General features: G+C 32.2%; 44 protein-coding genes and 1 pseudogene. 17 read left to right on the top strand and 28 right to left on the bottom strand.

Annotated features, from left to right (window positions below):
• Nucleotides 1-17: 17 nt before the first annotated feature.
• Nucleotides 18-602 (bottom strand): RNA polymerase sigma factor, encoded by a 585-nt coding sequence (locus AC2D8I_RS06960; RefSeq protein WP_484705272.1) that lies wholly within the window; start codon nt 600-602, stop codon nt 18-20.
• A gap of 258 nt (nt 603-860) precedes the next feature.
• Between AC2D8I_RS06960 and uvrA the strand changes: the two genes are divergently transcribed.
• Nucleotides 861-3,647 carry an excinuclease ABC subunit UvrA gene (gene uvrA, locus AC2D8I_RS06955; protein WP_484705271.1) on the top strand — a complete coding sequence of 929 codons (2,787 nt, stop codon included), beginning with the start codon at nt 861-863 and terminating at the stop codon, nt 3,645-3,647.
• 31 nt (nt 3,648-3,678) lie between these two features.
• On the opposite strand, the gene AC2D8I_RS06950 is transcribed toward uvrA, so the two are convergent.
• Nucleotides 3,679-4,740: a DUF3667 domain-containing protein gene (locus AC2D8I_RS06950; RefSeq protein WP_484705270.1), complete on the bottom strand. Its 1,062-nt coding sequence runs from the start codon at nt 4,738-4,740 to the stop codon at nt 3,679-3,681.
• A 258-nt stretch (nt 4,741-4,998) separates the two neighbouring features.
• On the opposite strand from AC2D8I_RS06950, the gene AC2D8I_RS06945 reads away from it, so the two are divergent.
• The gene (locus AC2D8I_RS06945) at nt 4,999-5,703 is read left to right on the top strand and encodes a hypothetical protein (RefSeq protein ID WP_484705269.1); all 705 of its coding nucleotides are present in this window, start codon (nt 4,999-5,001) and stop codon (nt 5,701-5,703) included.
• Nucleotides 5,704-5,878: 175 nt separating this feature from the next.
• Here the strand turns inward: AC2D8I_RS06945 and AC2D8I_RS06940 are convergent, their stop codons facing one another.
• Entirely contained in the window at nt 5,879-6,490 is a 612-nt protein-coding gene (locus AC2D8I_RS06940) for a DEAD/DEAH box helicase (RefSeq protein WP_484705268.1), read from the bottom strand.
• Nucleotides 6,491-6,617: 127 nt separating this feature from the next.
• Between AC2D8I_RS06940 and AC2D8I_RS06935 the strand changes: the two genes are divergently transcribed.
• Nucleotides 6,618-7,640: a hypothetical protein gene (locus tag AC2D8I_RS06935; RefSeq protein ID WP_484705267.1), complete on the top strand. Its 1,023-nt coding sequence runs from the start codon at nt 6,618-6,620 to the stop codon at nt 7,638-7,640.
• Nucleotides 7,641-7,712: 72 nt separating this feature from the next.
• Here the strand turns inward: AC2D8I_RS06935 and AC2D8I_RS06930 are convergent, their stop codons facing one another.
• From AC2D8I_RS06930 to AC2D8I_RS06915, 4 genes are all read right to left on the bottom strand, one after another.
• Nucleotides 7,713-9,167 (bottom strand): lipopolysaccharide biosynthesis protein, encoded by a 1,455-nt coding sequence (locus tag AC2D8I_RS06930; RefSeq protein ID WP_484705266.1) that lies wholly within the window; start codon nt 9,165-9,167, stop codon nt 7,713-7,715.
• Nucleotides 9,167-10,453 (bottom strand): glycosyltransferase, encoded by a 1,287-nt coding sequence (locus tag AC2D8I_RS06925; protein ID WP_484705265.1) that lies wholly within the window; start codon nt 10,451-10,453, stop codon nt 9,167-9,169. The genes AC2D8I_RS06930 and AC2D8I_RS06925 overlap by 1 nt, the downstream gene beginning before the upstream one ends.
• Nucleotides 10,454-10,521: 68 nt before the next feature.
• Complete coding sequence (locus AC2D8I_RS06920) at nt 10,522-12,975, bottom strand: YfhO family protein (protein ID WP_484705264.1); 2,454 nt, start codon at nt 12,973-12,975, stop codon at nt 10,522-10,524.
• Between the two features lie 144 nt (nt 12,976-13,119).
• Nucleotides 13,120-13,383 (bottom strand): DUF4834 family protein, encoded by a 264-nt coding sequence (locus AC2D8I_RS06915; RefSeq protein ID WP_484705263.1) that lies wholly within the window; start codon nt 13,381-13,383, stop codon nt 13,120-13,122.
• Between the two features lie 121 nt (nt 13,384-13,504).
• Here AC2D8I_RS06915 and AC2D8I_RS06910 point away from each other — a divergent pair, with 121 nt between their 5' ends.
• Nucleotides 13,505-14,533: a transporter gene (locus tag AC2D8I_RS06910; RefSeq protein ID WP_484705262.1), complete on the top strand. Its 1,029-nt coding sequence runs from the start codon at nt 13,505-13,507 to the stop codon at nt 14,531-14,533.
• A 12-nt stretch (nt 14,534-14,545) separates the two neighbouring features.
• The gene (locus AC2D8I_RS06905; RefSeq protein ID WP_484705261.1) at nt 14,546-15,664 is read left to right on the top strand and encodes a GTP cyclohydrolase; all 1,119 of its coding nucleotides are present in this window, start codon (nt 14,546-14,548) and stop codon (nt 15,662-15,664) included.
• Between the two features lie 162 nt (nt 15,665-15,826).
• Here AC2D8I_RS06905 and AC2D8I_RS06900 read toward each other — a convergent pair whose 3' ends face one another.
• Nucleotides 15,827-17,332: a GEVED domain-containing protein gene (locus AC2D8I_RS06900; RefSeq protein WP_484705260.1), complete on the bottom strand. Its 1,506-nt coding sequence runs from the start codon at nt 17,330-17,332 to the stop codon at nt 15,827-15,829.
• A gap of 480 nt (nt 17,333-17,812) precedes the next feature.
• Here AC2D8I_RS06900 and AC2D8I_RS06895 point away from each other — a divergent pair, with 480 nt between their 5' ends.
• Nucleotides 17,813-18,256, top strand: a complete 444-nt coding sequence (locus tag AC2D8I_RS06895; RefSeq protein WP_484705259.1) for a hypothetical protein — start codon at nt 17,813-17,815, stop codon at nt 18,254-18,256.
• 298 nt (nt 18,257-18,554) lie between these two features.
• Here the strand turns inward: AC2D8I_RS06895 and AC2D8I_RS06890 are convergent, their stop codons facing one another.
• From AC2D8I_RS06890 to AC2D8I_RS06870, 5 genes are all read right to left on the bottom strand, one after another.
• Nucleotides 18,555-19,103: a 1-acyl-sn-glycerol-3-phosphate acyltransferase gene (locus AC2D8I_RS06890; RefSeq protein ID WP_484705258.1), complete on the bottom strand. Its 549-nt coding sequence runs from the start codon at nt 19,101-19,103 to the stop codon at nt 18,555-18,557.
• Between the two features lie 4 nt (nt 19,104-19,107).
• Nucleotides 19,108-20,190 (bottom strand): iron-containing alcohol dehydrogenase family protein, encoded by a 1,083-nt coding sequence (locus AC2D8I_RS06885; protein WP_484705257.1) that lies wholly within the window; start codon nt 20,188-20,190, stop codon nt 19,108-19,110.
• A gap of 30 nt (nt 20,191-20,220) precedes the next feature.
• Nucleotides 20,221-20,931, bottom strand: a complete 711-nt coding sequence (locus AC2D8I_RS06880) for an HAD family hydrolase (RefSeq protein ID WP_484705256.1) — start codon at nt 20,929-20,931, stop codon at nt 20,221-20,223.
• A complete protein-coding gene (kdsB, locus tag AC2D8I_RS06875) occupies nt 20,932-21,660 on the bottom strand; it encodes a 3-deoxy-manno-octulosonate cytidylyltransferase (protein WP_484705255.1) in 729 nt (242 codons plus the stop codon).
• Nucleotides 21,661-21,824: 164 nt separating this feature from the next.
• A complete protein-coding gene (locus AC2D8I_RS06870) occupies nt 21,825-23,252 on the bottom strand; it encodes an ATP-dependent DNA helicase (protein ID WP_484705254.1) in 1,428 nt (475 codons plus the stop codon).
• A 123-nt stretch (nt 23,253-23,375) separates the two neighbouring features.
• On the opposite strand from AC2D8I_RS06870, the gene AC2D8I_RS06865 reads away from it, so the two are divergent.
• From AC2D8I_RS06865 to AC2D8I_RS06855, 3 genes are read left to right on the top strand one after another with little or no spacing between them, the layout of a single operon-like run.
• Nucleotides 23,376-24,131, top strand: a complete 756-nt coding sequence (locus AC2D8I_RS06865; RefSeq protein WP_484705253.1) for a hypothetical protein — start codon at nt 23,376-23,378, stop codon at nt 24,129-24,131.
• A complete protein-coding gene (locus AC2D8I_RS06860; RefSeq protein WP_484705252.1) occupies nt 24,106-24,936 on the top strand; it encodes a DUF3822 family protein in 831 nt (276 codons plus the stop codon). The genes AC2D8I_RS06865 and AC2D8I_RS06860 overlap by 26 nt, the downstream gene beginning before the upstream one ends.
• Nucleotides 24,937-25,482 carry an RsmD family RNA methyltransferase gene (locus AC2D8I_RS06855; protein WP_484705251.1) on the top strand — a complete coding sequence of 182 codons (546 nt, stop codon included), beginning with the start codon at nt 24,937-24,939 and terminating at the stop codon, nt 25,480-25,482.
• A gap of 216 nt (nt 25,483-25,698) precedes the next feature.
• Here AC2D8I_RS06855 and AC2D8I_RS06850 read toward each other — a convergent pair whose 3' ends face one another.
• Nucleotides 25,699-26,937: a tetratricopeptide repeat protein gene (locus tag AC2D8I_RS06850; protein ID WP_484705250.1), complete on the bottom strand. Its 1,239-nt coding sequence runs from the start codon at nt 26,935-26,937 to the stop codon at nt 25,699-25,701.
• 62 nt (nt 26,938-26,999) lie between these two features.
• A complete protein-coding gene (gene gyrA, locus AC2D8I_RS06845; RefSeq protein WP_484705249.1) occupies nt 27,000-29,534 on the bottom strand; it encodes a DNA gyrase subunit A in 2,535 nt (844 codons plus the stop codon).
• Between the two features lie 263 nt (nt 29,535-29,797).
• On the opposite strand from gyrA, the gene AC2D8I_RS06840 reads away from it, so the two are divergent.
• Both AC2D8I_RS06840 and AC2D8I_RS06835 read left to right on the top strand, forming a co-directional pair.
• Nucleotides 29,798-32,347 (top strand): ATP-dependent Clp protease ATP-binding subunit, encoded by a 2,550-nt coding sequence (locus AC2D8I_RS06840; protein ID WP_484705248.1) that lies wholly within the window; start codon nt 29,798-29,800, stop codon nt 32,345-32,347.
• Nucleotides 32,348-32,797: 450 nt separating this feature from the next.
• Complete coding sequence (locus tag AC2D8I_RS06835; protein WP_484705247.1) at nt 32,798-33,187, top strand: hypothetical protein; 390 nt, start codon at nt 32,798-32,800, stop codon at nt 33,185-33,187.
• Between the two features lie 120 nt (nt 33,188-33,307).
• Here the strand turns inward: AC2D8I_RS06835 and hutH are convergent, their stop codons facing one another.
• Nucleotides 33,308-34,816 carry a histidine ammonia-lyase gene (gene hutH, locus AC2D8I_RS06830; RefSeq protein ID WP_484705246.1) on the bottom strand — a complete coding sequence of 503 codons (1,509 nt, stop codon included), beginning with the start codon at nt 34,814-34,816 and terminating at the stop codon, nt 33,308-33,310.
• A 128-nt stretch (nt 34,817-34,944) separates the two neighbouring features.
• On the opposite strand from hutH, the gene AC2D8I_RS06825 reads away from it, so the two are divergent.
• Nucleotides 34,945-36,306 carry a TlpA family protein disulfide reductase gene (locus tag AC2D8I_RS06825; RefSeq protein WP_484705245.1) on the top strand — a complete coding sequence of 454 codons (1,362 nt, stop codon included), beginning with the start codon at nt 34,945-34,947 and terminating at the stop codon, nt 36,304-36,306.
• Nucleotides 36,307-36,375: 69 nt separating this feature from the next.
• Here AC2D8I_RS06825 and AC2D8I_RS06820 read toward each other — a convergent pair whose 3' ends face one another.
• Nucleotides 36,376-37,938, bottom strand: a complete 1,563-nt coding sequence (locus tag AC2D8I_RS06820) for an NAD(P)H-hydrate dehydratase (RefSeq protein ID WP_484705244.1) — start codon at nt 37,936-37,938, stop codon at nt 36,376-36,378.
• Nucleotides 37,939-38,350: 412 nt separating this feature from the next.
• Here AC2D8I_RS06820 and AC2D8I_RS06815 point away from each other — a divergent pair.
• Nucleotides 38,351-38,710: pseudogene (locus tag AC2D8I_RS06815) on the top strand (hypothetical protein); the annotation flags it as partial.
• A gap of 62 nt (nt 38,711-38,772) precedes the next feature.
• A complete protein-coding gene (locus AC2D8I_RS06810; RefSeq protein ID WP_484705243.1) occupies nt 38,773-39,360 on the top strand; it encodes an alpha-ketoglutarate-dependent dioxygenase AlkB in 588 nt (195 codons plus the stop codon).
• A 43-nt stretch (nt 39,361-39,403) separates the two neighbouring features.
• On the opposite strand, the gene AC2D8I_RS06805 is transcribed toward AC2D8I_RS06810, so the two are convergent.
• Together AC2D8I_RS06805 and AC2D8I_RS06800 are read right to left on the bottom strand one after the other, a co-directional pair.
• Nucleotides 39,404-39,925, bottom strand: coding sequence for a hydrolase (locus tag AC2D8I_RS06805; protein WP_484705242.1), 522 nt, complete (start codon nt 39,923-39,925; stop codon nt 39,404-39,406).
• Between the two features lie 112 nt (nt 39,926-40,037).
• Nucleotides 40,038-40,799 (bottom strand): MBL fold metallo-hydrolase, encoded by a 762-nt coding sequence (locus AC2D8I_RS06800; RefSeq protein ID WP_484705241.1) that lies wholly within the window; start codon nt 40,797-40,799, stop codon nt 40,038-40,040.
• Between the two features lie 93 nt (nt 40,800-40,892).
• On the opposite strand from AC2D8I_RS06800, the gene AC2D8I_RS06795 reads away from it, so the two are divergent.
• Entirely contained in the window at nt 40,893-42,344 is a 1,452-nt protein-coding gene (locus tag AC2D8I_RS06795) for a TonB-dependent receptor (RefSeq protein ID WP_484705240.1), read from the top strand.
• A gap of 105 nt (nt 42,345-42,449) precedes the next feature.
• Here AC2D8I_RS06795 and AC2D8I_RS06790 read toward each other — a convergent pair whose 3' ends face one another.
• The 9 genes from AC2D8I_RS06790 to AC2D8I_RS06750 form a co-directional block, all read right to left on the bottom strand.
• On the bottom strand, nt 42,450-42,914 hold the full coding sequence (locus tag AC2D8I_RS06790) for a response regulator (RefSeq protein ID WP_484705239.1): 465 nt from the start codon (nt 42,912-42,914) through the stop codon (nt 42,450-42,452).
• 117 nt (nt 42,915-43,031) lie between these two features.
• On the bottom strand, nt 43,032-44,570 hold the full coding sequence (locus AC2D8I_RS06785) for a YifB family Mg chelatase-like AAA ATPase (RefSeq protein ID WP_484705238.1): 1,539 nt from the start codon (nt 44,568-44,570) through the stop codon (nt 43,032-43,034).
• Between the two features lie 313 nt (nt 44,571-44,883).
• Nucleotides 44,884-46,125: a cation:proton antiporter domain-containing protein gene (locus AC2D8I_RS06780; RefSeq protein ID WP_484705237.1), complete on the bottom strand. Its 1,242-nt coding sequence runs from the start codon at nt 46,123-46,125 to the stop codon at nt 44,884-44,886.
• Between the two features lie 553 nt (nt 46,126-46,678).
• Nucleotides 46,679-47,647 (bottom strand): YheT family hydrolase, encoded by a 969-nt coding sequence (locus tag AC2D8I_RS06775; protein ID WP_484705236.1) that lies wholly within the window; start codon nt 47,645-47,647, stop codon nt 46,679-46,681.
• Between the two features lies 1 nt (nt 47,648).
• Complete coding sequence (ade, locus tag AC2D8I_RS06770) at nt 47,649-49,271, bottom strand: adenine deaminase (protein WP_484705235.1); 1,623 nt, start codon at nt 49,269-49,271, stop codon at nt 47,649-47,651.
• Between the two features lie 105 nt (nt 49,272-49,376).
• Nucleotides 49,377-51,356 (bottom strand): protein-disulfide reductase DsbD family protein, encoded by a 1,980-nt coding sequence (locus AC2D8I_RS06765; RefSeq protein WP_484705234.1) that lies wholly within the window; start codon nt 51,354-51,356, stop codon nt 49,377-49,379.
• A 94-nt stretch (nt 51,357-51,450) separates the two neighbouring features.
• On the bottom strand, nt 51,451-52,764 hold the full coding sequence (gene tilS / locus AC2D8I_RS06760) for a tRNA lysidine(34) synthetase TilS (protein WP_484705233.1): 1,314 nt from the start codon (nt 52,762-52,764) through the stop codon (nt 51,451-51,453).
• Between the two features lie 9 nt (nt 52,765-52,773).
• The gene (locus tag AC2D8I_RS06755; protein ID WP_484705232.1) at nt 52,774-53,595 is read right to left on the bottom strand and encodes a lysophospholipase; all 822 of its coding nucleotides are present in this window, start codon (nt 53,593-53,595) and stop codon (nt 52,774-52,776) included.
• Between the two features lie 4 nt (nt 53,596-53,599).
• Nucleotides 53,600-54,892: an anthranilate synthase component I family protein gene (locus AC2D8I_RS06750; RefSeq protein ID WP_484705231.1), complete on the bottom strand. Its 1,293-nt coding sequence runs from the start codon at nt 54,890-54,892 to the stop codon at nt 53,600-53,602.
• 148 nt (nt 54,893-55,040) lie between these two features.
• Here AC2D8I_RS06750 and AC2D8I_RS06745 point away from each other — a divergent pair, with 148 nt between their 5' ends.
• Entirely contained in the window at nt 55,041-56,396 is a 1,356-nt protein-coding gene (locus AC2D8I_RS06745) for a DEAD/DEAH box helicase (protein ID WP_484705230.1), read from the top strand.
• 278 nt (nt 56,397-56,674) lie between these two features.
• A complete protein-coding gene (locus tag AC2D8I_RS06740) occupies nt 56,675-57,265 on the top strand; it encodes a hypothetical protein (protein WP_484705229.1) in 591 nt (196 codons plus the stop codon).
• The last annotated feature ends 406 nt before the right edge of the window (nt 57,266-57,671 follow it).

Here is a 57,671-nt window from a genome sequence, read left to right as displayed (position 1 = left end):
AAACATACAATATTGCACTAATTGGTTAATATAATATTATGCTTATCAATTATTTTACGCATATTAATGAGTGCATAACGCATTCTTCCTAAAGCAGTATTAATACTTACTCCTGTACGCTCTGATATTTCTTTAAAACTCATATCATTATACATACGCATAAGAATCACTTCTTTTTGATCTTCTGGGAGTTTATCAATTAAACGTCTAACATCTGTTTCTACTTGATTTTTAATCAAGCTTTTTTCTGCATTTAAACTATTATCACTTAATACAGAAAAAACATTGAACTCACCGCTATTGTCAAACTTCGGCATCCTGTTACTTTTTCTAAAATAATCGATAATTAAATTATGAGAAATACGCATTACCCAGGGCAAAAACTTCCCTTCCTCATTATACGTTCCTCTTTTCAAGGTTTTTATAACCTTAATAAAGGCGTCTTGAAAAATATCTTCAGCAACATCTCTATCATACACCTTAGAGTATATAAAACTATATACACGTTGCTTATGCCTTTTAATTAATGTCTCTAGAGAGGATTCATCGCCTTTAATATAGCTGTTCACTAGTGTTGCGTCCGAGATAAGTTCTTTTCTCATAATCTTTACTTTTTTTTGCAGAAGCGAACTTCATACATAAGGGGTTTATAAATTAAAAAAGTAAAAATTTGCTATAGGCGAAAGTATTTGGGTTATTATTTAGGGCGTTTAATTGTTAATGAACTGAGTCAAATATAACAACATTCATTTAAAAAAAGCAAAAAAAAAATGAAGTTTTAACATTTTATTGCACAATAATCTTATTTACAACCTAAAATACTTATGCTATCTTTGCTTAACTATTTTTAACAAACACCTATGGATACTAGTCTTTCTGAAGTAAACCCTAAAAAAAATATTATTATAAAAGGGGCTAAATTACACAACCTAAAAAATATAGATGTCGTAATTCCGAGAAATAAGCTTGTTGTTATAACAGGATTATCGGGTTCAGGTAAATCCAGCTTAGCTTTCGACACCCTTTATGCTGAAGGTCAAAGACGTTATGTTGAAAGTCTATCTAGTTATGCAAGGCAATTTCTTGGGCGGTTAAACAAACCTAAAGTAGATTATATTAAAGGAATTGCGCCAGCTATTGCAATAGAACAAAAGGTAAATTCTACAAATCCACGTTCTACCGTAGGTACAACTACTGAAATCTATGACTACCTTAAACTATTGTTTGCAAGAATAGGAAAGACCTATTCGCCTAAATCTGGTCTAGAAGTAAAAAAAGACAGCGTGTCTGATGTTTTAGATTTTATTAAAACCATTGATAATGGCGAAAAACTCCTGCTCCTCGCCCCTATCCATTTAGAAGAAGGGAGAACAATAGAAGACAAGTTAAAAGTATTAAACCAGCAAGGTTATGCACGTATAAAAGCAGAAGGTAAAATAATACGTATTGATGAAGCATATCACATTACTAAAAACACAAAAGCTCTCTTTTTGGTAGTAGATCGTATCATTGTAAAAAATGATGAAGATTTTTATAACCGTTTAGCAGATGCAGTACAAACAGCTTTTTTTGAAGGTAAAGGCGAATGCTACATCGAAACACTCAAAAATAGTACGATACGATCTTTTAGTAATAAGTTTGAATTAGATGACATTACATTTCTAGAACCTAACGTACATTTATTTAGCTTCAATAATCCCTATGGCGCTTGCCCAAAATGTGAAGGCTATGGCGATACTATAGGTATTGATGACGACTTAGTTTTCCCCAATACAGCGCTTTCTATTTATGAAAATGCTATTTTTCCATGGAGAGGAGAAAGTATGAGTTTTTACAGAGATCAACTCGTAAATAATTCCCATCATTTTGATTTCCCCATCCATAAACCTTATTTCGAATTAACAGATAAACACAAACAACTCCTTTGGAAAGGGAACAAATACTTTGAAGGGCTGTCTTCTTTTTTTGCCGAACTAGAATCCAAATCCTACAAAATCCAAAACCGAGTAATGCTCTCTCGCTATCGCGGAAAAACAAAATGTAAAACTTGTAATGGAAAACGTTTACGTCTAGAAGCAGATTATGTAAAAATTGCAGGAAAGACACTAACAGATTTAGTAGAAATGCCTCTAGACAAGCTCGCACTATTCTTTGAAGATTTAAAACTTAACGCACATGATACTACCATTGCAAAACGCTTATTAAAAGAAATAAACAACCGTTTAAGTTTCTTATCTAATGTTGGATTAAATTACTTAACCTTAAATCGAAAGTCCAATACTCTCTCTGGAGGAGAAAGTCAGCGCATAAATTTAGCAACCTCGCTAGGTAGTAGCCTAGTAGGGTCTATGTACATTCTCGATGAACCAAGCATTGGGCTGCACCCAAAAGATACCGAACGTTTAATTGTTGTACTAAAAGCGCTACGTGATTTAGGGAATACTGTTATTGTTGTAGAGCACGACGATGATATTATGAAAGCTTCTGATGAAATAATCGATATCGGTCCAGAAGCAGGTACCTTTGGAGGCCATGTTGTTGCTACAGGAACCTATGCCGAGATCTTAAAATCAAATTCTTTAACCGCGCAATACTTAAATGAAACGTTAAGCATTGAAGTGCCTAAAAAACGACGCACATCAAAATATCATATTAATATTATAGGAGCACGCGAGCATAACTTAAAAAATATAACCGTTACGTTTCCTTTAGGAATGCTAACTGTAATTACAGGTGTTTCAGGAAGTGGAAAAAGCACCTTAGTTAAGAAAATACTATATCCTGCAATACAAAAAAAACTTACAGGTTTTGGGGATAAGCCTGGTCAATTTTCTGATTTAAAAGGTAATTATAGTAACGTAAAACATATCGAATTTGTTGACCAAAACCCTATTGGTCGTTCGTCGCGATCAAATCCTGTAACATACATAAAAGCTTACGATGATATTCGCGCTTTGTACTCCAAACAAAAATTAAGCCTTATTAGAAACTACCAAGCTAAACATTTTTCATTTAATGTAGATGGTGGTAGATGCGAGACTTGTAAAGGCGAAGGTGTGGTTACCATAGAAATGCAATTTATGGCCGATGTGCATTTGGAGTGTGAAACCTGTAAAGGTAAGCGCTTCAAAAAAGAAGTTTTAGAAGTCTCTTTTGCCGACAAGAATATTGATGATGTTTTAAGTATGACCATAGATGATGCTATTGCTTTTTTTGATGAGAATGGCGTTCCTAAAATAAAAAACAAATTACAACCACTTCAAGACGTAGGACTCGGCTATGTTACTTTAGGGCAAAGCTCCTCTACTCTTTCGGGTGGTGAAGCACAACGTATAAAATTAGCCTCTTTTTTAGGCAAAGGAAACACTAAAGAGACTGCCCTTTTTATATTTGACGAACCTACAACTGGATTGCATTTTCACGACATACAAAAACTATTAACCTCATTCAATGCCTTAATAGAAAAAGGACATTCTATTATTGTAGTAGAACACAATTTAGAACTCATTAAATGTGCCGATCATATTATAGATCTCGGTCCTACAGGTGGCGAAAAAGGCGGGCATCTTGTGGCTTTTGGGAATCCTGAAGAAGTCATTAAAAATAAAGCTTCAGAAACAGGAGTGTACCTAAAAGAAAAACTATAAAAACAGATTTATATTATTGCTTTACAATATACTAATACAACATAAAAGCAAAAAAGCCCATAATCCCAAATGCTATTGGTATAATAAATAATATATAAATTACAGTTGCTAATCCTGTTTTAAATAAACTTAAAAACCAGCTTTGTCCATAAAAATTTCTAATCGCTATAAGCAGGTAAATAAATGTTGATAACACGATTAAAAAAAGAAAACCTTCTGGAATAATATTTGCTGTATAGTTTATTATTAAAAGAATACTAAATACTGTAAATAAGTAAGAAAAAAAGTAAAAAGAAAAAACGAGATGATGAGAAAAACGCCCACTTCTAAAAAACAGTAATTTTAAAATCAAGGAAAAGATGGGCAATAAAATGAACATCGAAATAGGAATTTTATTTATAACCGATTGATAAATAGTGCCGCCTTCGCGTTTCTTATAAAATTTTAATGCTTGCTTATAAAACCTGTGTTTAAAAGAACTGTCGTTTTCTTCTAAACCCATTATTTTGTACATTTCGGTATCTGGAGCGTTTATAGCAATTAGAGAGTCTATTGCTTTTACATTAAACCCAAGGTCTTTAGTTATAGCCTCGTTTTCTATTACTGTATCTGTTTTTTTAATATTCTCCGCCTCTAACTCCATTAAGAGCGCATTATTTTTTAATGGATCTATAGCCGTCTTGTCCACTACAGCCGTATCTTCTAATTTAACATCTTCATATATCGCTGAGAATGTTTCGGTTTCTATCGTTTTTTTAAATTCGCCATTTAATATTTCTTTTTGCTCTCTTGCCCTAAAAGAAAACAAGAAGAAAAATACAATAGTAACAAACAGGTACATTTGAGCCGGATGTAAATATAATAACCGTTTCCCTTCTATAAATCGTGCTGCCAAATAACCAGGCTTAAGCATTAAAGGCAGAATACTTTTAAAAAAACGCGCATCAAAAGTAAAGTAATTACTTATGGTATTATAGAAGAGCACGCCAATCGTTAATTCTTCTTTTGTCTTTTGTCCGCAATGTGGACAAAACTGAAAATGTTTTTCGAATACTTTTTCACAGTTCTTACAATCTACAGTTTCTTTAGACATAGGGATAATTTAGTTGCCCAAAAATAAAAAAAATTAAATGGTTTGATTTATTTGCAAAACACTTGTTATTGTTTTTCTATATAAATTGAGGTAAAAACGCATTTTTTTAGATTCCTATACTAGTAATTAAACATACAAAAAACAGTTATCAACTCACTAACAAGATATTACATTTATGGCACACTAATTGAAAATATAAAAACAATAGCGTAAGCCGAAAAGCTAAATGAGTAGGCATAATCTAAATCCCTAATACATATGAAAACAGTAGTACAATTATTTACAATATTGTTAGCGGGGCTAGCAACTGTAACAGCAGCAGAAAAAATGGATACTGCTAAAGAAGATAAAGCGATTATTACAGCACACTATCGCTATACACAACCCATTCAGTTTGTAGAACGTGGTGTAGAATTCTTAATTTTTCCTGATGGTAGTTTTGATTTCAATACAAATACTAAAAGTAATCACTACAATAACGACACTAGTTACTACAGAAGAACAAAAAAAAGACAGACAGCTTTAAATAATACTTTTGGAGCTCCTAGAACTCCTGTTAACTATTCGCCTCCAAAAACTAGAGGTATTATCATCACGCATGATTATGATGGAAAAGTAAGACGTATAGGCAATGTTTTTATTAATTACAATCGAATTGGTCAAGTTAAACGCATAGGCACAATTTACATTAGTTATAATCGCGCAGATTTAGCAAGGCAGATTGGAGGATTACACATTAAATATAATCGTAAAGGACGAATAATAAGAACGTCTGGATCTGTTAATTTTAACAATCGGGATTGTAGCTTTTATAATAATACAACCTGCGACATTAATCATTTTGAACCCCATTCACATGAAAATAATCATTATGATAACATTCACTGGAATCAGAACCTGGAAGAAGACTCTGATTTATACTACTATAAAAAGAGCGAAAAAAGTAAAAAAAAGAAAGCATAACCTATTTTAACAGTATGCAGATGGGGCTTTATTTTCACTTAAAAAATATGCCCCTATTTTATTATAAACGGTAGCCTTTTAAGCGCTCAGAATTTAGTATACAATTCTGAGCGTTTTGACTATAATTATAGCCGCTTTAGAGGCAAAGGTAATTTCAAGCTATTATTCCTAGACACTATACTTCTAAAACCTGAGAATTATACATAAACGTTTCCTTAAAGCGTAACAATCTATCACTTAGTTTTGTAGAAAAAATCGCATACTGGCATTTCCCAATGCTTTCTGGAATACGGTTTACATCTGCGAAAAAAGCACCTTTTTCAGAAAATTCAGCATCTTCAATAATAAACAGTTTTAACTGCGTTACATTAATGGCATTAATATAAAATAACTTATTTAATCGCTTTGGTGTTGCTATTATTACATCCTGTCCGTAATAAATTTCGTCTTTTTCAGCATCAATACTATGCTCATCATAAGCGGCATATATTCTTAAATCTGTACGTCTAGTAAACTCTAAAAAGTCCGCTTTAAGCTTTAATGCTTTTACTTTATTTTCCACTAATATTAAAGCTCTAGGTGCATCTTCAAAAGCCTTGCTACCCAATTTTTGCATTGTCGCGATAATAATAGCTGTTGTTTTCCCACTATTTTTTGGTCCTATAGCATATAAATCTGTACCTCCTTTTATTTTAGGTAAAACTTTTTTTTGAAAAGCGGTTGGAGCCTCAAAGCCTTTACTCATCAAAGCCTCTTTAAGCTCTGGATTTAATTTTTTAAATGACATAATTTAGATGTTCATTATTATGAACAACGAAGCTAAAGGTAATTTTCGAGTTAGCAAAATGATCGTCTTTCTGTTTTTGGCACGATGCTTGTATTTCTAAAATCATCCACCCTAAAAACGAATTATTATGAAAAAAGTATTTCTTTTATTTTCTGTTTTATTCACTGCGGTATCCATTGCTAATGCTGGTACTCATTCTAAAATTAACAGTATCGATTCTTATACTTCTTATCCCGAATATAGCGGCTACGGCAAATCGTTTATTTTTAATGAACGTGGAATAGAATTTTCAATTTTTCCAGATGGTCAATTTGATTTTCACATTCCAAACCCTAGATCTGAAGTCAATGTTTCTATAAATACGTCTAATGTAAACATTAGTTTTAATACCGGTTATGATTATAATTCCTATGTACAATATGATGAATATGGTGCTATTATCCAGATAAAGAATACGCCAATATTTTATGATTATTATGGAAGAATACGCCAAGCTGGAGACATCTGTATTAGCTACAATAACAGCGGTTATATCTCTAGAGTTGGAGGATTATATGTTCATTATGATAGCTATAACAGGTTTTACAACTGTACTGGTTTTATTAACACTTACAATAGGGTTTATGTACAAAGACCTTGGCACACCTATTATACTATTCCGTCCTACAACTACTGTGTGGTCTATAACAGACCTTACAGACAGCATTACGCCCCTGTTCGCTATAGATATGACAGACCGTATACAAACAATTACCGTCGTACAACTGCTGTTGCAAGAAGAAATGGACACAGCATAACTAGAAACAAAAATTACGCTTCGCGTACTAAAGGAAGAACTGTAAGAGCAGCTTCGTCTAGACCTCGAGGCGGAAATTATTTTACTACGTCTAAAAGAAAGGACTTAAGAACAAGACCACAGAATGTCGCTCGAAAAACGAATAGAGCACTTTCAAAATCAGCCCCTTCTAAATCGTATTATAAAACCGCTTCTTCAAGAATTAACAATAGACCTGCTAGTCATTCTAGAATAAGAAGCACTCGTAATAAAACATATACTAAAAAAAATAAACCACAAACAAGTCTCTACAGATCATCTAACGCTAAATCCAGTAAAACAACATCTAGATCTAAATCTAGCCGAAGAAGATAAACACAATATTTTAAGTAGGTTAAACATCCTGTTACCAAGCTATGTGCCATATAGCAAAAGTAGCAGGTGTTTTCATCGTTTTAGTATTTTATTAATTAACAGAGTAATGTCTTCAGAAAAATCGAAAATATAGACTACAAAACCATAAACGACACTAACCAATATTGATTTTAATGCAATGTTAACTATAGGGAGAAACTGAAAATCCCAAAAATAGAAACCTGCCCCACAAATCCCTATTAACACCATTGTTTTTAATGTATTTATTGTAAATGGCAGCATATTAAATTTAACATAAACAAATCCTATTTTAATAGTATTGTACAGGAATATAGCAACTCCTGTTGCATAAGCTGCTCCATTAATCCCGAACTTAGGAATAAAAACCATATTCAACAAAATGGTAGAAACGGCTAGAATCACCCCCAATAGAAGTACTATTTTATAATAATCGCTATTAAATAAAATAGCATTGTTATTTCCTAGTATATTATCGAAAAGCTTTATTAAACCTATAACAAAAACTACAAGTATTCCTCCTGTATATTCTTTAGGTATTAAATAATATAACTGATTTATGTTTAATATAATAATAAGAAAAATAAATCCGCTCACAATAAGTAAACTCAAAGAACTCTTTTGATAAAGTGTTTTTAACTCTATCATATTATTTTCATTTAAAAGTCGAGCCGTTAATGGGTATGTTATTTGGTGCATAGAGCGAGAAGGCACGCCAACAACAGATGCTATATATATGGCGACACTATAATAAGCCACATTTTCTATAGTGACGTACTGGCCTATCATAAATTTATCTATCTCCAAAATAATATTTGCTACAGATCCTGCCAATATAATAAGCGATGTGTATTTTAAAATAGCACCTAGCTTATTTATTTTTTGCCATCTAAAAACTGGTAATCTCAAACTAAAAGCATACACCATCATTATATTCATTCGTAATGCATAAACAATAATAATCCCTATAATTAACTGTTCAACAGTTAGCAGCTCATAGAATAAGCCTATAAGTAATGCGGTTGTACAAATTCTATGAAAAACTTCTTTCATAAAATTACCAAATACACTTTGCAGTTGTATTTTACTCCATGCATAAAAAACTTCGAAATAAGCAAAGGCTATCGCTGCTATAAAAATATACCACACATAATCGCTTATTATAGTATTTTCTTTGGACAAAAAAAGACTAATGTTTTCTACACATAACCAACCAATTATTGCTCCAGGCACAATAATAACAAGCGGTAAAAATAGCATTAAGCTTAAAAAAGCATTTTGTGATTGTCGCGTTTTAAAAGAAGAATAAAACTTTACAATAGTATTATGTACTCCAAAAGCCATCAAAGGCATTAAAATATTTGCAGAAGATAATATATAAGCAATCAGCCCATAATATTCTGAAGACATAAATTTGGTAAACAAAAACAAGACATTAATAGCACCAATAGAAAACCCTAAATAAGTTAGCAGTGTATTTTTAATAGATTGATTTACGACTATTCCCATTATAAGAGTTTAGACAAGGTTTTTGTAAGTTGTTTTCGACTATATTTCTGCAAATTGACAGGCTGTGATCTTAGATCTCCCGAAGTAAAGGCTTTATAATGCATTCTTAATAAACACTTTAATCCGTCGTAATCATCATAATTAAAGTAACAACCTGTATTGGTTTCTTTTAAAATCGTTTCTACATCAGAATCTTTGGGTCCCAATGCTATAATTGGTCTTTCGGACACCATATATTCAAACAATTTTCCTGGTATAATAGCTTTTGTATCTTCAGAATCTATTTCTACCATTAATAAAACTTGCGTCTTTTTTTGATAAATGATTGCGTCTTTATGAGACACATAACCTTTATTATTAATGTAGTTTTTTAAACCATAGGACTCCATTGTTTTTAAAACAGAACGACTCACTGCTCCAACAAAATTAATCTCCAAGACATTTGCAAACCCCCTTTCCTCAACTATTAAATCTTTTAAAACTTTCCAAAGCACTTTAGGGTTTCGTTTGGATAATAATGACCCAATATGAGAAATCGAAAAACATTGATCTAAAGCAGGTCGCCTTACTTTCTCTATATCGTACCCATTAGTTATTACCGTAATAGGACGCGTCGTTATTTGCTTAAACTCCTGTTTCGTATTATTACTTGTCACTATAATTTCATCTGCAAAACTTAAAACCTCCTTTTCTAAAGCTTTATGTTTCTGTGCAGCACGTTCTGTTAACCGCAACTGCTTATGATAGCCTATTGTTGTCCAAGGATCTCTAAAATCGGCTAGCCACTTTATGCCTAACTCTTTTTTTAAAGCTAAACCTATTAAATGTAAACTATGCGGCGGACCAGTTGTTACGATGGTTTTAATAGCATGCTTATTAATATATTTTTCAAGATATATTATTGATGGTTTTACCCAATTTTTCCTAGCATCTGGAATAAAAAAATTGCCCCGCACATACAACAAGAGTTTTTCTACAAAACTTTGTTTTTTTTCCGAGGAAATAATCCCTTTACTTATTGTTTTAGATTGCTTTGAAAATAACCCTGCTAATTTATAAGGTTCCTTTATAGGTTGTTTTAGAACCATAAGCGCTTTAGACACCTCTTCATCTAAACTATGATCGACCAATGGATAATTTGGGTTTTCTGGACAATATACTATGGGTTCTACATTAAAATCTGGAAGATACTTTACAAATTTCAACCAGCGTTGCACGCCTGGACCTCCAGCTGGAGGCCAATAATAAGTAATAACAAGCACTTTTTTTTTATCCACTATAGGCATTCCTTATAATTAGATATTTTATATTAGTATTAAAAATAACAAGTTCTCTTATACTATAAAAGTAATCATTACGACTTCTTAAATTTATAGAATAGCCCTCCAATTAGCAAAAATACTAGCAAAATAGAACTGGCTAATGAAATTACACTTCCTGTCTTTACGACTTTAGGCTCAAACTTAAACTCTATGGTGTGCTTCCCTTTAGGGATATCTAGCCCTCTTAACGCATAATTAACCTTATAATAAGGGACTAATGCTTTATCGATGTATGCATTCCATCCGTTACCATAATACATTTCAGAAAACACAGCAAACCCATCATTTAAATTCTTTGAATCGTATTTAATATAATTAGGCTTGTACTCTATTACATTTATTGAAGCTAAAGAGTCTACAATAAATGTGTTTTTATGAGTAGGACTTAGTTGTTTTTCATTTATAACCGCGATTTGCTTATTATCTAGAGTCTCTAATGCCTTAATTTCCGCATTGGCAGATTTTAATGGCTTTAGTTCCTTAATAAACCAAGCATTTCCATTAGCATCTTCATTAAGATAAGCGTAAGGTTGTCTTTTGTCGTCATTATCAATAACGTACTTGGTATTAAGCATGTTTAAAACGTTGATATTATTTCTAATCACATAAAAATTATAAATATCATCATAACGTTTTAGTTTAGCAGCGTGATACCCACTAAGTGAGTTATGGAAATAAGATGCTTTTGCACCAGCAGAGGTTAAGTCGAAAACTCTAAAATGAGATTTATCCTTATGTATATCTAGATCTGCCGATGTAGCCTGATATGGTTTTTCAACGCGTCTTTTCGAAACAAAATTGTCGGTATTAACATAACGTCTATCTACACCAACCAAATCGAAGAGTATTAATGCTGCAAAAATAATAATCGCTTTAGTTTCATTTAGTTTCTTTCTTAGAAAAAAGAAAACAGTTCCTGCCGAAAGGATGACTAATATCAAAGTTCTGTATGTATCCTGAGTAAAAATCATTTTTCGATCTTCGCGAATGGCATCTACAAATTCTAAACCTAAATTCTGACGATAATATCCATCATTTACACCCACAAAATCTAACCAGCCTATGGCTTTTATTAACAAAAACACCGTTGCTAAACCTGCAGTAATCAATACTGTAAACTTTAAAGCCTTAAGCTTCTCTATTTCCTTCTTTTCACCTTTGTTATTGAATAATTGCACTAAGGCAAAAATAGCCAGTACTGGAATACACAATTCTAATATTACTTGTATTGAACTTACTGCTCTAAATTTATCATACAACGGTATATAATCAATCATAAAATTAGTAATAGGGTTTCCTTCTGGATCTCCAGCTGTTCCCCAAAACCAATTCTTTCCCCAAGATAGTATTAAGGACATTAATGTCCCTCCTACTAACCACCATTTTAAACGTCCTTTTACTAAAAATAATGAAAATACGAATAAAAATAGAGTAACTGCACCTACATAAGCTGGCGCTTCTACTATAGTTTGATTCCCCCAATAAGTCGGTGCACTTTTCGTTGCATTTTTTGCTTGCAATGGCGTTGCCCCTAACTTTAAATAGACTTTATAAAGCTCCGAATCTTTACCAATATCCTCTCCATTTCCTCCACCTAGTAATCTTGGAATAAATAAGTTAAAACTTTCCAGAAACCCATAACTATACTCTGTAATGTATGCGTTACTTAATCCAGAAGTGTCTGCCTTTGGGGAACCATCAGGATTAATAGTCAATTCACTTTTCCCACGGGTGCTTTCTTTAACATACTCTTGAGTGGCTAAAATATTAGTTGCATTTAAACCGATAGCCAAAATAACGGCTACAACCATAATCCCTATCGCTTTAAAATAATGTGGTAATAGCTTCTTACGATAAGCGTCTACTAAATACGCAAGTCCTATTATTATAACTAAAAACATTAAATAATAAGTCATTTGAAAATGGTTTGCCACCAATTCTAAGGCCAAACCAATTGTAGTAATCAAAAATCCTAAAATGTGTTTTTTTCGAAATATAAGTACTATACCACTTAAAACTAAAGGCATATAGGCAATTGCATGCGCTTTACTATTATGCCCAACACCTAAAATTATAATAAGGTAGGTAGAAAACCCAAAGGCCAAAGCACCAAGAGCTGAAAGTTTATAATTAACTTTTAAACTTAATAATAGGATGTAAAACCCTATAAAATAGAGGAACAGATAATCTGCAGGTCGTGGTAAAAACCGCAATGCTAAATCTAGTTTTTTAATATAATTGTGAGGATATTTTGCGCCTAATTGATAAGTTGGCATCCCGCCGAAGGCGCTATTAGTCCAATAGGTTTCTTCTCCGGTATCTGCCTTAAAATCCATTTGCTGTTTAGCCATCCCTACATAATGGACAATATCACTCTGTAATATTTGTTTTCCTTTTAAAACAGGACTAAAATAAGCTAAAGCTAGTATTATAAACCCAATAATAACGAGTATATGAGGTAGAATTCTCTTAAATGAAAGTTGCATAAAATGTATTAAATACTGTGAAGCTGAAAAATAATCATATTTTTCGAGATTAGACTAAATTGGAATTGAAATTTTAAATTCGTTTACAATAAAAAAGACAGCTAATCTATTATTTACAAGAATAATTATTCAGCTTAGGTAAAACTACTCAATCTCTTCGTAATCTACGTATTCCCCTACGTTTTTATTAGATGTTTTATTATTAGGCATTTTATCGATGGTAATTTCGCCTTCTTTTTTTTGCTTTTCACGCTGGCTTTTATTCTGAAAATCACCGAATTGACCACCAAATTGTTGCGTAGCCTTTTTACTTAGATATTTCAAAAATAAAGGCCCGAAAATCCTAGATAAAATCTTGAATACGTAATAAATTACTAATATTATAAATATGGTCCTTAATAACCCCATAAAATAGCGATATTATTGTTAAAAATTATTTAAACAAAAATACAATACTCTATGGGTAATTTCAGCTATAAATACTTAAAAATTATATAAAATCTCTATATTTGGAGCAAACCTAATATTTATGCCTTTAAAAAAAATCTTTTTACTGCTCATCCTGCTTATAGTTACTTATAATACAAATGCACAGTATACAGATGTTATAAATTCTAATAGACCAGGAGCTTCTCGTTCTGCCTTTTCTGTTGGTACCAATGTAGTACAATTTGAAGCAGGGCCATATACCGTAAAAGAAAAACATACACCTTTAAATTATGATGTTTCAGGTTTTGGAATTGATTTTGCAGCACGTTACGGGTTATTGTATGCTCCTTTAGAAATAAACCTAGAAGGGGCCTACCAAAATGATAGGTTAACAGATAACCGTTCTTTTACTCCCGTTGAAAACAAACGTGCAAATTTTAAAAACTTAACTTTAGGTGCTAAGTATTTAGTATACGACCCGTATAAAAATACAGAAGAAGAAAACGCAAATTTATATAGCTTTCACGCTAATAAAAAATTTAAGTGGAAATCTTTAATTCCAGCTGTATCAGTGTATCTTGGTGCTAATTTTGATACTAAAGACAATCCGCTAACGGCTCCCGATGTTGAAGGCGTTAGCCCCAAAATAATGATTGCGTCTCAAAATAATTTTGCCAGTGGATGGGTAATGGTTATAAATTTAATAAAGGATAGAATTGGATCGGAATATTCAGATTTTCAATATATCCTTACCTTAACAAAAGCAATAAATGAAAAAGTCGTTTTATTTGGAGAAACCCAAGGCATAAAAAGTGATTTCTATGCTGACAACCTTTTTCGTTTTGGAGGCGCTTATTTATGGGGGAAAGATTTTCAGTTAGATACTGCTTTAACCTTTAATACAAAAGACACGCCTTCGGTTTTTAGTTTAAACTTTGGCGTATCTTATCGATTAGATTTCCATGAGGATGCAAAACCTGACAACGGTGTTTCTGCTGCAGAAGAAGCAGAAAGAAAAGCAAGTAAAAAAAGAAAGAAAAGTAAAAACGATAATAGTAGCAAAACCCCTGATGATAGCAAAAAACAGAAAAAAGAAATCCAAGAGATTGATTTTGATGACGAAGACTAATCAATAGATAAAATGATTACAGTAAAGCAGATTACGACAAAAAAAGAACTTAAGGATTTTGTGAAATTTCCTTTTTCAATCTATAAGAACTCTAAATACTGGGTTCCTCCTATTATTAGTCAGGAACTGGCTACTTTTGATAAAAAAAAGAATCCTATTTTTAAAGACGCCAACGCCACTTTTTTTCTGGCCTATAAAAACGGAGAAATTGTTGGTAGAGTTGCAGCTATTATAAACTGGTTAGAGGTTAAAAATCAGAACCTAAAAAAAATGCGTTTTGGGTGGTTTGACTTTATTGACGACCTAAACGTTTCTAAAGCCCTTTTAGACGAAGTTATAAAAATAGGGAAAGCTAATGCTTTAGAATACACAGAAGGTCCTGTTGGTTTTTCAAATTTAGACAAAGTTGGAGTGATGACAGAAGGCTTTGAAGAAATAAGTAGTATGGTGACTTGGTACAACCACCCATATTATGTAAAGCATTATGAATCTTTAGGCTACACTATTGAAAAATCTTACGTCGAAAGTAAGTTTCCTTTTAAAAATGTAAAACCAGTATTTTTCAAAAAAGCACAAGAACTTATTAAAAAGCGTTATAAATTAACAGCTTTACACTTAACAAAAACGGAAGAAGTAATGCCATATGTAGATAAGATGTTTGATTTATTCAATGCTTCTTATGCTTCCCTATCGTCTTTTGTTGAAATTACAGATATTCAAAAAGAATATTTTAAAAAGAAGTTCATTAGTTTTATAAACCCTGAATACATTAAATTTGTTGTTGATGAATATGATAACATGATCGCTTTTGCTATTGTAATGCCTAGGTTTGCTTATGCTTTACAAGAAATGAAAGGTAAATTGTTTCCTTTGGGTTTTGCTAAATTATTAAAAGCGAAAAAAACAAGTAAAGATGTTGTATTTTATTTAATTGGAGTGCACCCAGATTACCATAATAAAGGCATACATGCAGTAATATTCAATGAATATTATGAGACTTTTTCTAAAAAAGGAATTTTAAATTGTTATAGGACTCCAGAGTTGGAAGATAATGAAGCCATACAAAAAATTTGGAAACATTTCGATCCTAAAACGATTAAGCGAAGAAAAACATATCGAAAACCCATCTAATAAATAGTTCTTAGAACGCCTTTTACTAAATATATTTTCTTGATATATTCAATACAGGATAAACTTATAAAAGAGGTGCTTTTACTAAAATAATTTAAAAGAAAACCCAATTCTTACGAATTGGGTTTTCTTTTAGATTATACGGGTTCCAGAAATAAAGTGTTATTTCTTTATAACACGAATTGTTTCTATTACCCCTTCAATCGTTACTTTCACAAAATAAGCTCCAGTGCCTAATCGAGACATATCAACTTCTTTTATTGTAGTATTAGATGTCATATGCATCACTTCTTGTCCTAATATATTATATACATTAACATTAGAAATCGCTGATTGAGATTTCAATGTTAACATATTATGCACTGGATTAGGGTAATAATTAAAGACAGAGGCATTAGAATCAAATTCTTCAGTAGATAGTGGTTCTTCTACAGTTAATTTATAATCCTCTACTTCTCCTCTACCAGTTTCTAAAGCGCAAGCGGTATCATTTCCAGGATTCCCATCTAACCAATCAATCATCACTCGCATTCTATAATCGCCAACTGCAATGCCAGCAGGAATAGTTATCGTTCCTGTAAAAGGTCCTGCCTCATAACCAAGAGTTCCAAATGCAAGTTCTGCTATATCAAATTCAAGATCATTATTCCAATCTATCCAAATAGCACATCCAACACTACCGCTTACAATCTCAACATTAAAATCAAAAGTACTATCGGCAAGACCTGCTACCGTCATAGTATCATAATTATCACCATAATTTGTAGCAGATAACCCAGAGTTTAAATTACTAATATTAATAGAACCGTTAGTAGTAGTAAAACTGTCAATATAGGTGTCAGGACTTGTTCCTGAAGGAATGCAATACCCTGTATAAAAACTAAACGGGCCAGCCCATAGACTTAAATCGCCTGCACCACAATCTGATTGCACATAAAAATCATACATCGTATTTGGGGTTAAGTTTGGCAAAGTATAAGAATTAGCTGTTATTCCATTTACCGTTGTGCCTGCGCCTTGTACAAATCCTTCAGTTCCCCATTCTACGTTCCAAGTTGTAGCTGTTCCGTTTTCTGTCCATGTTAAGCTCGTTTCTATTAAACTTGAAGACGTAGCTGACAATTCATTTGGAGCAATACAATCTGGTTCTAAGGCTGCATCTATAGTTACCTTGTAATCTTCAACTTCTCCTCTGCCTGAATTTAACTCACAAGCATCGTCATTTGGATTCGAATCATTCCAATCGATCATTACTCGCATATAATAATCTCCATTTGCTGTGCCCATTGGTACAGTTATTGTCCCTGTAAATGGTCCATTGGCATAACTGGTTGTATTATATACTACTTCAGTAGCTGGATCGAATGTTAAATCTCCATTCCAATCTACCCAAATAGCACATCCAACAGTACCGTCTTCAATAACAACATTAAAATCATAAGCTCCTCCAGGGTAACTAGAAATAGTCATTGTTGAAAAATTATTTGCATAATGATTTGCTGAAAAGCCTGATGCTATATTAGAAATATTAACAATACCTCCTGCTGTTGTAAAATCACTAATAAAGGTCGTCGTATTTGTATTTGTACTTGATGGATCACATTGCGCACTTACTTCTACACAAAGTGTCATAATTACAAATGCTATTAATAAAGTAATTCTTGTCATATTATTTTTATTTTATTTAATATGCACAAATTGCAGAATTAATTAACATCATTAAAAACAAATAGACTATATTCTTAAATATTTGATAAAAACAAGGCAAATATTGAATGGTTCGATCACTTATTTTAAAAAATCAGATTAAGTGCAACTTTTCCTTTAAATCATAAAAAAATAAATATTTAATAAAAATTTAAATTATTTTTAATTGCGATCTAATAAACCAAATAAATATATCAAGAGGTTACGAATTCTCTTTAACATTTAAATGTTTTTTATTTTAAATATACTAATCAATCCTTTTCTATAAAAACCAGGAAATAATGTTGAGTATTACACTCTTGTTTTGCAATAGATTTAGCTTAATTCTGTTAAGTTTTAATGAAAGACCGACTAAGTTAAGGATTCAAATATTTCGCAATGTTAAAAAAAATTTCCCTAATATTATTTTTAAATAGTATGTGTTTATCATATTCACAGAATATGACTAATGCTAAATTAGAAACTTTAATTACTAGAGTTAGCGACACAATACAAGGTACTAAAGGACAATGGCAGTTTGTTATAGAAGAGGTAACTCTAATATGCATTACAGATATTAATCATAATAGGATGCGCATTATTTCCCCAATCATAGAAGCCTTCAAACTTACAGAAGAATTAAAAACAAATGCCCTTTTAGCTAATTTTCATACAGTATTAGATGCTAAATACGCCATTTCTGATGACATTTTATGGTCTGTATATATACATCCTTTAAAAGAACTAACGGAAACACAAGTTAAGGAAGCCATAAAGCAGGTATATCTTGCTAATATTACCTTTGGAACGACCTATTCCAGTACCTCATTAGTATTCCCAGGCAAGTATAATAATACACCGAAAGAGGCTGATAAAAAAAATCCTATTACAAAGCATAAAATTTAATTTCATAACTAAATTTCCTCAATTTTATTATTTAAAAAAAGCTACTTCAATATAAACTGAAGTAGCTTTAAACGTTGTAGTTGGAATGTTTCTTTTTAGGGACTTTGAATAGTTTACTTTATGTTTCATTCAATAGGTACTACACAAATATATATCTCAATATTTGTGCCAAAATAATACTATTTTTACTAACTCCAAAAAAGATTCTATAAAAATTCTAAACCTTTTTTAGTACTACTTATTTACTTAAAACTGGAGCATAAACCTTTAACTGTAAAAGTTATTGATAACTAAACATTTATGAATAATGAGGTCTTTTACCAACGACATCTTCATAAAAATCATGCATAAATTTAAAGTCTGCTTCTATATCATCTGTAGGATAAAAAGGTTCGGATATCTTGTTTTGCTTTTTCCCAAAATCTAAGCTATACATTATTATTGGCACATTTGCTTCTTTTGCGATATAATAAAATCCTGTTTTCCATTTCGCTACTTTCTTTCGAGTTCCTTCTGGTGCTAAAGCTAATCTAAACTCATCTTTACTCTTAAATAAGTTTGCTATGGCTTTTACTTTGTCTTGTCCAGAAGTTCTATCTAATGCCGCACCTCCTACTGCTCTAAAAAAATAGCCTAAGGGAAAAATAAAAAGTTCTTTTTTCCCAACAAAATTAACTTGTATGTCTAGAACTTTTCGCAACAGCAATGAGATATAAAAATCGTGCCAGCTTGTATGAGGAACAGCGATTATAATTGCTTTTTTTATGGTTTCTTTGGACATTGCTATATTTCCAACAACTGTCCATTTCATTAGCTTAAAGTAAATAAATTTAGCCAGCCAACGCATACGATTACATTTTTAAGTATAGCGCCTTTAAAACCTCCCTCGTAATTGTTTTCTTCCATTGCTTTCCAATCGCATTTTCCCACAATGGCTCTAAACTTAAAGCAACATCTATCATTATATTCAATTCTTTCTCTGACAAATCTGCACAAACCCTTTTGGGTAATATTATATTATGTTTTTCCTTCATTTTTTTAAATAAGGCAACACCTTCTGGATAATATTCTTCCAGATGATCAAAAACGATACAATTTCCAACGCCATGCTTTGTCCCTAATAAATAAGATAAACCATAGCTCATTGCATGTGCTACTCCTACTTGAGAATATGCGATACTCATGCCGCCATGCCAACTAGCCATCATTAACATATCTTGAGATTCCTCTTCTGAAAGATTACCTTCAACAAAAACTTCTTTGCAGAGTGAGAGCGCTTTTTCTCCATAAGACTCACTAAAAGCATTTAAATAAGTGCCATTTAGAGATTCTATACAATGTATATAACAGTCCATTCCTGTATAAAACCATTGTTCTTTAGCAACTCCTTTTGTTAATTCTGGATCTAAAACAACTTGATCGAAAGGAGTATAATCACTATTAATTCCTAATTTTCGCTCTGGCCCTGTAAGTATGGTTGTTCTTGACACTTCTGCACCTGTGCCAGATATGGTTGGAATACCAACATGATAAATCGCTGGGTTTTTCACCAAATCCCAACCTTGATAATCCTTAGATTGCCCTTCATTAGTTAACATAATTGACACTGCTTTTGCAATATCGAGAACGCTACCGCCTCCTATACCAATAATCCCCGAAGGGCGCTCTTTATGGTTTAAAATAATATCCTCAACCAAATCATCTATTTGCGATGTTTTGGGTTCTTCTTTTGCTGAAACATAATATATTTTATCATCATAAGACAAGGGGAGTCTCGACGTTAACCAAGTATTTCCTTTAAATATGTCATCTACAAAAAATATAAATGGGGCTTTTGTATTCAACCGTTGAGGAGACAATATCTCTTCTAATTGATTAAAACTACCGCGTCCAAAAACGACTTTAGACACCATTGGAAAATTTCTATAATTCATTTAACTATTTGTAATTTTAAAATATAGTTTTTAAGTTAAAATAGGTAGCAATTCTAATAAATGCCCTATTGTTTTATACTCTTTATTTTCTTTTTCTATATCCTTAACTTCTTCATGAGCCCAAGTGGTATGAAAAGGAATATGTATTGCTTTTGCATTAATATTTACTAAAGGGAGAATATCTGATTTTAAAGAATTTCCGATCATCAAAAAAGCTTCTGGTTCTATATCTAAATGGTTTAATAATTTAGAATAATTGTTTTCTTTCTTATCACTTAGCACTTCTATATGGTGGAAATAATTTAATAACCCAGATTTTTCCAGTTTACGTTCTTGATCCAATAAATCGCCTTTAGTAATAACTATTAATTTATAATTTTGGGATAATGCTTTTAAAACCTGTTCCACTTCGGGCAACAATTCTACAGGTTTATTAAGCATCTCCTTCCCTATACCTATAATTTTTGCAATAGTTGCATTGGAAGCGTTATTATTTGATAATTCAAGCGCCATTTCTACCATTGACAACACAAAGCCTTTAACGCCATAACCATACACATGAAGATTTTTCATCTCCATCTTAAAAAGTTCTTGATCTATTTTATTTGGTGTTTCATACTGACTTAGTAGCCTTCCAAACTTTTGTTCAGCTTCTCGAAAATAAGTTTCATTAACCCAAAGTGTATCGTCTGCATCAAAGCCTATAACTTTTATATTTTGATATGCGTTATTTGATTCCAATTATTTCCAAAGTTTTTTTGCTCGTTCTAAATCTTCTGGTGTATCTATCTCCACTCCTTCCACGCTAGTTTCTACCATCTTAATACGTTTTCCATATTCTAGATAACGAATACATTCTACTTTTTCTGAAGCTTCTAAAGTTAGCATAGGTAGACGATAAAAATCCATCAAAGCCTCTTTTCTAAACGCATAAACGCCTTTATGTTTGTAATACTTTACGGTAACTTCTTTATCTCTTGGATACGGAATTGGGCTCCGTGAAAAATATAATGCAAAGTTATCTTTATCTAGAATAACTTTTACAGTATTGGGGTTTTTTATTTCCTCCCAATCTGTTATGTTTACCATTAAAGATGCTAAATCCACTTTCTTTTCGGTATCATCTTTAAAAACTGCTATTAATTTTTTTAATGAATCAATTTCAGTAAAAGGTTCGTCTCCTTGTACATTTATAACAATATCGATATCCATAAACTCAACAGCTTCGGCGATACGATCACTACCACATTCATGTACCTTCTTGCTCATCATTACATTGCCTCCTACATTAGTGATTTCATCGAAAATAATAGCACTATCTGTAACTACAATCACATCGTCAAATAATTGAGTAGTAACTGTTGCTTCATAAGTGCGCGTTATAACAGGTTTTCCTCCTAAATCTTGCATTAACTTACCTGGGAAACGAGAGGCACTATATCGTGCAGGGATCATTGCTATTATTTTCATTTGCTATTGAAACATTTATTTTTCAAAAATATGGCTTTTTAAAAGAATTATAGGCTCTGTTTGAAATAAACTTCTTTAAAAACTATAAGTTACGCATAATATGAGTATTAATAAAAATAACTTTATATTTAATATTACGCACACTATCGTTTTACATTAAATTCTCATTCTTCAATAAAAAAATCGTTTTTAAACCCAATAAGATATAATTTTTCTTTGGCTCGTGTAACTGCAGTATATAACCATCTCAAATACTCCTTATCGATACCGTTTGGTAAATATGGTTGTTCTATAAAAACAGTATTCCATTGCCCACCTTGAGATTTATGACAAGTTATAGCGTAAGAAAATTTAACTTGTAAGGCATTAAAATACTTATTCGCTTTTATCTTTAAAAACTTCTTATAATTACTGCTTTCATCCTCATAATCTTTTTGTATTTCTTGGTATAACCGATTAGATTCTTCATAAGGTAATGATGAGGTTTCGGCAGCGATAGTATCGAGTAACAATACGGTTTCAAAAGGTTTCATTTTTGGATAATCAACCATCCTAATCTTGACTTCTGCAAAACGAAAACCATACAACTCTTTGATGCTAAAAATTTCTAAAACCTCTATAATATCACCATTTGCTATAAAACCGGCTTCAGTTGTTGGTTTTATCCAAAAATAATTATTCTTAACGACCATTAAATAATCGCCTGTAGACAATTCATTTTCATTAAAAAGAATACGGCTTCGTATTTGTTGATTATAAAGATTAGCCCGCTTATTACTTCTTACTATCAAAGCCATTTCTTCATTACCAAGTGTACTATATGCATCATTTATAGCATCTATTATATCATGCCCATCTATAAGTCTTACAATATCTTTAAAGCCTATTAGGTTAAATTTAAAACTATCATAAAACCCACTAGATAATGTTTCTCTAAGCTCTGTTGCATTTACTAAGATACCAGAATCATGACTTTGCCGCATCACTTCGTCCAATTCCATTCTAGTTACAGATTTATCGTAATTAAGACTTAAAATATTTTCGTCTAAAGCTGGGCTTAACTCCATTTTAACAGGCGGTAATTGTGCTGTATCGCCTATTAATAATAATTTACAGTTCTGACCTGCGTAGACATACTGCATCAAATCATCTAATAATGATCCATTTTCGAACAACTTTGAATCTCCAGGAGTATCCGGTATCATAGAAGCTTCATCTATAATAAAAATGGTATTCTTATGTTTATTAGGTTGTAAAACAAATTTCACTCCGCCACCTTTGTCTTTCTTAGGGAAGTAAATCTTCTTATGTATAGTAAAGGCCTCTTTCCCAGAGTAATTAGATATAACTTTTGCCGCACGACCAGTTGGTGCCATTAAAACAGCATTCTTTTTAGCTTTCCATAAATTGTTAACAAAAGCTCCAATAATAGTTGTTTTTCCTGTACCAGCATACCCTTTTAGTAAATACACCCCTTGTTTATCGGGATCAAAAATAAATTCTGAAAGTTGCATGAGTAAAACATCTTGTTTTATTGTTGGTTTAAATGGAAATTGTTCTTTTATAATAGAATAAAATTCAGATTTAGTCATTAATGGCATTCGTTTTCAACTTTTATTCAAAGATATAAATGATTTTTACTCTCATTAGGTTTTAGCGAATAAAAAAAAATTGTAGATTTGCCATGGATCATTAATTAAATTTAATAAATTACTATGATAACATTTATTTTTATTGCAGTTACTGTAATACTACTTACTATTGGGTTAGTTAGGCTTATTGACAAGTTTATCCCTGCAAAATTAAAACCTTTTTTAACCATAGCTCTTTGGTTATTAATCGCTTTTCTAGGATACAAAACTTTTATGTCGGTATATAATCCAATTTTATTTAAACAAGTTAAAGAAAAACGCTATGTTAAAGTTATAGAAAAACTAGTTGATATTAGAGATGCACAACTAGCTTATAGAGAAATTAATGGGGAATACACCAACAATTTTGATAGTTTAATTCGTTTTATAGAAAATGGGAAATATACTATTACAGAAAGAAGAGATTCTTCTGTTTTAGATGTAGAAAAGACAAAACTATATAACGGCATAGAATATAATAAAGAAATAACTATAATAGATACCCTAGGTTATGTTGGAGTTAAAGATTCTTTATTTAAATCCTCTACAAGATATAAGACAATGCGATATGTACCGTTTGCCAAAGACGCTAAATTTGAATTTACAATGAACACTGGTGAATTAGGAGATGATGATGATGATAAGCTTCCTGTATTTGAAGTTTTTGTTCTTAAAAAAGATGTTTTACACGATCAAGAGGAAGATTATATTGCCGAAGAAAATCAGGCTTTTTCAGTAGATGAAATAAATGGAGATGCCATACGAGTAGGTTCATTGGAAGAAGTTAAAACTAATGGTAATTGGCCAAAACTTTATGACACAAAAAAAGATAAAAAATAATCTTACTCAAGATTTATCTAATTTAGAACTGTCCATTCAACTTGGTTTGAATGGACTTTCTTTTTGTATTCTAAACTCTATTACGAATACAATTACTAATTTAAAGTATTTTTCTTTTAAAAAGAAACAAACGCCTTTTGAACTTTTAGAGCGCTTAAAACAGGTTCTAGAGGCCGAAATGGTATTAAAATCGACTTATAGAAAAGTCAGCATTATACACGTTAATGAATTATCTACACTAGTCCCAAAAGCGTTGTTTGATAAAAACGTAATTGCTGATTATTTAAAGTTAAATGCCAAAATATTAAAAACAGATTTCATTACGTTTGACACTATTTCAATTAACGATACTGTAAATGTTTACATCCCATATATAAACATAAATAACTATATTTATGAAACTTTTGGAGATTTCACATATAAGCACTTTTCAAGTATTCTAATAGAACAAGTTTTAAATATAGAAAAGCATGCGAGTACAGCTAAACTATATGTAAATGTATTTGAAACACATTTTGAAATAGTAGCTTTAGAAAAAGGAAATCTCCTGCTTTATAATACTTTTATTTACAATACACCTGAAGATTTTATTTACTATATCTTATTTACAATAGAACAATTACACTTTAACCCTGAAACTATTTCGTTAATCTTTTTAGGACACATAGATAAAGAAAATATTTTATATAGCATTGTTTATAAATACATTAGAAATGTATCTTTTGGTAATCGATTCGATACCTACAACTATATTAAAAAACCCCAAAAAAACCATTCAAATTTTACACTCATAAAAAGCTTATAAATGCGCATAGTTTCAGGAAAATACAAAGGTAGAAGAATCACAGCTCCAAAAAAACTCCCCGTTCGCCCAACTACAGATATGGCCAAAGAATCCCTATTTAATATTTTAAACAATCTTTACTATTTTGATGAGATATCCGTTTTAGATTTGTTTGCAGGAACAGGTAATATTAGTTATGAGTTTGCCTCTCGAGGTACTGAGCAAATAACGTCTGTAGATCAAAATTTTGGCTGTATAAAATTTATAGAAAAAACAGCCGATAGTTTTGAAATGCCGATTCAAACTGTAAAAAGTGATGTTTTTAAATTCCTCGAAAAAACAAGTCTAAAAACATCCATTATTTTTGCCGATCCACCTTATGCCTTTTCGGTAGAACTATTTTCTAAAATTCCGTTACTCGTTTTTAAAAATGATTTACTCGAAGAAAATGGTTTATTAATAGTAGAGCACCCTAAACACACCAAACTATCGCATCTCCCTCATTACAGCTACTCTAAAAGTTATGGCGGGAATCAATTTAGTTTTTTTGAAAAACAAAACAATTAATAATTCTCTCTTTTTTAAGAATAGACACTAGGATCATTATCGGCTTTTAATTGTATTTTAAACTATAAAAGCCAAACTGAATATTAAAATAGTTAAAAAGCTCTTCATTTAATTTAAATACAAGATAAGGAAACGTATAACCAACAAAAAAAAGACTGCCTTTTTAGACAGCCTCCTTTTATTCAATCTTATTTATTAATAAGTGAAATATCAATTTTATAATCCGTATTTCTCTCTCAAAGCTTTAGCCTTAGTAGAATCATCGATAGCATTATAAATATTCATTAAGGTTCTTGCAACATTAATATTATTTTCTGTCACACTTAAAACTACTTCTAAATGAGGTATAGCACTTTGGTATATTTCTATACGTTGTTCTTTTAATTCATCATAACGTTTGTTGTCTTTTGCAGAACTTCCAAGGCCGTTCATCTCTTCAATCATAGCAGCTTCTTTTTCCAATATTAATGCTGCTAAATTTGTTCGTGCATTTACATATTCAGGATCTATTGCTATTGCTTTCTCATAGTATAGCATTGCCTCCTTACTATTTCCCGCCTCAGCAGATAACACTCCTAAATTAAATAACAAATCTTTATTATTAGGATCTTTAGTTGTCGCCTCTTTTATTAATGCGGCATAAGCTTCTCTATTCCCTAGTTTAAATTGCGTATTTGCCTCTGTAATAATAAGTGCTGTATCGTTAGGATTTACAACTCTAGCTTCTTTTATAGCAGCTAATGCTTTATCATTTTCACCTTGACTAAGGTAAATTAAAGCAATATTCTTTGTTATTTCTGCTGTTTTGGATTCTGTTTGTCTTTCCCCTGGAGAGATATGCGTTTTTAACTTATTAACATAAAGATCTCTTGTCGCTTTATCTAAAATTTCTTCCTTTCCACTATCCTTATTAACCGCATAATACTGTGTTTCAACACCGGTATACCCTAAATCTTTTAATTTCAAATAATGCGTTAATGCTAAATCGTAATTTTGAGCACTTATAGCACTTACTGCTGCATAATAAAGATAGGATTGATCATCTGCTACATTATATAAATTAGCAAAAGCTAAAGCAGCTTCATCAAATTTATTTATCTTATACAGGTCATTAGCCTTAGTTAATAAATCATTTTGCATTAATTGTTTTAACTCTGAAACGTCACTCGTATAGATCCCGCTTGGTATTAATTTCAAGCTTTCAACAGCTACCATAACATCTTCATTAGTACCTGCTCCATTTGCAAAAAAAGCCTTCCCTTTATTAAGGTAGTACTTTGCCTTCATTTTCTTATCCATAGAACCAAGCATAGATTCTAATTTAGTCACATTTACTTTAGCTTCAGCATAGTTATTATTTCTAACTGCTTTTTCTAGTGTTTTTAACTCTTTCCTTTGTCCAAAAGACGATAAGGTCACTATTAACGCCAAAGCTAAAATTATTTGTTTTTTCATTGTTTTTGTTTTTGTGTCCCTCTTAATTAACAGGGAGATTTAATTCATTAATTATTATTAGTTTATTCATCTTCGTTAGTAGCAAGAGTCGTGCCACTGCTTGTTTCTGTTATATCTGTGCTTTCTTCACCTTCCATCTCAGCTTCCATTTCTTCATCGTCTTCATGCATTACTTTCGCTACAGCTGCAATCGAGTCCTTTCCTTTAAGGTTTATTAATTTTACCCCTTGCGTTGCTCTTCCCATTACTCTTAGATCTGCTACAGCTAACCTTATAGCGACACCAGATTTATTAATAATCATTAGATCATCATCATCAGTTACATTCTTAATAGACACTAAGTTACCTGTTTTTTCTGTAATAGAGATCGTTTTTACTCCTTTTCCACCACGATTAGTTATACGGTAGTCCTCTAGACTCGATCGTTTACCATATCCGTTTTCAGACACAACTAGTACATTACTCTCCATATCATCAACAGCAATCATTCCAATAACTTCATCTTTTTCATGCTGTAATGTAATCCCACGAACACCAGATGCGCCACGTCCCATTGGTCGTGTTTTCGCTTCTTCAAAACGAATAGCTTTACCTGATTTTAAGGCCAACATTACTTGACTATTTCCTGTCGTTAATTTAGCTTCTAACAACACATCATCTTCCTTAATTGTAATAGCATTAATACCATTAGTTCTTGGTCTAGAATATTGCTCTAAAGATGTTTTCTTTACTTGGCCATTTTTGGTTGCCATAATAACATATTGGCTATTAATGTAATCTTCATCTTTTAAATCTTGAGTACAAATAAAAGCCATCACTTTATCATCTTGCTCAATATTAATCAAATTCTGTATTGCTCTACCTTTAGACGTTTTACTACCTTCTGGTATTTCATAAACACGCATCCAAAAACACTTCCCTTTTTGAGTAAAAAATAGCATATATTGATGATTTGTCCCAACAAATAAATGTTCTAAGAAATCCTCATTACGAGTTGTAGATGCCTTTTGTCCAACACCGCCTCTATGCTGTGTTTTATATTCTGTAAGAGAGGTACGTTTAATGTAACCTGCATGAGAAATAGTAATAACCACTTTCTCATCTGGAATCATATCTTCAATACTTAAATCTCCTCCAGCATATTCAATATTAGAACGACGTGCATCACCATATTTATCTTTTACAACATTAAGCTCGTCTTTAATGATTTGCATACGACGTTCTTTTTTATCCAGAATGTCTTTCAAATCAATTATCGTCTTCATTATCTCCTCATACTCCGCACGTAACTTATCTTGTTCCAGTCCTGTTAATTGACGCAAACGCATCTCTACTATCGCTTTCGCCTGTATTTCAGACAACTTAAAGCGTTCGATTAAATTAGTCCGTGCTTGATCGGCATTAGAAGAAGCTCTAATTATTTTAATAACTTCATCTATATTATCTGAAGCTATAATTAACCCTTCTAGTATATGTGCTCTTTCTTCTGCTTTACGCAATTCGTATGTTGTTCGTCTTACAACAACTTCATGCCTATGCTCTACAAAATGATAAATCAGTTCTTTTAAATTTAACAACTCTGGGCGTCCATTAACTAACGCAATATTATTAACACTAAAAGAAGATTGTAAAGCCGTATATTTAAATAATTTATTTAATACGATATTTGGAATGGCGTCTCGTTTTAAAACATAAACAATACGCATCCCATTTCTATCGGACTCATCTCTAATAGTAGAAATGCCTTCTAATTTCTTATCATTTATCAAGTCTGCAGTCTTTTTAATCATATCTGCTTTATTAACTTGATAAGGGATCTCTTCTACAATAATACACTCACGACCATTAACCTCCTCGATATTGGCCTTACCGCGCATTACAATGCGCCCTCGTCCAGTATGAAATGCTTCTTTTACACCATCGTAACCATAAATAATCCCACCTGTTGGAAAATCGGGTGCTTTAATATGCTGTATCAACTCATCAATTTCAATAGCGTTATTATCGATATAAGCAATTGTACCGTTTACAACTTCTGTTAAATTATGCGGCGGCATGTTTGTTGCCATACCTACAGCAATACCAGAGGCTCCATTAACTAAAAGCCCAGGGATACGCGTTGGAAGTACTGTTGGTTCTTCTAAAGTATCATCAAAGTTTAACTTATGATCTACGGTCTCTTTGTCTATATCTGCCAGCATATCTTCCGATATTTTACGCATACGTGCTTCTGTATAACGCATTGCTGCTGGACTATCACCATCTATAGAACCAAAGTTCCCTTGCCCATCTACTAACATATAGCGCAAACTCCATTCTTGAGCCATACGCACCATTGCATCGTAAACCGAACTATCACCATGTGGGTGATACTTTCCTAAAACCTCTCCAACTATTCTAGCAGACTTCTTATGCGCACTACTAGCTCTAACACCTAACTCATGCATACCATAAAGTACACGTCTATGAACAGGCTTTAAACCATCTCTCACATCTGGAAGTGCACGTGACACAATGACTGACATTGAATAATCAATGTAAGCCGATTTCATTTCATCTTCAATATTAATGGGGATAAGTTTTTCTCCTTCTGCCATATATAATATAATTAAGTTTTTATCAGTATTTCAAAAACGTGCTAATATAACGATTCCATTAGTCATAGCAGCGTTTAAACATTACTTTTTAAGAGTTTTTATTAACAATTTAAAACACTTATTCATCAAGGCAGTTATCTGTCAAAATATTTTCTTTTATAAAGTTTTTTTTGTCTCTTAGCTGAATTCATATTATTTAAGGAATAGTTTTTGCGATTGGTAATATGATTTAGTAATTTTAATCCTGAAACGATAATAAACATATGGATGATAATTTTTCACCAAGAGTTAAAGATGTAATTGCTTATAGTAAAGAAGAAGCTTTACGCTTAGGTCATGACTTTATTGGAACCGAACACTTAATGCTTGGTTTATTAAGAGATGGTAATGGAAAAGCTATTAATATATTAAATGCTTTAGATATAGATTTAAATCATTTAAGACGCAAAGTTGAAATATTAAGCCCCGCTAACCCCAATATAACGATAACTTCAAACGAAAAAAAGAACTTACATTTAACTAGACAAGCAGAGCGTGCTTTGAAAACTACTTTTTTAGAAGCCAAACTATTTCAGAGCTCATCTATCAATACCGCACATTTACTCTTGTGTATTTTAAGAAACGAAAACGACCCTACGACTAAACTTTTAAACAAGTTAAAAGTAGATTACGACAATGTAAAAGAACAATTTAAGTCTATGATTACAAGCGACGATAGTTTTATAGAACCCAAAGCAGAATCATTTCAAGATGATCACTCGACTCCTAATGAAGGTAATGAATCTAAAGATATTTTCAATACCCCTTCCAACAAAGGAAACAAAAAGTCTAAAACCCCCGTTTTAGATAATTTTGGACGAGATCTTACTGCAATGGCTGAAGAAGGAAAACTTGACCCTGTAGTAGGGCGAGAAAAAGAAATTGAACGCGTGTCTCAGATCCTGAGTAGACGTAAAAAGAACAACCCGCTTCTAATTGGGGAACCTGGTGTTGGTAAATCTGCCATCGCTGAAGGACTTGCCAATAGAATTGTTAAGCGTAAAGTCTCACGTATTTTATTTAATAAACGCGTTGTGACTTTAGATTTGGCAAGCTTAGTAGCTGGTACAAAGTACAGAGGTCAATTTGAAGAGCGCATGAAAGCTGTAATGAATGAACTCGAAAAAAATGACGATGTTATTTTATTTATAGATGAAATTCATACCATTGTAGGTGCTGGCGGTGCAACAGGAAGTTTAGATGCCTCCAACATGTTTAAACCAGCTCTAGCACGCGGAGAAATACAAGCTATAGGAGCAACTACTTTAGATGAATACAGACAATACATAGAAAAAGACGGCGCTTTAGAACGTCGTTTTCAAAAAGTAATTGTAGAACCCACTACGGTAGAAGAAACTATAGAAATACTAAATAACATAAAAAGTAAATACGAAGACCACCATAATGTAGAATACACAGACGAAGCCATTGAAGCTTGCGTTAAGTTAACCAATCGCTATATGACAGAGCGCTTTCTACCAGACAAAGCAATAGACGCCTTAGATGAAGCTGGTTCTCGCGTACATATTACAAATATTGATGTTCCTAAACAAATTATAGAATTAGAGAAAAAATTAGAAGACGTAAAGCTTACAAAAAACTCTGTAGTTAAGAAACAAAAATATGAAGAAGCAGCAAAGCTTAGAGATGATGAAAAACGCATAGAAAAAGAACTTGCAGTTGCCCAAGAAAAATGGGAAGAAGACACCAAATTACATAAAGAAGTTGTAACGGAAGACAATGTTGCCGATGTTGTTTCTATGATGACTGGTATTCCTGTGAATAGAATCGCACAAAAAGAAAGCAATAAATTAGCAGAATTACCACAATTAATACAAGGTAAAGTGATTGGCCAAGATGAGGCCGTTAGTAAAGTTGTAAAGGCTATTCAGCGTAATCGTGCTGGGCTTAAAGACCCTAACAAACCCATTGGCTCTTTTATATTTTTAGGACAAACAGGTGTAGGAAAAACACAATTAGCTAAAGTCTTATCTCGAGAGCTATTTGATAGTGAAGAATCGCTAGTAAGAATAGATATGAGTGAATATATGGAAAAATTTGCCATTTCTCGCTTAATTGGGGCCCCTCCAGGATACGTTGGTTACGAAGAAGGCGGACAATTAACAGAAAAGGTGAGACGCAAACCATACGCTGTTATTCTTTTAGATGAAATTGAAAAAGCGCATCCTGATGTTTTTAATATGCTACTTCAAGTATTAGATGATGGCTACCTAACAGACAGCTTAGGACGTAAAATAGACTTTAGAAATACCATAATAATTATGACTTCTAACATTGGTGCTCGTAAATTAAAAGACTTTGGTACAGGCATTGGCTTTGGTACAGCATCACAAAAATCGCAAGAAGATGCCAACGCAAGAGCAGTTATTCAAAACGCATTAAAGAAATCATTTGCGCCTGAGTTTTTAAACCGAATAGACGATGTTGTAGTATTTAATTCTTTAGAAAAAGACGACATACATAAAATTATAGACATTGAGCTTGACAAACTTTTATCGCGTATTAAAGATTTAGGATACATACTTAAGCTAACTAAAGCTGCAAAAGATTACATTGCAGACAAAGGCTTTGATAAGCAATACGGTGCGAGACCTTTAAAGCGCGCTATTCAAAAATATATTGAAGACGCCTTGGCTGAAGAAATAATAACGTCTCATGTTCAAGAAGGCGATAAAATTATTATGGACCTAAACAAAAAGAATAATGAAATAACTATTAAAATAGAAAAAGCAGAAAAACCTGCCGAATCATAAAAAAGCACCTTTAAAGAGGTATTACAAAAGTGTAATACCTCTTTAAAATATAACCATACATTATCCCCTACTAAATGTATAAAAAAATAAATCCCCCCTTTTCCTCTATAGAGATAACTAAAAATATCTTTTTTTTAACAAACAACAAAGGTATTTACAAGTGTACTCAAACCCCAATCTCAACAAGTCTGTTTCCATCCAATAGCTACAGAAACTTCGACAATAAATTGTATTTAAATTCTTATTCCCCTCTAATAATAAAATACAATTCTACAATAAAAGACCGCACAAGCCCGCCTTAATAAACCTAGAGCTCCATTTTTATTGAAAAGACAAAAACTTTTAATTCTATGACAATCATAATAGAAATACGTTTTTTTTGATCCATTCCAATACAAAACCGATAGAAGCTTTTTAAAATCACCGTCTTACAACCAAAACCAACCTCCTATGACTACTCAATTAAACCTCTCTTTTTGTTCTTTAAAAATATACAATAATATCGTTGTCGCCAAAATTAACGAAGGTACGTCATTAACTCAAAGACTAATAAATGAAATGGTAGACATAATCGTTCCTTATTTTCAAGGAAAGCCTTTTGTTTATATAACTCACAGAATACATTCTTATTCCGTAGACCCTACAGTATATTTATCGGTTTCAAAAATCAAAAATCTTAAAGGCTTTGCAGTCGTTTCAACCAACTATATGTCCATAAGCACAACACATATTGAAAAGATGTTTTTAAAAAAGCCTTTTGAAGTATTTTCTAAATTAGAAGACAGCTTTCTTTGGGCTAATAAGCTTTTAAAAAATGAATATAAAATGAATAAACGTTAAACAGCTGTTTAACGTTTATTACAAATCTTCATCTAAATACAGTAACAATAGCCAACACATATTAAACTTAAAATCAAAGCCTAACACCATAGCAAACACCTTCTTTAGCCCTCTTTTCACTTAGGCTATTTCAACAGCTTCTATAGTTAAATTTCTTATAAACGCGATTGAGTTTTCTATATCATTATGCATAACGCGATCTTCCTCTACGAAAGAAACATCCTTTCTATAAGACTGTAAAAAGGACTCAATAAACGCACTAGATTTTAAAGGTTTTCTAAATTGTAGTGCCTGCGATGCATTATATAGTTCTATTGCCAAAATACGTTCTACATTATCCACCAATGCATAAGCTTGAGTTGCTGCATTTGCGCCCATACTTACATGATCCTCCTGTCCATTACTAGACACAATACTATCAATACTAGCAGGCGTAGCCAACTGTTTATTAGCGCTTACAATACTTGCTGCTGTATATTGCGGAATCATAAATCCAGAATTTAAACCGGGATTATTAACCAAAAAGGCAGGCAAGCCTCTTAATCCTGAAATTAATTGAAAAACGCGACGTTCTGAAATATTCCCTATTTCTGCCATTGCGATTTTCAAATAATCGAGAGCAAGTGCTAAAGGCTGGCCATGAAAATTTCCTCCTGAAATAATTTCATCGTCCTTAGAAAAAATATTAGGATTATCGGTTACTGAATTTATTTCCGTTTTAAATGTCTTCAAAACAAAAGACAAGGTATCTTTTGTAGCACCATGCACTTGAGGAATACATCTGAAAGAATATGGATCTTGAACATGTTGTTTTGCCTGTTCAATAATTTCACTTCCTTCTAAAAACTCACGAATACGAGCGGCTGTTTTAAGCTGTCCGTTGTGGGGGCGCGCTAAATGTATCAACTCATTAAAAGGCTCTATTCTACCGTCGAAAGCATCTATAGAAATACTTCCTATTAAATCTGCTAAATAAGATAGCTTAAAACTTTTTAACAGCAAATATACCCCATAGGCACTCATAAACTGAGTTCCATTGAGTAAAGCCAGCCCTTCTTTAGATTTCAGTGTTATAGGCTCCCAATTAAATTCCTTTAATAGTTCTTCCCCAGAAATAACTGTGCCCTTATAATTCACTTCTCCTTTTCCTATTAACGGCAAAGATAAATGTGCTAGAGGCGCTAAATCTCCAGAAGCTCCTAAGGATCCTTTTGTGTAAACAACAGGCAGAATATCATTATTATAAAACGCTAGTAAACGTTCCACCGTTTTTAACTGGCATCCTGAGTGTCCATAACTTAACGATTGAATTTTAAACAATAGCATTAATTTAACAATAGCCTGAGGCACCTCTTCACCTGTACCACAAGCATGAGACATCATCAAATTCTCTTGAAGTTTGGTAAGGTTCTCCTTAGAAATTTTCACATTATACAAAGAGCCAAACCCTGTATTTATACCATAAATAGGACTATCTTCAGTCTTTAACTTTTTATCCAAATAATCACGACAATCACTAATACGACTTTTTGCATCTTCAGATAGCTGCAATTGCTTTTGTTCAGAAATAATGGTTTGAACTGTTGTTAGTTCTAAAATTTGATTTGATATATAATGTACAAGATTCATATAATAATATTAAAGTCCGCCAAAAATCTACATTCAACATATAATATCCAAGTTAAATGTTAATAATTAAGGAAAAAGTTGAAAAACAATATTAAACTATTATTTTTGGTAAAATTAAAATTTTTAAAATGAAGAAACTAATATTCGGTTTATCTGCTTTGGCTATTATGGCATGTAAACAAGAATCTAAAGTAAACTATGCCCTATTATCTGGTAAGTTAAACAAAACCAAAGCCAAAAAAGCCGCTATTGAAGGTTTTAACTTCAACCAAGACCTTGCTATAGGTATTGATGGTAAATTTTCCGACACTCTTAAAATAACCGAAAACGGATTTTACACCCTCACAATAGGAAGAAATAGAGCTAATTTATATATTAAATCGGGAGACAACCTCGTTGTAGGCATAGACTCTCTCGGATTTAATTTTTCTGGCCCTGGCGCTGTTGAAAACAATTACTTAGCTGCCAAGTCGCATAACTCAAGAAAACGCAAAGGTGCTTCTCCTAAATTTTACGCTTTAGATGAAGTAAGCTTTAAAGCAAAGGTTAACGAGATTGAAGAAAGTAACAAAGCAGCCTTAAAAAAAACTGAAGGTATTGATGATACTTTTACAGAAAACGAGTTAAAAAACCTTAAGTATGATTCTTATCTTATCTTAAATGACTACGGTAATGCTCACGCTTACTTTACAAAAAATGATAGTTTTAAACCTTCTGAAAATTTTCTCCCTAAAGCATTAAAAGAATTAGCTTATGATAATGCAGATGCTTTCAAAAATTCACAAGCATACCAGCAACTTGCTTTTAATAATGTGATGAACCCTATTTTTGAAGGTTTGGATGATTTCAATACTTTAACACCACAAGATTTAAAAGCTGTTAGTAGCATTAAAATTCCTGAATTAAAAAATCAAATCGTTGAGTATTTAGGAAAAATAGCCTTATCCCCAGCCAATTCAAATCTAACAGAATTGTACACGTTTTTAAATGACAATACAACAGACGAAAAACTAAAAACGGATTTAAAGGTTAATTATGAAAAAGTTAAAGACCTAATAAAAGGAAAACCTTCACCAACTTTTGCAAACTACGAAAACCATAAAGGAGGAACGACGTCTCTAGAAGATTTAAAAGGACAGTATGTTTATGTAGACGTTTGGGCAACTTGGTGTGGCCCTTGTAAAGCAGAAATCCCGTCTCTAAAAAAAATAGAGCAAGAATATCACGGAAAAAATATAGCGTTTGTTAGTACTTCTGTAGATACAGCTAATGCTCATCAAAAGTGGGTTGATATGGTAAACAATGAGCAGTTAGGAGGCATTCAATTAATTGCTGACAAAGACTGGAAGTCTCAATTTATTGTAGATTATGGTATTAACAGCATTCCTAGATTCATTTTAATTGACCCAACAGGTAACATTGTTAGCGCAGATGCACCAAGACCTAGTGACCCTAAATTAAAAGAGTTACTAAATTCTTTAGAAATTTAATATTTTTTTAAAAAACACAAAAAAAAAAGCGAACTAAAAAAGTTCGCTTTTTTTTGTGCTTTTTTCCCTCTAACCTTCTTCTTCAGTTGCTTCTTCAACTTCTGGTTGTTCTGGTTGTTCTGGTTGTTTAAATAAATCGAGGTAAGCTACCGCTACACCACCCACAATATGGCTAGCAATTAAACTTTGATAACCATAATCTTCTATAAGCAAATCTGCAGATTTGCCATGTAAATACACACCAAATATAGCTGCTTCTATAGGCGCATAACCTTGTGAAACTAACCCTGTAATCATCCCTGTTAAAACATCACCCGTACCTGCTGTAGCTAACCCAGGGTTTCCTGTTGCATTTACATAAAGTTTATCATTAAAAACAGAAATAGTATTTCCCCCTTTAATAACAACAATTATATCGTATTGTTTAGAAAACGCTTTTGTTTTTTCTAATTTATCAAAATCATCTTCCCATGTCCCGATAAGACGCTCCAATTCTTTAGGGTGTGGTGTTAAAATAGTTTGTTTAGGCAATAATTTAAGTAAATCTTTCTTTTTAGATAAAATATTTAAACCGTCTGCATCTACAACCAAAGGTGTTTTGTTTTGTTTTAAAAAAGCCTCAAACGCTGCTATCGTTTTTTCATCTGTCCCTACTCCTACTCCAAAAGCAATTACAGTTGGCGCTATATCAAAATTAATATCCGTTATTTTTTCTTCATCTACATCTGTAATCACCATAGCTTCTGGAAAAGCCGTTTGTAATACAGTATAACCACATTTCGGAATATAAGCCGTTACCATACCTGCACCAACAGATAATGTGGCCCGACTTGCGAGTGTTACAGCACCTATTTTACCATAACTTCCACCAATAATAAGACTATGACCAAAAGTACCTTTATTTGAAAACTTATCTCTCGGTTTGTACATTGACAACACCTCATTTTTCCCAATTAAATCAGCTTCAGTTACTGTTGCATACAAAAACTCTTGATCTATACCTATATCTACAACTTCCCATTGCGCTGTGTATTTTGCTGTTTCTGGTAAAAAGAAAACTAATTTTGGTGTTTGAAAACTTAGTGTATATCCTGCTGTTACAATTGCTTCAGGATCATTCGATAATTTGTCTGTATATAATCCCGATGGAACATCTATAGATAAAGTATAAGCTTTAGAAGTTCTAAAATGATTAAATAACCCTTTTACCCAATCACTAATTGGACGATTAATTCCTATACCAAAAATAGCATCTACAATAATATCATTGGCATCTATTGCAGGAAAATCTTCAGAACAGTTTAAAAGTACAGGCCATTCTTTGGTCACATTTTTAATACGGTCATAGTTAATTAAGAAGTCTTTAGATCGCTTATCACTACAATTCACGATAAAGGTTTTAACGTTATACCCATGTGTTATTAGGTGCCTTGCAACGACCAAACCATCACCTCCATTATTTCCTATGCCACAAAAAATTTGAATAGGGACTTGCGCCCCTTGCATCCTCATATGTAACCAGTTAAAAATTTGTATCCCAGCACGTTCCATAAGATCGGTAGACGATATGTTTTGTTTTTCAGCAGTAAGTTTATCTCCTGCATATATTTGTTCTTTCGAGAATATCTTCATATTAATTTTCCGTAATAACGGGAGGTCGTTAGATTAAACATTACATAACTCTTAAAGCGCTAAAATTTCGAGCTTTAAAATAGCTTAGGAGTTATATTCTAAATTTTATTATTTGCGTAAAAATAATACTTTACTAAGCATTCTCTCATAAAAAAAGGATAACAAAACTCAAATAGTAATTATGAGCATTACTATATTTACAAAAACTAACGCAACGCCACTTTTATATTCTGTTTATCGTTATTAGCATCCCATAATCATTTATCCTATTTTTATGTAAAAACGTTGTTTTAATTATTTTCCTTCAGAACAGCCCCTTTGTTTTGTTGTTAAAGGCAAAAATGCATCTTAAATAAAAAACAGCTATTAACATGTAAAACAAGTAGCATTTTAAAATTATACAAAACCTCTCCTCCAAGTTGATTTAATCGGTATCGATACTATTAGAAAAACTTTATTTATAGCCAGAAAAATGGAAATCAAGCTTAATGTAAATAATATTATTACCTTTTCTTTAACAAAAGAAAATCTTGAGAGTGATAAAATTAACGTCTTCTATGAACCATTAATTACAAATAAAGCCTTCATTAAAAGTTTATATACCATGGCAAAAGCTAAAGTTCGTTATTTAAAACACATTCCTAAAGAACGTTCTTTCTATAATTTAAAAGACAATATTATTATGTTTTACACACAGCGTTACCCAAAACAACACATAATTATTAAGCGAACTGGATATAGGCAGGTGTTATTAAGAAAAGGAAACAACTAAATCTCCTTGCTCCTTCACTTTATTTAATTACATTTCGTATTCAAAAACACTAACCATCCGCTATGAATCTACCGCTTAATTGTTCTGTTAAGTATCTCGATAATTTTTTAAGCAAAGAAGAAGCTTCAGAGCTATACACTACATTAATTAACGAATACCATATAAACACATCGCGTTTAATTATTGAACATAATAACAAAAAACTAGTCACCGATAGTTTTAAAATATTATTTACAACAGAAAGACTTTTACTGGCAAAGAGTCACCCCAAAAGCCTTGATGGAAAAATCTATATTTGGTCTGGAGTAATGGCTAAATTAAAAACTAAAGTTGAACAGCTATTAAATAAAAAATTTGATCTTGCTATGTGTCTTTACTATCCTGATGGTAATTATTTTGCGCCGTATCATTTCGATCAACAAACATCTGGTTACAATACTATTTTACCTTCTATTAGCCTTGGTGAAGTTCGGGAATTCCGATTTAGAAATAATGAGACTCAAAAAGAATACTCCTTAGCCTTAACCAATGGAAGTTTATTAATTATGGGAGCACATTGTCAAAATAGGTATATGCATAGCTTACCTAAAAATCCTAAGTATAAAAATGGAAGAATAAACATCACGTTTAGAGAACTTGGTTTTCAATAAAAAACACACTAGATTTAGCTTTTCATAATTAAAGAATAATTCTTTATTCCAGCGGATATAAAAAGGAGTCTAACACTCTAAATTTAAGTTCTTTTTTATCATTTAACTCGTAGTTAATAAACATTTCTCCACTAAATTGACCGTCTGTAAAATCTGCTAAAATCCATTTGTGGTTAATAATTCTTAAACTATTAATTTGCATTCGATTACCTTCACTAGAGGCATAGGGTACTAATGGGTGTTGTCCGTTGGCCTCATTAAGTGCATATAATTCATCTTTAACAATAGGCAATAAATCATCAACTCTATAGCCTTCGCTCAAAAAATAAGTAATTGCTGGTTCATTTCCGTCTATAGAAAACAAAGACAATTCATCGATCTTATCATTTAAAACTATTATGGAATCATTCAGCGTTTTAATTTGCGCTTTATAATTAGTTATTTTCTCTTTATAATTAGCCACTTTTTTATTACTGTCATCAAAAATACTTTTAGAATTCATAAACTGAAATAATAGAAGCAGTAGTGAAAAAATAAACAGATACATGAAAATTCTATTCTTCATAAAACAATATTTTGGGAGTAATTTTTAATAATTAATAATAAGCGGTAAATATAAATAATCTATAAGTAGATTATAAAAAAACAATAGATAAAAAGAAAAAGACTCTAAAAAATCACACTTTTAAGGTTAATCTGTCATACGCTAAAAAAACATTTTCAGGAAGTTTTTGTTGTACTTCATCATGAAAGCCCAACATATGACTTATGTGGGTTAAATAAGCCCGCTTGGGTTTTAGTTTAGAAATAACCGCCAATGCTTCTTCTAAATTAAAATGTGAAATATGTTCTTCTTCTCTTAATGCATTAAGTATTAATACGTCCAACCCTTTTAATTTCTGCAACTCGGTTTCGGCAATAGTTTTCATGTCTGTTAAGTAAGCCAAATTATGGAATCTAAATCCGAAAACCTGAAGTTTATTATGAAAACCTTCTATAGGAATAACCTCCATTTTTTTTAACTTAAAGGCCTTATTTTTAATCTCATTTTGAATAACACTTGGAGCACCAGGATACTTATTTTCTGTAGTAAAAATATAATCAAAACGTTTTTGTAACTCTTTTAAAACACGCTTATGAGCGTAAATAGGAATGTCGCCTTGCTTAAAGAAGAACGGTCTAATGTCGTCTAACCCTGCAGTATGATCGGCATGTTCATGTGTAAATAAAATGCCATCAATTTTATCACATTTCTCACGAAGCATTTGTTGCCTAAAATCTGGGCCGCAATCAATTATATAGCTATAATCCTCCCATTCTATTAAAACAGAAACACGAAGCCGTTTATCTTTTAAGTTTTCACTTAAACAAACGGGATGATTGCTTCCTATAACTGGAATGCCTTGAGAAGTTCCTGTGCCTAAAAAAGTTATTTTCAAAAGTTAGATGTTTTCTCACAAAAATAGATTATTTTTTTTGTTTACTATAGTAATTTGATACCTTTGTAAGAGTAAACTATTGCCTATTGCACTATGAAAATCAAGCTAAAAGGAGACAAGAACATTGAAAGCATCCCTTCATTAAAAGATAAAGCCTTACGGATTAATCTAAACGAAAATATCTACGGAACATTTTCAGAAATTGGAGCTGGTCAAGAAACAGTACGTCAGTTTTTTAGAGCTGGTGGTGCATCAGGAACTATTGCGAAAGCAATGTCTGCTTATGATAAAGACTTTAGTGATGCTGTTTATGGTATAGAATCGGACAAACGCTATGTTACAGAATCTCGATTACGTAAAATGTTGGATCATGAGATGAGTCTTATGGAGCAGCGTATTACGCGAGACAAGCACCCTAATAAAATATTTTTTAGCTATGCTAATACAGTAGCCACAATTGATTTCGCCAAAAAATTTAAAGGCCATGGTTGGGTTGGTATAAAGTATCAAGTAGAAGCCGACCAAGAAGAATATAATGAAATTGTTTTACACATTCGCTTTAGAGAGAATGATGCCCGCTTACAGCAAGAAACATTAGGTAAATTAGGAACAAATCTTGTTTACGGTGCTTTTTATAAATATAAAGAACCTAAAAAATTACTCCGGTATCTATATGACCATTTAGACAAAGATCAATTAGAAATTGATACAATTAATTTCTCTGGTCCTATTTTTGCTAATGTTGACAATCGTTTAATGAGTTTACAACTTGTTAAAAATGAAATGACAGATGCTATAATGTTTGCACCTGATGGTAATAATGTTTTACCAGCAAGAGTTTTATATAAAAAGAATATACTGGCACTTCGCGGTAGTTTTAGACCTGTTACCAAGGTAAATATGGATATGTATAAGAAATCTTATGACATGTTTATTAAAGAAAACAAGGTGGATGAAACAAAAACTCAGGTTATCTTCGAAATCACATTATCTAACTTACGAGCAGAAGGGGAAATTGATGAGCAAGATTTTATGGATCGTGCACGTTTACTTTGCTCTTTAGGTCAAACCGTTTTAATTTCCAATTTCCAGGAGTATTATAGACTTGTAGAATATTTCTCTTTGTATTCTAAGGCTAGAATGGGACTAGCAATGGGTGTGAACAATCTTGTAGATATTTTCGATGAAAAATATTATCGCCATTTAAGTGGTGGTATTTTAGAGGCTTTTGGAAAATTATTTTTCAAAGATTTACGTGTTTACCTTTATCCTATGGAGAATAACAATGGAGAATATACCACGAGCGACAATTTAAAAGTACACCCTAGAATGAAGGAATTGTATAAATTCTTCAAATATAACGGTAAGGTTGTAGATATCGCAGATATTGACCCTTCTACCTTAAGTGTTTTCTCTCGTAAAGTCCTTAAAATGATTTCTAATAATGAAGATGGATGGCAAAAAATGCTCCCTAAAGGAGTTGCCGATCTAATTATGGAACAATCGCTATTTGGTTACGAAACAGAAGAAGTCTCTCATAAATAAAAAGCATACCAAAACAATAGTGCTTCAATGGTAATTTTGAGGCACTTTTATATTCTTTTTAATCTAATTAAGTATTAAGGCTTTATTCCTATTACTTCATTATATTTAAACACATTCTATATTATTGGCAGATATTTCCCTACGTAAATATTTAATTTGATCTCCATTAAAATAATGTCCGTTTTTATAAACCGCTTCTATAACTCTAGATAATTCTTCTGGATTTATATCTTTAGAAAGGTATGCATTACAATTCAGTCTTAATATTTGCATCATAAGTGATTCATTATACGTACTTGACATCACAATTATTTTTAAAGCACTATTGTACTTTGAAATTTTACGTAATATACTCAATCCTAAATCATTGCTATTTACATTTACATCCAACAAAACAACATCTGGTAAAACTGTTGTATTGTCCATATATTTAAAAAAATGAGCTTCAGTATTGGCAATACACATAACATCTATATGATTAGACCTTTCAAAGTAATCGCTTAATAAGTAGGATACTAGCACATCTTCATCTACAACAGCTAGTTTAATGGGGTTCTTTTTTATTTTCATTTTCTAATTATAATTTATTGATAAGTGTCACACACCTACCTCTCTTTATTTTAAATTTTATTTTTCTTTCAATACGCTTTAAGCAATCTTTAATTAGTTACCTAAAAGAAATACTGTCTATCCTAACCAACCTTCACGATCCAAACTACGGTATTGTATCGCTTCACTAATATGCATCCCTTGAATCTGATCCTCTCCTTCTAAATCTGCTATGGTTCTCGACACTTTTAAAATACGGTCGTATGCTCTTGCAGACAGATTTAATCTTTCCATAGCTGTTTTTAAAAGCGACATAGAAGCGTTATCTAATTTACAGCATGTTCTTATCTGCTTTGTATTCATTTGTGCATTATAATGCACCGTTTTAGATGCTATAAATCGTTGAGATTGTATTTCCCTTGCTCTTGTTACACGTTTTCTAATAGCTACAGAAGACTCTGCCTTTTGGTTATCACTTAACTTCTCAAAAGGCACTGGCGTGACTTCTATATGAATATCTATTCGATCTAATAAAGGTCCAGACACCTTACTTAAATAGCGTTGCATTTCTGCCGGACTAGAGGTTATTGGAGAACTGGGATCATTAAAATACCCGCTTGGACTAGGATTCATACTGGCCACAAGCATAAATGATGATGGATAGGTCACCGTAAATTTTGCTCTAGAAATAGTGACCTCACGGTCTTCTAAAGGTTGTCGCATTACTTCTAATACTTCACGTTTAAATTCTGGTAATTCATCTAAAAACAAAACACCGTTATGAGACAATGAAATTTCTCCTGGTTGCGGGTAGCTACCGCCACCAACCAGAGCTACATTAGAAATTGTATGGTGAGGGCTTCTAAATGGGCGTTGAGCCATAATACCCGCATTGGACTTTAGACGCCCTACAACGCTATGTATTTTTGTTGTTTCTAAAGCTTCATTTAAAGTCATAGGTGGCAAAATACTTGGTAGTCGTTTAGCTAGCATTGTTTTTCCTGCTCCTGGAGGTCCTATTAAAATAATATTATGCCCGCCTGCAGCTGCAATTTCCATACAACGCTTAATACTCTCTTGTCCTTTTACATCACTAAAATCAAATTCTGGAAAGTTCAAACTTTTAGAAAATTCTTCCTTCGTATTTATTACCGTTTGCGTTAAGGTACTTCTTTTATTAAAAAAATCGATAACCTGCTTTATGTTATCTACTCCATAAACCTCTAACCCACTTACTATAGCAGCTTCCTTGGCGTTTTGACTCGGCAATATAAAACCTTTAAAATCTTCCTCTAAAGCTTTTATAGCTATAGGTAAAGCACCTTTAATTGGTTGTAGACTACCATCTAAAGACAATTCCCCCATAATAAGATAGTCTTCCAAACGTTCAGCTTGTATTTGTTTAGAAGCCACCAATATACCAATGGCTAAAGTCAAATCGTAGGCACTCCCCTCCTTTCGCAAATCGGCAGGTGCCATATTTATGGTAATCTTTTTTCCTGGAATTTTATACCCATTATTTTGTAATGCTGCTGCTATACGGTAATTACTTTCTTTTATGGCATTATCTGGAAGTCCTACGAGGTGATACCCAATCCCTGAGTCGACATTCACTTCTACTATTATGGTGGTTGCTTCTACACCAAAAACAGCACTTCCAAAGACCTTTTTGAGCATACAATAATTTGATTTCCTTAAAAGTAGGAAAAATGATTGTAACAAAAAACCTTTTAAGAGGTGAATTTTCTTGTTTAGTTAGTGTTTATAATTAAAATGACTTATTATTTTATATTTTTTTTTCAACAGTTGATATTCTAAGACGTAGCTCTATTACAACTGGTAGCGGTAAATAAAAACGAGTTGGTAGCGTTTAATTAACATAGTATTTAGCACCTCTCAAATTACGATGTAAGATTACAGCGAAGTTTCAACTATAAAGTCAGTACTATCTCTTTTTAAAGCTTAATAGCTGCTATCCTCCACTTTCCTTCTATTTCTTCTCTGTAATGCTAGTATTCCCTGTTTCTTTTTTTCTTGTAGTCATTGCAACAATTTGCTCTGTAATTTTAATCCAAAAAGGACTAATAATAAGTGTTAATGAGATCAAACTTATGGTAAATTTATAACCATATTCTTCTATAATACCTAAACTTAGCGCAGAGGAACTTAATAAAAAACTAAGCTCCCCTATTTGAGCTAGGAACGCCCCTCCAATTATTGCCTCCTTCCAATTAGTAGAAAAGATGCGAAGCACGATCGTATTTAAAAAATGATTCGTTAAATACACAAACACCATAACAATAAGTATTCCTGTTACATTTTCTACTATAAAGTTAATATCTATTTGTAATCCTACACTAATAAAAAATAAAGACACAAAAAGCACTCTAAAAGAATGCAAGGTATTGTGTATCCATCCAGAGTCTTTAGAGGCATTAATAATCATACCACCTACAAAGGCTCCTAACGCTGCTGAAAGGCCAAAAAGTATGGTAAACAATGCTCCTCCAAAACACAACAATATCGCACTAAAAACCTGCAGCTCATGATCTTTAGAAAACAGACTCCCAAAAGGCATTTTTATGGCACCTTTAATATAAATATAAACAAGAACTCCAACAATAAGTACAGCCCCAGCAATCATTAACAACACACTTTCCATTGAAGCCGATTCCCCTCCCAATTGTGATATTATAATGAGCAAGGGTACTAATAATACATCTTGTGCCAACAATACACTAAATACATTTTTACCAATTTGAGTATCAATCAAATTTTTATCTTGCAATAGTTTAATGACTACCGCAGAACTACTAAGCGCGATAACAAAACCAATAACGACTGACCTTGCAAAATCCCACTCCATAAAACGACTAATCCCCAATATTAAAAGCACACTAAATCCTATTTGTGCTACTGTACCCAGCACGGCAACTTTCCAGCGTTTAACAAAATCAATTAAATTAATCTCCATTCCTATAAAGAATAGCAGCAAAATGATTCCTAATTCGCCTAAAAGATAAATCGTGTCTTTATCATCAATTATTGTAAAACCATGCTTTCCTAAAAGGACTCCTGCAATTATATAGCCAACAATATAAGTTATATTAAATTTATTTAATATAAAGCTTATGAAAATAACAATCACTGCCACTATGGCTACTAAAATAATTACAGGATCTACTAAAGAAGGGGCTGCAAGAAAAATAGTATTAAATAATAATGCACTCATTTTATCTTTGTATTAAATTAATTATGATAATAATTAGAGAATGACTTAAAATAATAGAGTCATAAAATCTATATCGTTATAAAAAGGGCGTGACCTAAGCATCCTTTTTTAGAGACATTATTCTTTACTTCTAAATCCCCCTTTAGAATAACATTATTTCTTATTATTAATAACGATTCAATTCATATATAAATCACTATGCATATTTTATGCTCAGGACGTTAAAAACTACAGTATAAATTTGTTATCGCTATACTTGTTTGATTGACGACAATACATATTTAAATAACTTTAGGGAAGGTTTTATATACTATCAAAAAAATGCATACTATTTAATTATTAAAAATAAACAGCGCTTCTGTTTATTCATATTAACACACGCTCTTTTGGTAACTAACTTGTATTTAAACGATTGGATATTTATATAAATATAATAAAGTAAACTATAAATCTGGTTTAAAACCTAAAAAAATCTATCGTTTAACCTTTAAATCTAATGGTAGCATTTTAAATACTACATATTTAACATAGCTAAATCTCGTTTGTGTACACTTTATTGAAGCTTTTTTTCTTTTATAAATTCTAGCGTTCTCCTCTCATTATAATATTGGTTATTCTTATCGTAGAAACCAACGTGACCGCCATATTTTGGCATTTCTAAATATAAATTACAATTAGATTCTGCTTCTTTTACAGGAAAACATTCTGGCGACAAAAATGAATCATTACGTGCATTAATAATTAATGTGGGGATTGTTATGTTATCTAAAAACTGAAGACTACTACTTTTCTCATAATAATCGTAAGCATCTATAAAACCATGCGCCTTAGCTGTATAAATATCGTCAAAGTTTTTCAGATTCTTAATTCGTTTGATGTCTTTTTTCAGAAGTAATTCCGGAAAATGTTCTTGCTTGCGTTTAAGTTTTTCCAATAAGCTTTTTTTAAACTTATAGGCATACAGCACATTTTTAAGAGTATGCAATTGCAGCATTGCACCTTTTAACCATACAGGAACAGAAACCGTTACCGCTGCTTTTATTTGATCTGGAATGTCCTTTTGCTCCCCAAGATATTTCAAGATTATATTACCACCGAGACTAAAACCATTAAGATAAATTTGATCATATTCTTTATGCTTAATAACATGATCTATAACCGCCTTTAAATCTTCAGTTGCTCCAGAATGATATGAACGATACATTTTGTTGTCTTCCCCACTACACCCTCTAAAATTAACACAAACTGCATTTATATTATGTGCATTAAAAAGCTTTGCAACACCTAATGTATAATGCCGTTGTGCGTTACCTTCCAGCCCATGGAGTATTATAATTAATTTTTTAGAATTTTCCTTTGCGAAACTCCAATCCAAGTCTAAAAAATCCTTATCACTTAAAAGAATTCGTTCTCTTTCTTGAGTCACCCCATCAACCGTTCTAAACAGCCCTGAATATAGTGTTGAAAAATGGCTACTTTTAAAAAAATAAGGCGGGTTATATTGGGATTCTAATATTGGCATATTAGTTTACTTCTAAATTTGTGAATTTAAAATCCTTACCATTAAAAAGACCTTTATCACTCAATTTTAATGATGGTATAACTAACAAAGCCATAAAAGATAATGACATATAAGGGGCATTTAAAGTACAGCCCATTTCCTTTGCCATTTTATCTAATCTTGCATAGGCTTTACCTATGGTTTCACCATCCTTATCGCTCATTATTCCAGCTACGGGTAATGGCACCGTCATTGTTTCCAAATTGTTTACAGCACAAATGCCACCTTTGGCTTCTATAATCGCATTTACAGCCTTGCAAATGGATTCATCATCCACGCCAACAGCAATAATATTATGTGAATCATGCCCCACAGAACTGGCTATCGCTCCCCTTTTTAATCCAAAGTTTTTTATAAACGCTAGCGCTGGTTTTTGATCTTGATAGCGATTGACTACTGTCATTTTTAAAATATCGGTTTCTATGTTGGAAACCAAATTACCATTATTAATCATAGCTTCAGCTATAATTTCATTGGTTACCAATTCGCCATCCAAGCACTCAATAACCCTTATTTTCTCTGCTGAAGATTCAACTCTGAAATCATTATTTTTTTTAGAACTCGTATTAAAATTATTCAAATTATCAAAAACAACATCTTCAATCAAAGCCTTTCCATTATTAAAAATTAAAGCGCCATTTATATACGTTTGAATAACGTTAAAGCTTGTCAAATCTTCAACTATTATACAATCGGCCTCATCTCCAACATTTAGTAGACCAACATCTAGATTATAGTGTTTTACAGGATTTACACAGGCCATTTGTAAAACCTTAAAAATGTCCATTCCTTTTGCTACGGCTCTCGCACATAATGCATTAATATGACTAAGCATTAAATCATCGGGATGTTTATCGTCGCTACAAAACATCATATTTTCATAATGTTCGGGCAACAAATCTATAAGCGCGTTGAAGTTTTTGGCAGCACTCCCTTCTCTAATAATCACCTTCATTCCTTTTTGCAGTTTTTCTAGAGCCTCATCATAAGTAAAACATTCATGATCTGTAGTTATTCCTGCTGAAATATATTTTGTTACATCATCTCCTCTTAATCCAGGGGCGTGACCATCTATAGGTTTTCCATAATGTTTTGCCCAAGCTATTTTTTTAAGCACTTCTGCATCATCAAATAGCACCCCTGGATAATTCATCATTTCTGCCAAATACTTTATATCTGGATTAGCCATTAAAGCTTTTATGTCGTCAGAATTTATAACTGCTCCTGCAGATTCAAAACTTGTGGCTGGCACACAAGATGGAGCACCAAAGTTAAATTTAAAGGGTGTTTTTTTTCCATTATTTATCATAAACTCAACACCAGGAACTCCCAATACATTTGCGATTTCATGTGGATCTGAAACTGTTGCTATTGTTCCATGCTTTACCGCTAGCTTAGCGAATTCACTGGGCACCAACATAGAACTCTCGATATGAATATGAGCATCTACAAAACCAGGCAAAATGTAATGGTTCACATGATGCTCTTTTTCTACAATAGAAACGATCTTCCCTGCTGCTATTTCAACTTCTCCTTTATATATGCGTTTATTTTGTATATCTACTATTTGTCCTTGTAACTTCATTCTTAAAAAATGATTTTAAATTCTTTACAAAACTAGTGTATTCCTATAAAAAAAGCGAGAACATTATCTGTTCTCGCTTTTTAATTTTTAAAGATATAAATACTATTACTTCTTAAAATTTTCTAAACCTGTTTTTAACCAATTATAATACTCGTCTGCATTTGGAGTATAAGCTGTTGGGGCTATTAAGTTTTCTTCATCTTGATTCATCAACACATAAAACGGCTGTGAATTTGTTTTATACTTTAGCCCTTGTAATTCACTCCACTTTTGTCCGATGTACTTGAGTTTCTTTCCTGGTTTTAATTTAGACTCAACGATCTCGTCATCCTTTAATTTACGTTGATCATCCACATACAATGAAATTAAAACAACATCATTCTTTAAAATGTCTAAGATATTTGGTTTTACCCAAACATTTTGTTCCATTTTTCTACAATTAACACAAGCATGCCCTGTAAAATCTAACATTATTGGCTTATCAATTTTCTTTGCGTAAGCTAAGCCTTTATCATAATCATTAAAAGCAAGAATATCATATGGAGCCATTAAATGCGCCCCTTCAGGCAAACCTCTATGATTTGAGGTCGCGGTATTTCCATCTCCAATTTTGGTATACCCAACACCGTACGGCGACTCACTATAATGTTGTGGAGGTGGAAATGCACTGATTAAATTCAATGGCGCTCCCCAAAGCCCTGGAATCATATAAATAGTAAATGAAAGCACTAATAATCCCAAGCTTAACCGCCCTACAGAAATATGAGACAATGGTGAATCATGAGGTAATTGAATTTTTCCAAATAAGTACAACGCTAATGTTCCAAAAATTGCTATCCAAATTGCTAAAAACACTTCTCTTTCTAATAAATGCAATTGTAATACTAGATCTGCTTGTGAAAGGAATTTAAATGCTAATGCTAATTCTAAGAACCCTAATACAACTTTTACCGTGTTTAACCAGCCTCCAGATTTTGGTAATGAATTTAACCAGCCTGGGAACGCTGCAAATAAAGCAAATGGTAACGCTATAGCTAAAGAAAACCCAAGCATTCCAATAATAGGTGCTAAACCTCCTTTGGAAGCAGCTTCCACAAGTAAAGTTCCTACTATAGGCCCTGTACATGAAAAGGACACTATAGCCAAAGCTAGAGCCATAAAAAAGATACCTATTAACCCACCCTTATTTGCCTTTGAGTCCACTTTATTGGCCCACGAATTTGGAAGCATTATTTCAAATGCTCCTAAAAATGAAAATGCAAAAACTACCAAAAGCAAGAAAAACACAATGTTAAACCAGACATTTGTAGCCAAAGCATTTAAAGCATCTGCTCCAAAAATTGCTGTTACGGCACTTCCTAATAATACATAAATAACAATAATACATCCCCCATAGATTATAGCATTTTTTATTCCTATTGCTTTAGTTTTACTTTGTTTTGTAAAAAAACTTACAGTCATTGGTATCATAGGGAATACACATGGTGTTAGTAAAGCTGCAAATCCAGACAAAAATGCTATAAAGAAAACACCCCAAATACCTTTGTTTGATGTATTATTTTCTTTTTTTTCAGTACTATTGTCTTTTAAAATCGTTTCTTTTTTCTGCTTATTTTCTATTTCCCCTTTTTTTTGAGATGATATTATAAACTCAAAGCTTTCTTCCGTTGGAGGCAAGCATCTGGTGTCGTCACAAACCATAAAAAAGACTTCACCTTCTATCTTTGTAAGGTTTTTATCTAATAGTTTTATGGTTTGCCTAAATTCTACGCTATCAGAGAAATATTTTATTTTCATATCAAAAACGGGATCATCAACAGTATGCCCATCTTCTTCTATAGTTTCGCCTATCAATTCGTGCTTATTAGACGCACTAAACGTAAAGCTTGTTGGCACTGGTCCGTCTTCTGGAACATTTTGAGAATAGAGATGCCAACCATCATCTATAGTGGCTTTTATAATTAAGTCTATCTCAGTATCAGATTTCTTCTCAATAGATGTACTCCATTTTACAGGTTCTAAAATCTGCGCTTTTACAGTTAAAATTGAAAATAAAATAATTAGAGAAGTTAGTATTTGCTTCATTTTATAATTAAGGTTTATTTAGTAGACGCAAAATAAACGTATTACTTAATAGCATGATGTTAATTAATGTTATTATTTACAAACATGCTACGCTTTAATTTTCCGTCGTAATTTTTAAAATTTTGTTGGTTTTTTGGGTCACTTTAAAACGATTATCTGCGCGGTAATTAATGATCCAAACCACTTCATTATTAGAACACAATAACAGACATTTTTCTTTATCTAACAAGGATAATTTCTCATCTTTAAAAAATTTACTCAATTTCTTTTTCCCTTGCATTCCTATAGGGTAAAAGAGATCTCCAGGCTTCCAATGTCTAATTTCTAATGGGAATTGTAGTTTTTCCTTGTCTACAAATATTTCATTCTTATTACTTTTAAAAGCAGTATCTACTGTTTTAAAGAAAAGCAAACCTTGCGTTATTTTTATTTTTTTATCCGCTTCTAAAACCGTTATTATTTTAGCATCACTTGGAGTTCTTCTAGTTAAAATCAAGCAGTCTCTATCTTTAAGTAATCTGTAGTGCTCCGAAAATACTTGCTTACCAGATTGGGCATACAGCAAATTATAAATATCATTAAAGGCTGAAAAGCCATAATTCTTAAAGATTTTAAACAGATAAACTTTAGGGTGTTTTAATTTTTGAAACTCCGAAATATAATAGGTAACTGTATGGGCTTCTTTTTTTTTGATTGCTCTTTTTAAAAATGCATCGATACTCTCGTTTACAAAACTTTCTACCTCTTGTAAATTATCTAATGTTTTTTTAAAACTATCCAATACCTGCGGATTCATTTGTTTTAAAACAGGAATAACATCGTGACGCAATTTATTTCGTAAGTATTTTGTGGATGCATTACTACTATCGGCTCGCCATTTTAGGTCATGACTCTTTGCATAATCTATTATGGTTTCTCTAGAAAAGGGCAACATGGGTCTTACAATGTTCTTATTTATTTCGGGAATACCTGTTAACCCTTCCAGGCCTGTCCCTCTGGTAAGATTAATTAAAAACGTTTCTAAATTATCGCTTAAATGGTGTCCTGTTAAAACATAATCAAAACCAAATTCTGTTACCAGTTTTTGAAACCAATGGTAACGCAATTCGCGGGCAGCCATTTGTATGGATAACTTTTCTGTTTCGGCATATGTTTTCGTGTCAAAACTTTCAATAAAAACAGCTCTATCTAACTGTTTTGCTAATGCTAAAACAAAAGCTTCATCACCATCACTCTCTAAACCTCTTAGGTTAAAATTACAATGTGCTAAACTTATATTTAGATTGGTTTGATGGCACAAATGGGTTAAAACCACACTATCTACCCCTCCAGAAATGGCAATAAGAATTTTAGCAGGCTTTAAAAACTTCAGTTTTGTTTCGATATGATTTTTGAACAATGTAATCATACTGCTAATTTACACATTGTCTAACCATTTTAAGATGGTTTTTATAAATTCTTCCTTACAAAGATCATGATGTAATTCATGATAAGCATTTTCATACAATTCTAACTGTGCCTTGTTGGTATTATAGCAAAATTCTTGGCTGCCTTTATAGTCAATAATTCTATCGCCTGTACCGTGTAAAACGAGCATAGGAGTTTGTAATGTTTTGGCCTCTTGAATGGCACGTTGCCCAGATTCGAAAACAGGAAAGGAATACATGGGGCTTATTTTATCATGAATTAAAGCATCTTTGCGATAACGATTCACTTCATTTGGATCTCTAGAAATAGCGTCTATATCTAATTCGCTAGGCAAAGTTATAGAAGGAAAAACACTTAATAATAGTTTCCCTAAAACTAATTTCCATTTTGGAGGGGTAAACGCTAACCGTAAAAACGGACTAGAAGCGATAACACCTTTCAATACACGATCTCCTTTTAAAGTATAGTTTATAGCTATATTTCCTCCTAAACTGTGTCCATAAAGCAATATGTCTTGCCCAGGAAATAACTGTCCTGCTTTTTGTACCACATAATCGGTAGCATCTAAAAGAGCTTTGTAACTAGGGCAATGCCCGCGTTTACCTTTACTCTGTCCGTGTCCATATAAATCGAAGGCCACAACAGCAAATCCCGATGTAAGTAAATAAGTTATCACCGATTGCTCATACCTAAGCATATGCTCTCCCATTCCATGCAGCAATACTATAACAGCCTTTTCCTCTTCTTCAGGGGTCCAGTATTGCCCAAACAATTCGGTATCGTATAACTTAAATTTGAATGTATTTTTCATCTATTTAATTCTCTAAAACCTCTCGCATTGCCTTGGCCTTGATTAGGCACTCTTCATATTCTTTAAAAGGCTCGCTCTTTGCTGTTATAGCACCTCCTACCGAATAGGATACATATTGCCTTTTGTTATTATATAAAATACTTCTAATAACCACATTAAAATCGAAATCACCCTCTGGAGAGATATAGCCTATGGTCCCTGAATAGACTCCACGCTTTGTTTCTTCTAATTTCTCAATAATTTGCATTGCTGAAATTTTTGGAGCCCCGGTCATACTTCCCATTGGGAATGTGGTTTTAATAACCTCTATAGGGTTGGTATTTTCTTCTATTTCTGAAACCACAGTAGAAACCATTTGATGTACTTGTTCGAAACTATAAACCGTACAAAGCGCTTCTACTTTTACACTTCCTTTTGCTGCTGTATGCGATAAATCGTTTCGTACCAGATCCACTATCATTATATTCTCACTGCGTTCTTTTTCATCTAAAAGTAATTGCGTTTTTAATGCATTATCTTCATTTTTATGCTTTGATCGTTTTGCGGTTCCCTTTATAGGTTGCGATATAATTTTTTGTCTTTCTTTTTTAATATAGCGCTCTGGACTTGCCGACAGCAAGTATTTTTCTCCCATTTTAAAAAAAGTAGCGAATGGCGGTTTAGAAATTTTATTTAGCTTATTATAAGTCTCTAAGGGATTAATTGTTGTGTTTTCGGCATAAAACTCCTGACAAAAATTGGCTTCATAGATATCGCCTCTATGAATGTGCTCTAGCATTATATTTACCTTTTCAAAATAGTCGTCTTTATGAATTCTAAGCTTTATTTTTACTGAATCACTTACGGCTTCCTGTTTTTTATTTTGATAATTATTAATGTTTCCCAAATCCCGCTCTAGCTCATCATCAACAGTCTTTAAATAGGATGTTTTAACTTCATTTCCTTTAATAAAAAACAACCTTTTGGGTTGAAAAAAATATAAATCAGGAAATTCTAAACCATCAAAGTTATTTGATTTTAATGTTTCGACATCGTTTTTTAAATCGTAAGTAAGGTAGCCAAAAACCCAATCATTTGCAGTACTTTGATAGGCTTTTAATTTCTCAAAAGCATCAAAATAGTCTGTTTGAATGGATGTAAAAGCATCAACGGCTAAAATAGCATCGTAACTAGAGTACTCTTGTTTATGGTTATTAGTATCTAACCATACCACATCGTCAAATTGTGTGCTCCAAGCCAACAAATTTTGCTTGAATAGTTCAATGTCCTTTATAGTGTAATTTTGGTGTGTTCTCAATATATTCAGAATTGCACACAAAGTACTGAAATTTATGCTTGATATAAAACTTATAACTTTCTAAAATTAGAATTTTAAAGATTACTAGGCATACAAGCGATAACAATCGGTTTATTAATTTATCTTTGTCCCTTAATAAATTAAGACTGTGACTTTTCAAGATTTAAATTTAAACACGCCTTTATACAACGCACTTAATGATTTAGGCTTTACGACACCTACGCCTATCCAGGCAGAAGCCTATAATGTTGTTGCTAGCGGAAAGGATATGGTTGGTATAGCACAAACAGGTACTGGTAAAACCTTTGCCTATATGCTCCCCATTCTAAAAAACTTAAAATTTTCTAAACAGGAGAACCCTAGAGTCTTAATTTTGGTGCCTACTCGTGAATTGGTTGTACAGGTTGTTGATGAAATTGAAAAATTATCTCAATACATAAATAATCGCGTATTAGGGGTTTATGGAGGTACTAATATTAACACCCAAAAACAAGCCATAGCTAAAGGTATAGACATACTGGTTGCTACGCCTGGTCGATTATATGATTTGGCCTTAAGTCGGGTATTACAGTTAAAATCAATTCAAAAATTAGTTATAGATGAAGTTGATGTGATGTTGGATTTAGGGTTTAGACACCAGTTAATTAATATTTTTGACATATTGCCAGAACGTAGACAAAATATTATGTTTTCGGCAACAATGACTCATGATGTGGATGACTTGATTACTGATTTCTTTATTAACCCTGAGAAAGTTTCGATCGCTGCTTCTGGAACACCTTTGGAAAACATTAAACAAGAACGCTACAATACGCCTAACTTCTACACCAAGTTAAATTTATTAAAGCATCTTCTTTATAATACTGAAACCTTCAACAAGGTCCTTATTTTTGTAGCTTATAAAAAAATGGCCGATCGTTTGTTTGAGAGTTTGGATGAAGAGTTTAAAGAAGAATTATGTGTTATTCATTCTAATAAAACTCAAAATTACAGATTACGTAGTATTGAGCAATTTAGAGAAGGGGTTAATAGAATTTTAGTTGCTACGGATGTAATGGCTAGAGGTTTAGACATTGATAATATTTCACATGTTATAAATTTTGATACTCCTGATTATCCTGAAAACTATATGCATCGTATAGGTAGAACTGGTCGTGCAGAACGCGAAGGACATGCTTTGGTGTTCTCTACCGAAAAAGAACAAGAGGCACTACAGGCGATTCAAGAATTAATGCAGATGGATATTCCGCTTATCGCTTTTCCTGAAACGGTAGAAATTTCTACCGAACTTATAGAAGAAGAGCGTCCGCAAATACGAGAACATAACAATCCTACAAAACGAAAAAAGAATGAAGATGCCCCTGGTGCCGCGTTCCATGAAAAATCGGAAAAAAACTCTAAAGAAAACTTAGGCGGTTCTTATAAGTTTAAAATTGCTGCCAAATACAAAAAACCAAAAACGCGTGGTGATAAAAATTACAACAAGCGAAACAAGAAAAAATAACCATTACATTGCTTTTTTAAGCAAAAAAGATATTAATTATCTTTTTAAGCTGCCCTTTTCTATAAAACAACACGAGTTCACACAATAAATCATTTATTTTTTCATTATTTCTTATAAAATAGTGCATGATTATTAGTAAGTTAATTATATTTATTACTACTTAATGTAATATACCTACAATATCATTTCATGTACTTATTTCTTATTAGAGAATTTAAAAGTATGTTAATCTTAAAAGATCTAAAATGTATAACTAAAAACTTAGACTAATTTTTAATATGAAGAACGTATTCGATTTACTTGATAAAACAAAGCAACACAATCCGCAATCTGATGTTAAACAGTTATTGATAGATCAACATTGGATTTTGGTAAATCAGATCAAAAAAAATAGAATTGTTTATATTTTTCATAACGACAATAGACTAACCACTACTAATAACGGTACTGTTTCTGAAGCACAATGGCATTATGTTAATCCCAATTACATTCGAATAACAACTAATGGAGAGATAAATGTTATAAAAATAACCTTTAGAGATGAAGATATTTTAACCTTAGATATAGATAGACACTCAAATGAATTGGCCGTTTTTATAAACCAATGCAAAAGTGATATTACCTTTAATACTTATGAAGATATTACGACCTACCTTCATAACAAATACATTAGCAAAGCCAAAGCATTAATTTATAATCACCAATATTTCTACATAGAGCACTCTACAGAGTTTGGCCCTGTCCCTGCCGAATACCTTATAAAAAAAGCCCAAAATAATACTATAAATGCGCAATGCCTTATACGCGATATACATGATAATGATTACAGTAAGCGATTACGCATACAAGATTTAATTAATGTAATTTAAATTTTGGAATAGGTTATTTTTATTTTATTTCTTAACTAAAGACATCTCTCAAACCTAATTATTATAGTGCTATTCTGCTACTAAATAGTCTGCATTCGTCTTTTTTTTTTACAAAACAAATGGGTTTAAAGCCCCATAAAAATTAGACCAAATAACATTTATTTACTAAAAAATAATAAACGCCCCTCCTAAATTATAACGTTATAAATTATAATTAAATGATTCTAAACACAATACATTTTAAAAATCATTTTACGCAAAAAAACGTAGGTTCTTTAAACTTAAAAAGTTAATTTTACAGCAGAAACGACAATTTAGAATCTTTTTTTTCTTTATAAAATAAACTGTCAAACAGCCATCCAGATATATGCCTTCCTGGTAATATCAAGAGACCTTCAACCAGTTT

The organism is Lacinutrix sp. YIN62 (genome assembly GCF_057219185.1).
The sequence above is the reverse complement of the archived record's forward strand: the minus strand, read 5'-3'. Positions and strand labels throughout refer to the sequence as shown.

Coding starts and splice junctions, on each gene's coding strand:
- AC2D8I_RS06960 (WP_484705272.1), bottom strand. CDS start 602: ATGAGAAAAGAACTTATCTCGGACGCAACACTAGTGAACAGCTATATT.
- uvrA (WP_484705271.1), top strand. CDS start 861: ATGGATACTAGTCTTTCTGAAGTAAACCCTAAAAAAAATATTATTATA.
- AC2D8I_RS06950 (WP_484705270.1), bottom strand. CDS start 4,740: ATGTCTAAAGAAACTGTAGATTGTAAGAACTGTGAAAAAGTATTCGAA.
- AC2D8I_RS06945 (WP_484705269.1), top strand. CDS start 4,999: ATGAAAACAGTAGTACAATTATTTACAATATTGTTAGCGGGGCTAGCA.
- AC2D8I_RS06940 (WP_484705268.1), bottom strand. CDS start 6,490: ATGTCATTTAAAAAATTAAATCCAGAGCTTAAAGAGGCTTTGATGAGT.
- AC2D8I_RS06935 (WP_484705267.1), top strand. CDS start 6,618: ATGAAAAAAGTATTTCTTTTATTTTCTGTTTTATTCACTGCGGTATCC.
- AC2D8I_RS06930 (WP_484705266.1), bottom strand. CDS start 9,167: ATGGGAATAGTCGTAAATCAATCTATTAAAAATACACTGCTAACTTAT.
- AC2D8I_RS06925 (WP_484705265.1), bottom strand. CDS start 10,453: ATGCCTATAGTGGATAAAAAAAAAGTGCTTGTTATTACTTATTATTGG.
- AC2D8I_RS06920 (WP_484705264.1), bottom strand. CDS start 12,975: ATGCAACTTTCATTTAAGAGAATTCTACCTCATATACTCGTTATTATT.
- AC2D8I_RS06915 (WP_484705263.1), bottom strand. CDS start 13,383: ATGGGGTTATTAAGGACCATATTTATAATATTAGTAATTTATTACGTA.
- AC2D8I_RS06910 (WP_484705262.1), top strand. CDS start 13,505: ATGCCTTTAAAAAAAATCTTTTTACTGCTCATCCTGCTTATAGTTACT.
- AC2D8I_RS06905 (WP_484705261.1), top strand. CDS start 14,546: ATGATTACAGTAAAGCAGATTACGACAAAAAAAGAACTTAAGGATTTT.
- AC2D8I_RS06900 (WP_484705260.1), bottom strand. CDS start 17,332: ATGACAAGAATTACTTTATTAATAGCATTTGTAATTATGACACTTTGT.
- AC2D8I_RS06895 (WP_484705259.1), top strand. CDS start 17,813: ATGACTAATGCTAAATTAGAAACTTTAATTACTAGAGTTAGCGACACA.
- AC2D8I_RS06890 (WP_484705258.1), bottom strand. CDS start 19,103: ATGCGTTGGCTGGCTAAATTTATTTACTTTAAGCTAATGAAATGGACA.
- AC2D8I_RS06885 (WP_484705257.1), bottom strand. CDS start 20,190: ATGAATTATAGAAATTTTCCAATGGTGTCTAAAGTCGTTTTTGGACGC.
- kdsB (WP_484705255.1), bottom strand. CDS start 21,660: ATGAAAATAATAGCAATGATCCCTGCACGATATAGTGCCTCTCGTTTC.
- AC2D8I_RS06870 (WP_484705254.1), bottom strand. CDS start 23,252: ATGACTAAATCTGAATTTTATTCTATTATAAAAGAACAATTTCCATTT.
- AC2D8I_RS06865 (WP_484705253.1), top strand. CDS start 23,376: ATGATAACATTTATTTTTATTGCAGTTACTGTAATACTACTTACTATT.
- AC2D8I_RS06860 (WP_484705252.1), top strand. CDS start 24,106: ATGACACAAAAAAAGATAAAAAATAATCTTACTCAAGATTTATCTAAT.
- AC2D8I_RS06855 (WP_484705251.1), top strand. CDS start 24,937: ATGCGCATAGTTTCAGGAAAATACAAAGGTAGAAGAATCACAGCTCCA.
- AC2D8I_RS06850 (WP_484705250.1), bottom strand. CDS start 26,937: ATGAAAAAACAAATAATTTTAGCTTTGGCGTTAATAGTGACCTTATCG.
- gyrA (WP_484705249.1), bottom strand. CDS start 29,534: ATGGCAGAAGGAGAAAAACTTATCCCCATTAATATTGAAGATGAAATG.
- AC2D8I_RS06840 (WP_484705248.1), top strand. CDS start 29,798: ATGGATGATAATTTTTCACCAAGAGTTAAAGATGTAATTGCTTATAGT.
- AC2D8I_RS06835 (WP_484705247.1), top strand. CDS start 32,798: ATGACTACTCAATTAAACCTCTCTTTTTGTTCTTTAAAAATATACAAT.
- hutH (WP_484705246.1), bottom strand. CDS start 34,816: ATGAATCTTGTACATTATATATCAAATCAAATTTTAGAACTAACAACA.
- AC2D8I_RS06825 (WP_484705245.1), top strand. CDS start 34,945: ATGAAGAAACTAATATTCGGTTTATCTGCTTTGGCTATTATGGCATGT.
- AC2D8I_RS06820 (WP_484705244.1), bottom strand. CDS start 37,938: ATGAAGATATTCTCGAAAGAACAAATATATGCAGGAGATAAACTTACT.
- AC2D8I_RS06810 (WP_484705243.1), top strand. CDS start 38,773: ATGAATCTACCGCTTAATTGTTCTGTTAAGTATCTCGATAATTTTTTA.
- AC2D8I_RS06805 (WP_484705242.1), bottom strand. CDS start 39,925: ATGAAGAATAGAATTTTCATGTATCTGTTTATTTTTTCACTACTGCTT.
- AC2D8I_RS06795 (WP_484705240.1), top strand. CDS start 40,893: ATGAAAATCAAGCTAAAAGGAGACAAGAACATTGAAAGCATCCCTTCA.
- AC2D8I_RS06790 (WP_484705239.1), bottom strand. CDS start 42,914: ATGAAAATAAAAAAGAACCCCATTAAACTAGCTGTTGTAGATGAAGAT.
- AC2D8I_RS06785 (WP_484705238.1), bottom strand. CDS start 44,570: ATGCTCAAAAAGGTCTTTGGAAGTGCTGTTTTTGGTGTAGAAGCAACC.
- AC2D8I_RS06780 (WP_484705237.1), bottom strand. CDS start 46,125: ATGAGTGCATTATTATTTAATACTATTTTTCTTGCAGCCCCTTCTTTA.
- AC2D8I_RS06775 (WP_484705236.1), bottom strand. CDS start 47,647: ATGCCAATATTAGAATCCCAATATAACCCGCCTTATTTTTTTAAAAGT.
- ade (WP_484705235.1), bottom strand. CDS start 49,271: ATGAAGTTACAAGGACAAATAGTAGATATACAAAATAAACGCATATAT.
- AC2D8I_RS06765 (WP_484705234.1), bottom strand. CDS start 51,356: ATGAAGCAAATACTAACTTCTCTAATTATTTTATTTTCAATTTTAACT.
- tilS (WP_484705233.1), bottom strand. CDS start 52,764: ATGATTACATTGTTCAAAAATCATATCGAAACAAAACTGAAGTTTTTA.
- AC2D8I_RS06755 (WP_484705232.1), bottom strand. CDS start 53,595: ATGAAAAATACATTCAAATTTAAGTTATACGATACCGAATTGTTTGGG.
- AC2D8I_RS06740 (WP_484705229.1), top strand. CDS start 56,675: ATGAAGAACGTATTCGATTTACTTGATAAAACAAAGCAACACAATCCG.